We start from the raw sequence: 57,671 nt of genomic DNA on the forward strand, positions 1-57,671 counted from the left end.
AAGAGTACGTTACTGACCGCTCTCAGCGTTTCATGGCATCAGAAATTGTCCGTGAAAAGCTAATGCGTTTTACTGGTGAAGAACTCCCTTACTCGGTAACCGTTGAAATCGAACGTTTCGATTACAACCCTGAAACCGATGGCTTTCACATTAACGCCCTGATTCTTGTTGAACGTAACGGTCAGAAGAAAATGGTTATTGGTAAAGGCGGCGAGAAGATCAAAACAATTGGTCGTGAAGCGCGCCTAGATATGGAAGAGCTATTCGGTCGTAAGGTTTACCTAGAGACTTGGGTAAAAGTGAAATCTGGTTGGGCAGACGATGAACGTGCTCTGCGCTCACTAGGTTACATCGACGACCTATAAGTTTGGTTGCTTGTAAGTTTGGTAACAAAGACACTTCGTTCCAACATCGACTAAAATATAATATCAATTAAAATAAGGAGCCACTTGGCTCCTTATTTTTTATTACCGACTTAGGCACACTGATTGAAATGAGCAACCAGTCTTCAGAAGGCTTCCAGCGCTGCTTTGTATTGCACCGACGCCCTTATAGTGAATCGAGCTTAATTCTTGATGTATTCAGCGAGGAATATGGCCGTATCACATTGATGGCGAAAGGCGCACGCAGCAAACGCTCCAATCTTAAAGGGGCATTACAGCCCTTTACTCCGCTATTGTTGAAATGGTCTGGCAAAGGTTCGATGAAAACCTTACGTCAGGCAGAGCCGATCAGCCTTGGTTTACCGTTGTTTGGGATAAACCTTTATTCTGCTATGTACGTAAATGAATTGGTTGGACGCGTGCTGATGGCAGAAGTGCCGATGCCTGCCTTGTTTCATGACTATTTACATGCCTTAACTGAGCTGGCTCAGAGTGATAACCCTGAGCCTGGACTTCGTCGTTTTGAATTGGCCCTTTTGTCTTCGATGGGGTATGGCGTTGACTTCTTGCATTGTGCCGGGACAGGCGAGCCAGTCGATCCTGAGATGACTTACCGTTATCGTGAACAAAAAGGATTCATCGCTTCGGTAAGGCGCGACAACCTAACATTTCTAGGGAATGAATTAATTGCAATCAGTGAGCGGCGATTCGTCACTAAAGAGCAATTAAAAGCGGCGAAACGCTTTACACGTATGGCCTTAAAGCCGTATCTTGGCGGCAAACCTTTAAAAAGTCGTGAATTATTCATTCAGACATACAGAGCACGGAGTAATGGAAAATGAGCTCAATCTATTTAGGCGTTAATATCGACCATATTGCCACTCTACGTAATGCGCGTGGTACTAAATACCCAGATCCGGTACACGCAGCAGAAATCGCAGAGCGTGCTGGCGCAGACGGTATTACTATTCACCTACGTGAAGACCGTCGCCATATCTTGGATCGTGACGTTCGTATTCTGCGTGAAACCATTCAAACTCGTATGAACCTTGAAATGGCTGTTACTGACGAGATGGTTGAGATTGCATTGCAAACTAAGCCTGAGTTCGTTTGCCTAGTACCAGAAAAGCGTGAAGAGCTGACGACAGAAGGTGGTCTAGACGTTGTTGGCCAGCTTGAAAAAGTGAAAGCGGCAACGCAAAAACTAACCGAAGCGGGCATCAAAGTATCTCTGTTTATCGATGCAGACCGTCAACAGATCGATGCGGCAAAAGCTTGTGGCGCACCTTACATTGAGCTTCACACTGGTCACTATGCAGACGCGACAACAGAAGAAGATCAGCAAGATGAGCTGAAGAAGATCGCAGCAGGCGCAAGCTATGCTGACGACCTAGGTATCATCGTAAACGCGGGTCATGGTTTGACTTACCACAACGTTGCTCCTATCGCTGCTCTACCAGAAATCTATGAGCTAAACATTGGTCACTCGATCATTGGTCGTGCGGTGTTCGATGGCCTAGAAAAATCTGTGGCTGAAATGAAAGCCATTATGGTTGAAGCTCGTAAATAGTCAGATTTAAGTATGGCTATTCTAGGCTTAGGTACCGATATCGCAGAGATTGAGCGCATTGAAAAAGCGCTTGGTAGGACAGGTGAGCCGTTTGCACAACGTATTCTGTCGCAAGGCGAAATGACAAAGTTTGCCGAGCTGAAACAAAAGGGACGCTACCTTGCTAAGCGTTTTGCAGTAAAAGAAGCGGCCTCAAAAGCGTTAGGAACAGGTATTGCGAAAGGCGTAACTTTCCATGACTTTACGGTTTCTAATGATGAGTTTGGAAAGCCAGTGTTAACCCTATCTGGTGTAGCAAAGCAAATGGCAGAGTCGATGGGCGTGAAGTATATCCATCTGTCGATATCTGATGAGCGTCATTACGCGGTTGCGACCGTGATCCTAGAATCCTAACTCACCTGACGGCTGTTAATTAAAAATCGAATATGAAAAAGCCAGAGTCGATGCTCTGGCTTTTTTATTGATGCGATTTCGAATTAGGTGCGCTTATGTCTACTGCTCGATATAAAGCTTTGCTGTCGTGGTGACTTTAATCATCTCATCTTGCAGTTCGAACATTTCCGGCTCGATGTCTTCGATACTCGCACCCGAGCGCAGGGCTTGTTCTAAGGTTGCACACAGTGACTTCAACCTCGGTACGCCGCAGTAAGAGCTGCTACCATGAAGTTTATGCACCACATGGATAAGATCATCACGCGAAAAGTCTTCTTGCTCTAAGGCTTGATCAACCACTTCTTCCACCTCTGGAATAAAATCAATCAGCATCCGTAGCATATCTTTAGCGAGGTCTTCTTTATTGGCACTTTGCTTTAATGCTGCTTGCCAATCGATAATGACATCTTGTTGTGGCTTTTCTGGCACTGATGGCGCAGCTTCCACAACTGGTTCGACATAAGAAGGCGCGATTTTGTCGACACTCTCAGTACAGGTATTTGGGTTCCAGTGAACTAAAACCTGTTGCAGCACATGCTCTTCAATTGGTTTGGTCAGGTAATCATCCATACCCGCAGCCAGTAGTCGGTCACGCTCGCCCGCCATGGCATGCGCAGTGACTGCAATCACTGGGGTGTCTTTGTTCAGCTCAAGCTCTTTAATGTGCTGACAAGCGGTCACACCGTCCATCAATGGCATTTGAATGTCCATGAAGATCAGATCATATTTCTTCTCAGTTGCGAGATTCACCGCTTGCTGACCATTGCTGCACGCCGTGACCGTTTCTACACGCTCTTTCAGTAGTGCAGAGATCAGCTTCAAGTTAGCTGGGTTGTCGTCGACCGCAAGTACAGTCAGTGGTAGACGTTCATTCTCGACGGGTTCAATTGGTGCAATCACCGCTTGAGGCATTTCGACATGGTCAGTGATCAGGCTTTGCAGAAGCTTACGACGTGATAATGGCTTGGTCAGACATTGGATCTGATGATCGTTCATCACTTGATCTGCCAGTGCCAATTCCGTACTTGGCGTACCCATGATCACACTCGGAGCCATGCGTTTTGCTTGCTCAATCCATGTCGCAACGGATTGTTCGTCATAGGTTTGGTTAGCAGCTAGGTTCAACAAGACGTAATCGTAGTTTTCGTCGTTCTCTGGCAATGAAGAGCGGTAGGTCACCAGAATGCCTTCTTGGCTTAGGATCTGCTGAGTCACTGATGCCGCTTGCATGTTTGGCTCAACCAACAGCAATTGCTTACCTGTCAGCAGTTCGACTTCAATTAGATCGCTCATTGGCATTTCTGTTGAGCTCAGACGCAGCGTAAACCAGAAAGTTGAACCTTGGTGTAGGCGACTGGTTAAGCTGATTTCACCGCCCATTTGGCTCACCAGTTTCTGAGTGATAACCAGACCAAGACCAGTACCGCCGTAGCGACGTGAAATGCTCGCATCTGCTTGGCTAAACGCTTGGAACAACTGCGCTTGCTGGCGTTCGGAGATACCAATACCAGTATCGCGCACCATGAACTGCAGCTCGACCGAATCACCGGATTGTGAGCGCATCTCCACACTGATGTCGATGTTACCGCGCTCAGTAAACTTGATGGAGTTACCGACCAAGTTAGTGAGGATTTGTTGGATACGAAGTGGGTCACCTACCAAGCCTTGTGGGATCTTCGGATCCACTTTCAAGGTGATTTCCAGTCCTTTCTCGTGCGCGCTGGTGGCTTGTAGATTGATTACTTCTTCTAAGCTCTCACGGAACTCAAACGGAATGTTTTCCAGCGCTAGCTTACCGGCTTCCAGTTTCGAGAAGTCGAGGATGTCGTTAATGATGTTAAGTAGGTTGTTCGCCGACTTCTCAATCGTCTGCAAGTAATCCGTTTGGCTGTTTGATAGCTGTGTCTTCAGCATCTGGCGGGTAAAGCCAATCACACCATTAAGTGGAGTACGAAGCTCGTGAGACATGTTCGCTAAGAATTCGGATTTCACGCGTGCCGCTTCTTGCGCACGTTTCTTCGCGATATCCAACTCCACGTTCTGGATCTCTAACTGCTCAAGAGTTTCACGCAAGTCTGATGTCGCTTGGTCTATACTGTGCTGCATCTCAACGTGATATTCCGACAGCGAGACCGCCATGGCGTTGATACCGTTTTTAAGTTGGTCTAACTCACCGTGCATTTTTCCTTCGATACGAACATCAAGGTGACCACGGCGAATGCGATCCACAACGTTTTTCATGTGGGTGATCGGCTGGGTTACATCATGCATGAGGCGAGAGGCAAACACACTCGCGAGACCAAGGCCGAGAATCAATACCAAGAACGCAGAGAACACCTCTTGGTATTGCTGCAAGCGAAGGGACGAAAGATCCATTTCCACCGCGATGTAGCCAATGGCTTTGGTGCCTTGGTTCTCATTGGAGAATTCTGATAGGTAATGGCCTTCAGATAGAATAGGAACACGTAAGATGAGAGAGTTCTCAAACAGTTCCGAGTCGCCTAACTGAGGGATCGGCTTGTCTTTTGGAAACATCAGAGCTTCAAAATTGGGGTGGAAGTTAGAAGTAACAAAAAGCTCATGATTTTCATCGAACACCGCGATACTGCGAACGAGTTTAGAATTTTTGCGGTGAGCGTAACTGATAAGGCGACGAACTGCTTCGCGACTTTCGGAAAGTAGGTGAGTTTCACTGGCAATGGCAAGCGGCTCGATAATGCTATTACCTGTGGTGATAACTTGTTTCTCGAGGTCTTGGTAGCGATTAAATGAGAAAAAACCGCTCAGTAATAAACCAATAATGAGAGTGGGAGCGAGAGTTAGTGTAATTACACGTGCTCGTAAGCCATATCTGGTCATGTTATCTAATTACATCGGAGTCTGGATATGGGAAAATAACGCATTATTTCTCAAGCGCACGATAAAGCCTTGAGCAAAGAAGTGACGTCACCGGATAAACGGTAAGCATAATCAAGTCACTCGAATCACACAATGGCTGCAATCTAGAATAGTGAAGCAGTAGAGCAATTAGACACAAATCAGGCACAGAGCATGGCACGTATCTTTCAACCTAAAAAGAAAACGCAACTGAATACCCGTCACCAAGCGGTGCAAGTAGAGCGTTTGGATCACCACGGCGCGGGCATTGCTTACCTTAAGAAGAAACCATTGTTTATTGATGGTGCGCTACCGGGTGAGGAAGTGGTAACCCAATTGGTGGAAGAAAAGAGCAAGTTCGCTCGCGGTAAGTTGATTAAAATCCTTAAACCGAGTGAAGCTCGCATGGAGCCATTTTGTCCCCATTACCATGAATGTGGTGGCTGTGATTTGCAGCATTTGAACTATGACCAACAATTGGCGCACAAGCAGCAAACGCTTCGTCAGTTGATGAGAAAATTTGCCGGCAGTGATATCGAGTTAGATGCGCCTGTATTGGGTGACTCTCTTGGCTACCGTCGCCGTGCTCGTGTGAGTCTATTTGTCGATAAAAAGACTCGTCAGCTGCACTTTGGTTTCCGCAAGAAGCAAAGCAAGCAAATCGCGCAAGTAACGGACTGTCCGGTTCTAGCGCCTGAGTTGAATGTGCTGTTGCCAGAAATCTACTCGACGCTAAAAGCGTTTAAGAAGCCAGAACAACTTGGCCATGTAGAACTGGTGCTAGGTGACAATGGTCCATGCATTACATTGCGTCACTTAAGTAAATTAACAGATGAAGAAACCAACTCGTTGGTGGAATTGGCGAAGTGTCATCATGCATCGCTTTACCTGATGCCTGAAACGGACCAGCTGGATTTAATTGAAGGTGAGGTACCTTTTTACCAAGAAGCCGGTGTCACTGTGCCATTTACGCCCAATAACTTTATCCAAGTGAACCAAGCGGTAAACCAGAAAATGGTCGCTCAGGCAGTGGAGTGGTTAGACCCGCAAAGTGACGAGCGAGTGTTAGATTTGTTCTGTGGCCTAGGTAACTTCAGTTTACCAATCGCAAAACGTGCAAAACACGTGGTTGGTGTAGAAGGCGTGGCAGAAATGGTGGAAAAGGCAGCAAGTAATGCATCCTTGAACCAAATCAATAACGCACAATTTTATCACGCTAACCTTGAGCAAGATTTTGAAGGCCAAGTTTGGGCTGCCGAACAATTCGACAAAGTGCTGCTCGATCCAGCACGTGCGGGCGCGAGTGGGATCATCGATCAAGTTTCAGCGCTTGGCGCACAGCGTGTAGTTTATGTTTCTTGTAATCCTGCTACCCTTGCAAGGGATAGCCAGAGCTTGCTTGAGCAAGGCTATCAACTAACCAAATTAGGTATGCTGGATATGTTCCCTCATACCAGTCATCTAGAATCGATGGCATTGTTTGAAAAGTCTTAGTTTTTAAGACTTTGGCTACTTACTTGTGGTGGGTGGTCAATAAGCCAGCGTTTAAAGCTTGGCACTAGAACTAACCTGGATAGTGTTAGTCAAACCACACAAATATAATAATTAGGATGATGAAATGGTTGCGGTAAGAAGCGCGCATTTAAACCAAGATGAACAGTTTGAACTCGAAAACTGGGTGGCTAGCCTAGGGCAAGAGAAGAACACAGCAAAACGCTTAATTGAAGTGTATCGTGATTGCCAATCCATTTTGGCGAATCACGAGCAGGCTGAGCTTTTGTTGTGGCGTGGTCGAGAAATGATAGAAATCTTGATCACTTTATCGATGGATAAAGCGACACTCGTCGCTGCGCAACTGTTTCCTCTGGTCTCAAGTGGTGCTTTTGATAGAGAAGCGCTAGAGGAAAAATACAGCAAAGAGATCATTAAGCTGATTGATGGCGTAGAAGAAATGGCAGCCATCGGACAGCTAAATGTCACAATGGAAGGCGGAGCAGCGTCCTCTCAAGTGGATAACGTTCGCCGCATGTTGCTAGCGATGGTGGATGACTTCCGCTGTGTGATCATCAAATTGGCAGAACGCATCTGCAACCTGATTGAAGTAAAAAAAGCGCCAGACGAAATTCGTCGAGCAGCGGCAAAAGAGTGTGCAAACATTTATGCACCTCTGGCGAACCGCCTCGGTATTGGTCAGTTGAAGTGGGAAATTGAAGACTACGCCTTCCGCTACCAACAACCTGAAACCTACAAGCAAATTGCTAAACAGTTAGCTGAGCGTCGTATTGTTCGTGAGCAATACATCAAAGACTTTGTCGATGACTTAACCCAAGAAATGACGGTATGCGGGATCAATGCTGAAGTCAGTGGCCGTCCAAAGCATATCTACAGCATCTGGCGCAAAATGCAGAAGAAGAGCCTGGCGTTTGATGAATTGTTTGACGTACGTGCGGTACGTATCATCGCTGACAAACTTCAAGACTGTTATGCCGCTCTAGGTGTGGTTCACACCAAATACAAACACTTACCAAGCGAGTTCGACGATTACGTAGCAAACCCGAAACCAAACGGCTACCAGTCTATTCACACCGTGATTCTTGGCCCTGAAGGCAAGACGATCGAGATCCAGATTCGTACTAAAGAGATGCACGAAGACTCCGAGCTAGGTGTCGCAGCACACTGGAAGTACAAAGAGGGTGCAAGCAGCCGCAGTGGTTATGATGAGAAGATCACATGGTTGCGTAAGCTGCTCGATTGGCAAGAAGAGATGTCTGACTCTGGTGAAATGTTGGACGAGCTGCGTAGTCAGGTGTTTGATGATCGCGTGTATGCCTTTACTCCACGTGGTGACGTTGTCGACCTACCAATGGGCGCAACACCGCTCGATTTCGCTTACCACATTCACTCCGAAGTGGGTCACCGTTGTATCGGCGCTAAAGTAGCTGGTCGTATCGTACCGTTCACCCACAAGCTGCAGATGGGCGACCAAGTCGAAATCATCACTCAAAAAGAGCCAAACCCATCACGTGACTGGTTAAACCCATCTCTGGGCTTTGTAACATCCGGTCGAGCGCGTGCGAAGATTAACGCATGGTTCCGCAAGCAAAGTCGTGAGAAGAACTTAGAAGCCGGTCGTGAAATATTAGAGCATGAGCTGACTAAAATTGGCGCGACACTGAAAGACGCTGACAGTTACGCTCTGAAGCGTTTTAACGTAAATAGTGCCGATGAGTTATATGTTGGTATCGGTAGTGGTGATTTGCGTATTAACCAGATCATCAACCACATCAACGCGTTGGTGAATAAGCCAACCGCAGAAGAGGAAGACCAGCAAGCGCTAGAAAAACTGCAAGAAGCAGAAAGCAGAGCTCCAGCGCAAAGTCGTCCGAAGAAAGATGCGGTAGTGGTAGAAGGTGTCGATAACCTAATGACGCACCTAGCGCGCTGTTGTCAGCCAATACCAGGCGATGAGATCTCAGGCTACATCACCCAAGGCCGCGGTATCTCGGTTCACCGCAGTGACTGTGAACAGCTAGAAGAGCTTCGTCATCACGCACCAGAACGTATCATCGATACCGTCTGGGGTAGCGGCTTTGTCGGTTCTTACATCTTAACCGTTCGCGTCGAAGCAATGGAACGAGGTGGCCTACTCAAAGACATCACCACCTTATTTGCGAACGAGAAAATAAAAGTTACCAGCATGAAGAGCCGTGTCGATTACCGCACGCAAATGTCGATCATGGACTTTGACCTTGAAGTGACCAACCTCGAAGTGTTCTCGCGCGTTTCGAAACGTGTTGAGCAGATCAAGGATGTTATGTCGGTGAAACGCTTAGGCTAATTTTTACGTCGTATTTGGCTTTCTAGCGGCGTTAGCTGCACTTATGTGGCCCAATCTCATAGGCAAGCTATGCTCATGGGTCTCATAAGTTTACTGCCTTGCCAGAAGAACCAACTACTTAGTAAAAACAGTTAGAAAACAAATTAAAGGTGAGTGGTTTTGGCCGCTCACCTTTTTCTTTAGATAGAAAGGTTTAAAGGAACAGAAAATGAGTCATCCAATTGAACAGTTAGAACAAATCATGGCGAAGCTGCGTGACCCAGAAAGTGGTTGCCCTTGGGACTTAAAGCAGACCTTCGACACCATTGTTCCGCACACCATTGAAGAAACCTATGAAGTGGTGGATGCGATTCAAAACCGCGATTGGCCGAACTTGCAAGAAGAGTTGGGTGACTTATTGTTCCAAGTGATTTTCTACAGCCAAATGGCGAAAGAGCAGGGACTGTTTGATTTTTCTGACGTGGTCGAAACGGTTAACGAAAAGCTGACTCGTCGTCATCCGCATGTTTTTTCTGACGTAGAGTTCGAATCGGATGATGAAATTAACGCAAACTGGGAAGCGGAAAAAGCGAAAGAGAAAGCTCAAGTAGGCAAAGCTGAAGAAAGTATTCTAGACTCAATACCAAACTCTCTACCTGCACTTTCGCGTGCCACAAAGATCCAGAAAAAGTGCGCCAAATATGGTTTTGATTGGGACTCGCTTGGTCCGGTTGTTGGAAAAGTGCAGGAAGAAATTGAAGAGGTGATGGAAGAAGCGCTTCAAATTAATCCGGATGAGGAAAAGGTTGAGCTTGAATTAGGCGATCTTTTATTTGCAACTGTGAACCTGTCGCGTCACTTAGGGAAAGACCCAGAAGTGGCACTGGCAAAGGCTAACATAAAGTTCTCGAAACGCTTTAAAGGCGTGGAAACTAAAGTTGCAGCGCGTGGTAAGCAGCTCACAGACTTTACGCTAGATGAGCTTGATTCTATGTGGGATGAAGTGAAGCTAGATGAACAAAGATGAAAATACATGAATACGCGACTTTGATTTGAAGCAAAAAATAAAAAATTGCAGTGTGATAGATTTCACGTTGTGGCGTTAAGGAGCTTCTGGTATATTTACGTCCCGTCCAGAAGCACTCCATTTCCCTCATTCAACCAATTTCAGGTTAAACATGACGACAAATTACATTTTTGTTACTGGCGGGGTTGTATCCTCTCTAGGTAAAGGTATTGCAGCAGCATCTCTTGCAGCTATTCTAGAAGCTCGTGGTCTTAAAGTGACTATGATGAAGCTTGACCCTTACATCAACGTTGATCCAGGCACAATGAGCCCAACTCAACACGGTGAAGTGTTCGTTACGGAAGATGGCGCAGAGACTGACCTTGACCTTGGTCACTACGAGCGTTTCATTCGTACCAAGATGACCAAGCGCAACAACTTCACTGCTGGTCGTGTTTACGCTGACGTTCTACGTAAAGAGCGTCGTGGCGATTACCTAGGTGCAACTATTCAGGTTATCCCTCACATCACTAACGCTATTAAAGACCGCGTAATCGCAGGTTCTGAAGGCCATGATGTTGCTATCGTTGAAGTCGGTGGCACAGTAGGTGATATCGAATCACTGCCATTTATGGAAGCGATTCGTCAGCTTGCAGTAGAACTAGGCCGTGAACGTGCTATGTTCATGCACCTAACTCTAGTTCCTTACCTAGCAGCTGCGGGCGAAGTGAAAACTAAGCCAACTCAGCACTCTGTTAAAGAGCTGCTATCTATCGGTATCCAACCAGATATTCTTGTTTGCCGCTCTGATCGTATGATCCCAGCGAACGAGCGTAAGAAGATTGCGCTATTCTGTAACGTTCCTGAGAAAGCGGTAATCTCAATGAAGGACGTAGATTCAATCTACAAGATCCCTCAACTTGTTAAGTCTCAAGGTCTAGATGACCTAGTTTGTGCTCGCTTTGGTATCAACGCACCAGAAGCTGATCTGTCTGAATGGGAACAGGTTATCTACGAAGAAGCGAACCCAACTGGTGAAGTAACTATCGGTATGGTCGGTAAATACATCGAACTACCAGACGCTTACAAGTCAGTAAACGAAGCACTTAAACACGCAGGCTTGAAAAACCGTCTAAACGTCACAATTAAATACGTAGACTCTCAAGATGTTGAGACGAAAGGCGTAGAAGTACTTGAAGGTCTAGATGCAATCCTAGTACCTGGCGGCTTCGGTGACCGTGGTATCGAAGGTAAGATTCGCGCAGCACAATACGCTCGTGAAAACAAAGTACCTTACCTAGGTATCTGTCTAGGCATGCAAGTAGCACTGATCGAATACGCGCGTAACGTAGCGGGTATGGAAGGTGCACATTCAACAGAATTTAACAAAGACACTAAGTACCCTGTGGTAGGTTTGATCACTGAATGGGTAGACGGCGAAGGTAAAGTTGAAGAACGTACTGAAACGTCTGACCTAGGTGGTACGATGCGTCTTGGTTCACAGCTATGTCACCTAGAGAAAGGGACTAAAGCTCGTGAACTATACGGTAGCGCGACTGTTCATGAACGTCACCGTCACCGTTACGAAGTAAACAACGTTCTTCGTCCGCAAATCGAAAAAGCAGGTCTGAAAGTATCTGGCCTATCAGCGGACAAGAAACTAGTGGAAATGATTGAGAACCCAGCTCACCCATGGTTTGTAGCGGCTCAATTCCACCCAGAATTCACCTCGACGCCTCGCGATGGTCACCCACTATTCGCAGGTTTCGTGAAAGCTGCAGGTCAAAACGCTCGCGGCGAATTCGAGAAGTAAAAGGATACGGGCTGCGGCGAAGGTTGTGCTGCTGCCCTTTAAAATTGACATTTATATTTGAAACGAGAGGAAACATTAATGTCTAAGATCGTTAAAGTTCTAGGTCGTGAAATCATCGACTCACGTGGTAACCCAACTGTAGAAGCTGAAGTACACCTAGAAGGCGGTTTCGTAGGTATGGCAGCAGCTCCATCTGGCGCATCTACTGGTTCTCGCGAAGCTCTTGAGCTACGTGACGGTGACAAAGCACGTTTCCTAGGTAAAGGTGTTCTTAAAGCTGTTGAAGCTGTAAACGGCGCAATCGCTGAAGCTCTAGTTGGCAAAGACGCTAAAGACCAAGCTGCAATCGACGCAGTAATGATCGAACTAGACGGCACTGAAAACAAATCTAAGTTCGGTGCGAACGCTATCCTAGCTGTTTCTCTAGCAAACGCTAAAGCTGCAGCAGCAGCTAAAGGCATGCCTCTATACGAGCACATCGCTGAGCTAAACGGTACAGCTGGTCAATTCTCTATGCCTCTACCAATGATGAACATCATCAACGGTGGTGAGCACGCAGACAACAACGTTGACATCCAAGAGTTCATGATCCAACCAGTTGGTGCTAAGACTCTTAAAGAAGGTCTACGTATCGGTGCTGAAGTATTCCACAACCTAGCTAAAGTTCTTAAGTCTAAAGGCTACAGCACTGCAGTTGGTGACGAAGGTGGTTTCGCTCCTAACCTTAAGTCTAACGCTGAAGCTCTAGAAGTTATCGCAGAAGCTGTTGCAGCTGCTGGTTACGAACTAGGTAAAGACGTTACTCTAGCTATGGACTGTGCTGCATCTGAGTTCTTCGACAAAGAAGCTGGCATCTACAACATGAAAGGCGAAGGTAAAACTTTCACTTCTGAAGAGTTTAACCACTACCTAGCTGAGCTAGCTAACCAATTCCCAATCGTTTCTATCGAAGACGGTCTAGACGAGTCTGATTGGGCTGGCTTCAAGCACCAAACTGAACTACTAGGTGACAAGCTTCAACTAGTAGGTGACGACCTATTCGTTACTAACACTAAGATCCTTGCTGAAGGTATCGAGAAAGGCGTAGCTAACTCTATCCTTATCAAGTTCAACCAAATCGGTTCTCTAACAGAGACTCTAGCTGCAATCAAGATGGCTAAAGACGCAGGTTACACAGCAGTAATCTCTCACCGTTCTGGCGAAACTGAAGATGCAACTATCGCTGACCTAGCGGTAGGTACAGCTGCAGGTCAAATCAAGACTGGTTCTATGAGCCGTTCTGACCGTGTTGCTAAGTACAACCAACTTATCCGTATCGAGGAAGCTCTAGGTGAGCGCGCTCCTTTCAACGGTCTTAAAGAAGTTAAAGGTCAAGCTTAATTCTTAACTGAATTAACCGCTTAACTTAAAGCTTTTAAAAACACCCTGCCTTGGCGGGGTGTTTTTTTATATAACGGGAGCTCAAGGTGAGCGCGCTCCTCCATGTTTCAAGGAAGCGGTCTCAAAGAAGTTAAAGGTCAAGCTTAATTCTTAACTGAATTAACAGCTTAACTTAAAGCTTTTGAAAACGCCTCGCACTTGCGGGGCGTTTTTTATATAACGGAAGCTCTAGGTGAGCGCGCTCCTCCATGTTTCAAGGAAGCGGTCTTAAAGAAGTTAAAGGTCAAGCGTAATTCTTAACTGAATTAACGGCTTAACTTAAAGCTTTTAAAAACGCCTCGCGCTTGCGGGTCGTTTTTGTATCTGACATATGGGAACGCTTTGCTTCAAGAAGTGGGAGTGGAGGTTACTTTCGCCAACACTTACTTGTCATTTTCTAGAACTGCGAAGGAGATAGTGGGAAATCTCTTTGTTTCATTTTGCTGCTTTTTTCCTGTAAGGAGCGTGTGAGTCTCTTTTTCTGCCCTAGAGCCAATCACGCATTTATGCTATATATGTCACCTTATCTAATCCCTTCCGGTACAGAATGTTAGCAACGATATGCGAATCTTTGTCATAGCCCTTACGTTACTGTTTGGCTGGCTTCAATATACCCTTTGGTTTGGCAAAAATGGGGTGTCTGACTACTACACAGTAGAAGATGAAATTGAAGTGCAGCAGCAAGTAAACAGCAAGCTGCGAGCTCGTAATAACGAGATGTTCGCTGAGATTGATGACTTACGACAAGGTCTTGATGCAATCGAAGAACGTGCACGTCATGAACTTGGTTTGGTTAAAGATGGCGAAACCTTCTACCGAATTGTCGATGAGGAAGAGCATTAATATGTTGGATACTAATACTCCAATCCATATTGCTATTGTGCCTGCCGCAGGTGTTGGCAGCCGCATGAAAGCAGATCGTCCAAAACAATATTTGTTGATTGACGGTAAAGCGGTACTGGAACATACAGTAGATAAACTGCTTTCTCATCCAAAAATTTCTAAGGTTGTCGTGGCTATTACCGACGGCGACCCATACTACCCTGAATTGTCTATTGCTCAGCACCCTGATGTGATTCGTGTGGCTGGTGGCAAAGAAAGGGCAGACTCTGTGTTATCAGGGCTAAACTATGTAAGTACACATCTGGAGAGCGAGTGGGTCTTGGTCCACGATGCTGCAAGACCGTGTGTATTAACATCCGACATTGACCGTTTGATTGATGTTTGTAGCGCTCACCCAACGGGTGGCATCCTCGCCTCTCCAGTGAGAGACACAATGAAGCGAGCAAACACCGCACAAGACATTGATCATACGGTTGATAGAGAAGCATTGTGGCATGCACTGACTCCACAAATGTTTAAAACTCAGCAGCTTACCCAAGCGCTGGCTGACGCATTAGAACAAGGTGTCACCATTACTGATGAAGCTTCGGCTTTAGAGTGGTTAGGCGAAAAGCCGGCACTGGTTCAAGGGAATGCGAATAACATAAAAATTACTCAGCCAGAAGATCTTGCGCTAGCCGAGTTTTATCTCAGCCGTGAGCGCGGCGAATAAAGAAAGGATAGAAAATGATTCGAATTGGTCATGGTTTCGACGTACATAAATTCGGTGGTGAAGGTCCAGTAATCATTGGTGGTGTAGCGATCCCTTACGGACAAGGTTTGATTGCGCACTCTGATGGTGATGTGGCGTTGCATGCGTTAACGGATGCGCTGCTTGGCGCGATTGCTGCTGGCGACATTGGCCGCCACTTCCCAGACACGGATGACAAATGGAAAGGCGCAGATAGCCGTGAATTATTGAAAGACGTTTACCGTCGAGTCAAAGAACAAGGCTACCGTCTTGGTAATGCAGATGTCACTATCATGGCGCAAGCGCCGAAGATGGCACCGCACATTGACGCAATGTGTGCAGCTATTGCCGAAGACCTCGAAACCGACATTAGCAACATTAACGTAAAAGCGACGACGACAGAACGTCTTGGTTTTACTGGACGCAAAGAAGGCATTGCAACGGAAGCAGTTGTACTTCTGTTTAAGCAATAATTAGCAATTTGCTCCTCTAAGCTGTGATATCAGCGGAAATACATCATGTCAGACATTTTATCTTCATTGGCTTACCTAACAGGTAAGCCAGTTGCATCTGCAAAAATCAAAGCGCAACCAGAGCACTTTCAGGTTCGCGAAGATTTAGGTTTTGCCTTTACGGGTGAAGGCGAGCACTTAATGGTTCGTATCCGTAAAACAGGTGAGAACACCAGTTTTGTTGCTAACGAATTAGCAAAAGCCTGTGGTGTTAAGTCGAAAGACGTTAGCTGGGCGGGCCTTAAAGACCGTCATGCAGTGACCGAACAATGGCTAAGTGTGCATTTACCAAAAGGTGAAACGCCAGACTTTTCAGCATTTTTGGCGCAATACCCAAGCATCGAAATCCTTGCAACGGATCGTCACAATAAAAAACTTCGTCCGGGTGACCTGGTAGGGAACGAGTTCGTGGTTACTTTGTCTGAAGTGACAGATGTGACGGATGTTGAGCTACGCCTTGAAAAAGTGAAGCAAGTGGGCGTGCCAAACTACTTTGGTAGTCAGCGTTTTGGTAACGATGGCAATAACCTAGAAGAAGCACGTCGATGGGGACGCGAGAACGTTCGTACCCGCAATCAAAACAAGCGCAGCATGTACTTGTCTGCAGCTCGTTCTTGGATCTTCAACCGTATCGTTTCAGCTCGATTAGAGAAAGGCGTGTTTGATAAGTTCATCGACGGTGATTTTGCGCAGACAAGTTCTGGCACTCAGTTGGTTGATGCAAGCAACATCGCAGATCTACAAGCGCAATTTGCTGAAGGTCAAGTGGCAATTACCGCAGCTCTAGCAGGTGATAATGCGCTGCCAACTCAAGCGGATGCCCTTACTTTAGAACAACCATTCTTAGATGAAGAGCCAGACTTGATGGCTTTGATTCGTGGTAACCGTATGCGCCATGACCGTCGTGATATTGCACTTAAACCACAAGACTTAGCTTGGACGGTCGATGGTAACAACATCACATTAACGTTCTCGCTAGATGCGGGTTCTTTTGCGACTTCAATCGTGCGTGAGTTGGTCATCGAAGAAAAGGTAGAAAGAGAATACTAATGGAAATGGATTCACACAACGCGAAGCCATTAAGAATACTGCTCAGCAACGATGACGGTGTTCATGCTCAGGGAATTCATGCTCTTGCTGATGAACTAAGAAGCATTGCTGAAGTGACGATTGTAGCACCAGACCGAAACCGTTCTGGTGCGTCTAACTCACTGACGCTAGAGCAACCACTACGAGTGACCGAGATTTCGCCGAAGACTTTTTCTGTGCAAGGTACTCCAACTGACTGTGTGCACTTTGCGCTGAACGAGTTGATGAAAGATGACCTGCCAGACCTCGTGCTGTCAGGCATCAATCACGGCGCAAACCTAGGTGATGACGTGTTGTACTCCGGTACGGTGGCTGCTGCGATGGAAGGGCACTTCCTTGGCGTGCAGGCGATCGCTTTTTCTCTAGTCGGTAAACAACATTTTGAATCGGCTGCTAAAATTGCTCGCCAGTTGGTTGAGCAGCATCTGATTCGCCCAATTCCAACCAACCGTCTATTGAATGTGAACGTCCCTGATCTTCCGTTTGAAGAGCTTGGTGAGATTGAAGTGACTCGCTTAGGTGCGCGTCATCACGCTGAGAATATGATCAAGCAGAAAGATCCGCGTGGACATGATATCTATTGGCTCGGTCCTCCGGGCAAAGAGCAAGATGCCGGTATCGGTACGGACTTTTACGCGATTGAACATGGCTTTGTTTCAATCACGCCACTGCAGGTCGATCTCACTGCTCATGAGTCGCTGCGCGCAATGGACAGTTGGTTAAAGGAAGAGAATTAATGACTAACCCACATGCTGACAGGTTGATAGCATTTCTTATCTCCAGTGGCATCAGTGATCAACGTGTGTTGGATGCGATTTATCGACTGCCGCGTGAGAGTTTTGTCTCACAAGCAATGATGCACCAAGCATACGACAACAATGCACTGCCGATTGGTCAGGGACAAACCATTTCTCAGCCTTACATCGTTGCAAAAATGACAGAGCTGCTCGATTTAAAATCGGACAGCAATGTTTTAGAGATTGGCACGGGGTCGGGCTATCAAACGGCAGTTCTTGCTCAAATTGTGGATCATGTCTATTCCGTTGAGCGAATCAAATCTCTGCAATGGGACGCTAAGCGTCGCCTGAAGCAATTGGATATTTATAACGTCTCGACCAAACATGGCGATGGTTGGCTCGGATGGGAAACGAAAGGACCGTTTGATGCGATTATCGTGACTGCAGCTGCGGAAAGTGTTCCCCAAGCGCTTTTATCCCAGTTGAAAGACGGCGGTAAGATGATCATTCCTGTTGGTGAAGAAGAGCAGCAGCTATTAAAAATTGAACGTCAGGGTGAACAATATCTGTCAACCGTGGTAGAAATGGTAAGGTTTGTGCCATTAGTTGCAGGTGATTTGGCTTAAAGGTTAAAGACTAGGTGAAGAAGTTATTACATCGTTTTGGTATTAGCTGTTTGTTAGCTGCGGGACTGGTTGGTTGCGCGGCTCACTCGCCTGCACCCGTCTCAAGCATAAATAAAGATTACTCAACGGTAGAGCGCGGTAGTTATCGAGGTAGCTACTATGAAGTAAAGAAAGGCGATACCCTTTATTTTATAGCTTACGTCACAGACAAGGATGTAAAAGATCTGGTTCGTTACAATGAACTTGCTGCTCCTTACACGATCTTCCCGGGCCAGAAGTTAAAACTTTGGGCTCCGAAATATAATTCACCTAAATTTGGTCATAAAGTGGAACCCGTTGTTCCACCTGTGGTTGTAGCGACCCCAAGCCCAACCGTGACAAAAACAACACCAGCCAAGACATCAAATTCAAGTAAAAGCTCTAGTCAGAAGCCAACGAAAGTTACACAAAAACAGCCTCCAAAGAAGGTTGAACAATCGAAATCAAAAGAGTATGTTGGTTCAAAAGGTAACCAAAATGTTAAGAAGCCAGCGCCTACAACTACAGCAAAAAATGACAAAGTGTCTAAGTGGTTGTGGCCTACAAAAGGGAGAGTAGTTAAGAATTTTTCAGCGGGCGAACAAGGAAATAAAGGCATCGACATCGCAGGACAGCGTGGTCAGCCTATCGTTTCAACCGCAACCGGCACAGTTGTGTATTCTGGTAATGCGCTAAGAGGTTATGGCAACTTAATAATAGTTAAACATAACGAAAATTATTTAAGTGCATACGCTCACAACGATAGATTGCTGGTTTCAGAAGGACAAAGTGTTAAAGCTGGACAAAAAATCGCGACGATGGGTAGTTCGGGTTCGAAATCGGTCAGACTTCACTTTGAAATTCGTTATCAAGGTAAGTCCGTTAATCCAAAACGGTATTTGCCTTAAAACTTTGAATAACAACTTGCGACATCATTTAGCGACATATTGAGTTGTCATGTCTTGCTAACTCGCCAGGGGGAGGCGTTATGAGTATCAGCAACACAGTAACCAAAGTTGAAGAGTTTGATTATGACGATGCAGCAGTAGGCCGCATTAATAACGAACTTGTAAAATCACCATCCAAAAAAGAGAAGAGCTCGCAAAGAGAGGAATTCGATGCGAGTAATAAGAGCTTAGATGCAACACAGCTTTATCTAGGTGAAATTGGCTTCTCACCTCTACTCACAGCAGAAGAAGAAGTACTTTATGCTCGACGTGCATTGCGTGGCGATGAAGCTGCTCGTAAACGTATGATCGAAAGTAACTTGCGTCTGGTAGTGAAGATCTCTCGCCGCTACAGCAATCGTGGTCTTGCACTTCTTGATCTCATCGAAGAAGGCAACCTAGGTTTGATCCGTGCGGTAGAGAAATTTGATCCAGAAAGAGGCTTCCGTTTCTCAACTTACGCAACGTGGTGGATCCGCCAAACGATCGAGCGTGCGTTGATGAACCAAACTCGTACCATCCGTCTGCCAATTCATGTGGTTAAAGAGCTGAACATTTATCTGCGTACCGCGCGTGAACTTTCTCAGAAGCTCGATCATGAACCAACAGCAGAAGAGATTGCTGCACAGCTAGATATCCCGGTAGAAGACGTAAGCAAAATGCTTCGCCTTAACGAGCGTATTAGTTCTGTTGATACACCAATTGGTGGTGACGGCGAGAAAGCGCTGCTGGATATTATTCCTGATGCCAACAATTCAGACCCTGAAGTTTCCACTCAGGACGACGACATTAAATCTTCATTGATCCATTGGTTAGAAGAGCTGAATCCAAAACAGAAAGAAGTGCTTGCACGTCGGTTTGGTCTGCTTGGCTATGAGCCATCAACACTTGAAGAAGTGGGACGTGAGATTGGTCTAACACGCGAACGTGTTCGTCAGATCCAAGTGGAAGGCTTACGTCGACTACGTGAGATCTTGATTAAACAAGGTCTGAACATGGAAAACTTGTTCAACGTAGAAGATGATTAGGTAGAAGCGCTGTAGAGGCGAGTTCAGAACAAACAAAAGGCTATGGGTGACCATAGCCTTTTTGCGTTTTACTGGATAAGTTTAGGAACTAGAGCATCTTCTTCAAGCGGTAAAGCTCTTCCAGTGCCTGGCGAGGCGTTAGATCGTCAGGATCAATATTCGACAATGCTTGTTCAACATCACTTGGTTCTGGGATCAAGCTGAGTTGGTTTGCCACATCGACCGTACTAGGGCGAGGCGAATCATTGCCTTGACCTAATTGTTCAAGTTGCGACAGCTTGTTACGCGCATTCTTAATCACTGGCTTTGGAACACCAGCTAAACCAGCAACTGCTAGACCATAAGATTTGCTTGCTGCACCTTCTTGAACTGCGTGCATAAAGGCGATGCTGTCACCGTGTTCTACCGCATCAAGGTGAACGTTGGCTAGGTTTGGCAGTAGGTTTGGTAGCTCAGTCAATTCGAAGTAGTGAGTCGCGAACAGTGTCATTGCCCCAATCTGAGTTGCAAGCCATTCAGCACTTGCCCATGCCAAAGAAAGACCATCGTAAGTACTGGTACCGCGACCGATCTCATCCATTAGCACCAAGCTGTTCTTAGTTGCGTTGTGAAGAATGTTGGCTGTTTCGGTCATTTCAACCATGAAAGTTGAACGGCCAGAGGCCAAATCATCAGACGCACCGATACGAGTAAAGATACGATCCAAAGAGCCAATATGAGCCGATTCTGCAGGTACGTATGAACCAATGTGAGCCATCAAAGCAATCAATGCGGTTTGGCGCATATAGGTCGATTTACCACCCATGTTTGGACCAGTAATGATCAGCATTTTACGGTTTGAACTTAGCTCAATAGGGTTGGCAATAAACGGCTCGCTGGTTACTTGCTCTACGACAGGGTGACGACCGGCTTGAATGCTGATGCCCGCTTCTTTATCCAAAGTTGGGCGACAGTAATCAAGTGAATCTGCACGCTCGGCTAGGTTTTGTAGTACGTCTAACTGAGAAATCGCCGAAGCAAGGTTTTGCATCTTCTCAAGGTTTGGCATCAACAAATCAAACAGCTCTTCCCACAGCTTTTTCTCTACTGCTAGCGCTTTTGATTTAGAGTTCAGTACCTTATCTTCATGCTCTTTCAACTCAGGAATGATGTAGCGTTCTGCATTTTTCAGCGTTTGGCGACGCACATAGTGTGGTGGAACCAAGTGGCTTTGACCACGACTTACCTGAATGAAGAAACCGTGTACAGCGTTGTAGCCAACTTTTAGGGTGTCGATACCATGACGTTCGCGTTCGTCAGCTTCGAGTTTTTCTAGATACTCGGTTGCGCCATCTGCGAGTTTACGCCATTCATCAAGCTCAGCGTTGTAGCCCTCTGCAATCACGCCACCTTCGCGAATAACCACTGGTGGATTTTCTTTGATTGCGCGCTCGAGTAAATCACATACCTCATCCATTGGTGCAGCAAACTGAGCCAGCTTTTTAAGGTATGGGTGAGCCAGAGAAGAAGTGACGGTTTCCAACTCTGGCAGTTGCTGCATTGCATGACGTAGACGAGCCATATCGCGCGGACGTGCCGAACGAAGCGCCAAACGAGCGAGGATACGTTCAATATCACCAATCTGTTTGAAGATTGGCTGAATGTCGGTGAATAAGCTCTGATCTTTGATCTCACCAATCGCATCAAGACGGTTGTTAAGAGTATCGACACAGCGCATTGGTTGATGCAACCAACGTTTTAGCATACGGCTGCCCATTGGAGTCGCACAGTGATCGAGTACTTCGGCTAACGTATTATCAGTTCCACCAGATAGGTTTTGCGTCAGCTCTAAGTTACGACGTGTTGCCGCATCAAGAATGACGGAGTGATCTTGGCGATCAAAGGTCAGTGAGCGAATGTGCGGTAGGGCAGTACGCTGAGTATCTTTTACGTATTGGATCAAACAACCCGCAGCACACAGACCGAGTGATGCGTGCTCAACACCAAAGCCTACCAAGTCGCGCGTACCAAATTGTTGGTTCAACTGTTGTTTAGCGGTATCTAGTTCAAATTCCCAGACTGGGCGACGACGGTTGCCGTTGCGGCTAGACATGAGGTGAACTGCTTCAAAATCTTCAGGGAAGAGTAATTCGCGAGGTGCCGTGCGCTGCAACTCAGCAGCCATTGCTTCTTCGGTTTCTGGCTCGACTAGCTGGAAACGACCCGAAGTCACATCCAATGTCGCGTAACCGAACTTACCATTGTGTTGGTAAATCGCTGCAATCAGGTTGTCGATACGCTCAGACAACAGTGCTTCGTCGGTTACCGTACCTGGAGTGACGATACGCACTACTTTACGTTCAACCGGACCTTTGCTTGTCGCTGGGTCGCCAATCTGTTCACAGATCGCAACAGACTCACCTAGTTGAACAAGTTTAGCCAGATAACCTTCAACAGCGTGGAATGGGACGCCAGCCATAGGAATTGGTTCACCTGCCGATGCGCCGCGTTTGGTCAACGAGATATCTAACAATTGAGATGCACGTTTTGCATCGTCGTAGAAGAGTTCGTAGAAGTCGCCCATGCGATAGAACAGCAAGATTTCTGGGTTCTCAGCCTTTAGCTTGAGATATTGCTGCATCATCGGAGTGTGTTTTTGTTCAGCTTTCACAGGTAAGTACTTTTGTTTATTTCCGTAGCGGCTTAGGATACGTGAATCCCTATCAAGTAAAAAGAGACAAAGGGCATTTTTGGCTATGGAAAGAGCAACAAAATTGAGTGCCGATTTAGGCGTGTTATTGGCTAAGCACGGACATGTTTTAGCGACGGCAGAATCATGCACGGGTGGTGGTGTTGCAACCGCCATTACTGACATTGCTGGTAGTTCAGCGTGGCTTGATCGCGCGTTCGTTACTTACAGTAATGACGCTAAAATGGAGATGCTTGGTGTGCAAGCTTCAACATTAGAAGCGCATGGTGCAGTGAGCGAGCCGGTTGTGATTGAAATGGTGCAGGGCGCAATCAAAAACTCAAATGCCACCATCGGCGTATCCATCAGTGGTATTGCGGGACCGGGAGGAGGCAGTGAAGAGAAACCTGTTGGTACGGTCTGTTTTGCTTTTGCTGATAACCAAAGTTGGCAGCAAGTAGAAACCATGCATTTCACGGGTGACCGTGCGGAGGTCCGCAAAAAAGCGGTCGAGCACGCACTGACTCAATTGCATCAACATCTACTCTAGAATTTCTCAAATTGTTTTAGCCCAGCGTTGATAAGGGCTAGAGCAAATCACGGCATTAGGTCAGTCAAATTTTTTTCATACAGGTATAGACACTGTATGAATCAACAGTATAATAACTTTCATTGCTGAGCAGTTCTTCTGCTTAAGAAAAATGAATTACTATTCGTCGCCCAAAGAAGATGAATAAACCGGAGAAAGTAATGGACGAGAACAAACAGAAAGCGCTCGCCGCTGCGCTAGGTCAAATTGAAAAGCAATTCGGTAAAGGCTCTATCATGCGCCTTGGTGATAACCGCGCAATGGATGTAGAAACCATCTCAACGGGTTCTCTTTCTCTTGATATCGCTTTGGGTGCTGGTGGTCTACCAATGGGTCGTATCGTAGAAATCTACGGTCCAGAATCTTCAGGTAAAACAACGCTAACTCTTGAGCTTATCGCAGCTGCACAACGTGAAGGTAAAACTTGTGCGTTTATCGATGCAGAGCACGCTCTAGATCCTGTATACGCTAAGAAACTTGGCGTTGATATCGATGCACTGTTGGTTTCTCAGCCAGACACAGGTGAGCAAGCGCTAGAGATCTGTGACGCACTTGCACGTTCTGGTGCTATCGACGTTATGGTTGTCGACTCAGTTGCGGCTCTAACACCAAAAGCAGAAATCGAAGGCGAGATGGGCGACAGCCACATGGGTCTTCAAGCACGTATGCTTTCTCAAGCGATGCGTAAGCTAACGGGTAACCTAAAGCAATCTAACTGTATGTGTATCTTCATCAACCAAATCCGTATGAAGATTGGTGTAATGTTTGGTAACCCAGAAACAACAACGGGTGGTAACGCACTTAAGTTCTACGCTTCTGTTCGCCTAGATATTCGTCGTACTGGCGCAATCAAAGAAGGTGACGAAGTAGTAGGTAACGAAACGCGCATCAAAGTTGTTAAGAACAAGATTGCTGCACCGTTTAAAGAAGCAAACACGCAAATCATGTACGGCCAAGGTTTCAACCGTGAAGGTGAACTGATTGACCTAGGCGTGAAGCACAAGCTAGTTGAAAAAGCGGGTGCATGGTACAGCTACCAAGGCGACAAGATCGGCCAAGGTAAAGCAAACGCTTGTAACTACCTACGCGAAAACCCAGAAATCGGTAAGACTATCGATGCTAAACTGCGTGAAATGCTACTTTCACCAGCACTACCTGAAGCACCAGAATCGGGTGAAAAATCAGAGCAAGAAGAAGAGTTTTAATCTTCTGATTGAATCATATTGAACAAAGCCCTGCTATGCGGGGCTTTGTTGTATCTGCTGAAATCAAAACCGAAAAAACAAAGGGCAGATTAATATCAATTAGAGTAGGTAAGCGATCAGAACTAGCGCGTCAGTACGCTAGAGTGAGCGGTTGTTTACTACGATTGTTATAGAGCCCGTACAGCAAAAATAGTTTTAGGATCACCATGTACCAAAAGCGTCAAGCGCCGACCTTATCCAGCAAAGAAGCGGCTATCCAATTATTAAGCCGTCGAGATCATGGGCAATACGAGTTATACCAAAAGTTAGCTCTAAAAGGTTATGAAGAAGCAGACATCGAAGCGGCCATTAATTTTTGTCTCGACCATAATTATTTGGATGATCTGCGTTATGCAAAAAGCCAAGTGCGCCAGCATGTTTACAAAGGTCACGGTGAGCGCCGCATTCGTCAAGAATTGAACCAAAAGCGTGTTGCAGAATCCATCATTGATATGGCGATGGCAGAAGAGCCACAAGACTGGTTTGAACTGGCAAGAATGGCTGCTGAGAAGAAATTCAAAGGAATTAAAGCCAAAGACCAGAAAGAGTACGCTAAACAGGTGCGATTTCTGCAATATCGTGGCTACAGTTTTGACCAAATCAGCTACGCGCTGAGCTTCGAGGACGAAGATTCATAGTGAATGACTCACGTTGATTTTTGTTTTACCTTAAATTTTTTCTTCTAATGCCTCTTTTCCGCAAGAAAACTAGTCGTAGCTGATTGCATGATCTACAATACGGCAAAATTCTAACTCGACTATTTTCAGGAAGAGCTGCATGTACATGAGCACTGATGAGGTTCGTAACGCGTTCCTCAAGTTCTTTGAGAGCAAAGGACACCAAATCGTAGAAAGTTCATCGTTAGTTCCACATAACGACCCAACCCTGCTGTTCACAAACGCGGGTATGAACCAATTTAAAGATTGTTTCTTAGGCTTAGAAAAACGAGCCTACACTCGAGCGACTACGGCTCAACGTTGTGTACGTGCTGGTGGTAAACACAACGACCTGGAAAACGTTGGCTTTACAGCTCGTCACCACACTTTCTTTGAAATGCTAGGTAACTTCAGCTTTGGTGACTACTTCAAGGAAGACGCAATTTCTTTCGCATGGGAATTCCTAACAGAAACCCTTAAGCTGCCAGCAGACCGTCTACTTGTAACAGTTTACGAGACAGACGACGAAGCATTCGATATCTGGAACAAAAAAGTAGGCGTTCCAGCAGACCGCATTATCCGCATTGGCGACAAGAAAGGTGGTAAACCATACGAGTCAGATAACTTCTGGCAAATGGGTGACACTGGCCCTTGTGGTCCATGTACTGAAATTTTCTACGATCACGGTGAGCACATCTGGGGTGGCCGTCCTGGCACGCCTGAAGAAGATGGTGACCGTTTCATCGAGATCTGGAACAACGTATTCATGCAGTTCAACCGTCACGCAGACGGCACTATGGAACCGCTACCAAAACCATCGGTAGATACAGGTATGGGTATCGAGCGTATCTCTGCAATCATGCAAGGCGTTCACTCAAACTACGAAATTGATGTATTCCAAGCTCTAATCAAAGCAGCCGCTGAAGTGATCGGTTACGAAGACCTATCGAACCAATCGCTACGCGTTATCGCAGACCACATCCGTTCATGTTCATTCCTGATCGTTGATGGCGTAATGCCTTCAAACGAAGGTCGTGGTTACGTGCTACGTCGTATCATCCGTCGTGCAGTTCGTCACGGTAACAAGCTAGGCGCACAAGGTGCATTCTTCCACAAGTTGGTTGGTGTACTAGCAGACATCATGGGTACGGCTGGTGAAGAGCTAAAGCGTCAACAAGCTGTGGTTGAAAAAGTATTGCGTATCGAAGAAGAAAACTTCGGTCGTACACTTGAGCGTGGTATGGCGATTCTAAACGAAGCGCTAGATAACCTAGACGGTAAAGTGCTAGACGGCGAAACCGTATTCAAACTTTACGACACTTACGGCTTCCCAGCTGACTTAACTAACGACGTTGCACGTGAGCGTGAGTTCGCTATCGACGAAGAAGGTTTCGAGAAAGCGATGGAAGAGCAGCGTCAACGTGCACGTGAAGCAGGTAACTTCGGTACTGATTACAACGCAGCAATCAAAGTTGATACGCAAACAGAATTCTGTGGTTACACAGGCACTAAAGGCTCTAGCTCTGTAGCAGCGATGTTCGTTGAAGGTAACGAAGTAGAATCGCTATCTGCAGGCGACAAAGCAATCATCGTACTTGGTGAGACACCATTCTACGCTGAGTCAGGCGGTCAATGTGGTGACGCTGGTGAAATCCGCACTGAGTCTGGTGTATTCCGTGTTGAAGACACTCAGAAACTAGGCAACGCAATCGCACACCACGGTGTAATGGCAGAAGGCGTTCTAGCGAAAGGTGACGAAGTAGCAACTATCGTTGACGCCGAGCGTCGTGCCGCTATCTCTCTGAATCACTCAGCGACGCACTTGCTGCATGCTGCGCTACGCCAACTTCTTGGTGAGCACGTAACGCAGAAAGGTTCACTAGTGAAACCAGATAGCCTACGTTTCGACTTTTCTCACCTAGAAGCGGTAACGGCTGCAGAGCTGAAAGAAGTTGAGCGTCTAGTGAACGCGCAAATTCGCCGTAACCACAAGGTTGAAACCAACGTGATGGACATTGAGTCTGCGAAGAAGAAAGGCGCAATGGCATTGTTCGGTGAGAAGTACGACGACGAAGTACGTGTACTGTCTATGGGCGATTTCTCTACTGAACTTTGTGGTGGTATCCACGCTTCAAGCACTGGTGACATCGGTCTATTCAAGATCACATCTGAAGGTGGTATCGCAGCAGGTATCCGCCGTATCGAAGCAGTAACGGGTGAAGGTGCGCTAGACGCAATCGAAGCTCAAGCGGCTAAGTACGAAGAGAAACTGGCTGAATCAGCACAGAAAGCGAAATCTCTAGAGAAAGAAATCCAAAAACTGAAAGACAAGATGGCTGCAGCAGAAAGTGCAAACATCATGGGTAAAGTTCAGGATATCAATGGTACTAAAGTACTGATCGCAGCTCTAGAAGGCGCAGATAACAAGAACCTACGTACTATGGTTGATGACATCAAAAACCAAGTAGGTAGCGGCGTTATCCTTCTTGCTAACGTAAACGATGACAAGATCGGTCTGATTGCAGGTGTAACCAAAGACCTTATCGGCAAAGTGAAAGCAGGTGACTTAGTTAAGATGGTTGCTGAGCAAGTAGGCGGTAAAGGCGGTGGTCGCCCAGATATGGCTCAAGCAGGTGGTACCGATGTTGCGGCACTACCTGCGGCGATTCAGTCTGTACAGCCTTGGCTAGAAGAACGCCTATAATTATTTAAAACACAATTTACGCTCAATCAATGTTCTTTGATTGGGCGTAATTTTTTTATGGTAACCAAGTGGTTTAATTGACCGTATTTTAACCAGGTCATTTACGCTGCTTGGTTTTTGTTGTAACTACCGCTTATATAATTTTCAACTAGTAGAATATGAGTGGTCCGAATGAGACTTTGGTCTTGGGAAGGTGAAGACTGGTGAAAAAGCCCCTTATCGTGCAAAAGTTTGGCGGAACCTCAGTGGGTTCAATTGAAAGAATCCACCAGGTAGCTGAACACATCATTAAGGCGAAAAATGATGGTAATCAAGTTGTCGTTGTTGTGTCTGCGATGTCAGGCGAAACAAACCGACTAATGGATCTCGCTAAGCAAGTAGATAGCGTTCCAACGGCTCGAGAACTTGATGTTTTGCTCTCTGCTGGTGAGCAAGTGTCGATGGCACTATTGGCAATGACTCTCAATAAATTGGGTTATGCTGCTCGCTCACTTACCGGAGCACAAGCGAACATTGTGACGGATAATCAACACAATGACGCGACGATTAAACACATTGATACTTCTACGATTATGGATTTACTTCAACAAGATCAAATCGTTATCGTGGCAGGCTTCCAAGGTGTGAATGAAAATGGGGATATCACCACATTAGGTCGAGGTGGCTCAGATACGAGCGCAGTGACATTAGCTGGTGCATTAAGCGCTGATGAGTGTCAAATCTTTACCGACGTTGATGGTATTTATACTTGTGATCCGCGTGTAGTAAAAAACGCTCAAAAAATGGCGGTGATTGATTTCCCTTCGATGGAAGCAATGGCCAGCCGTGGAGCGAAAGTGTTGCATCTCCCTTCTGTGCAGTTTGCATGGAAGAATAATGTGCCACTGCGTGTGCTTTCGACATTTGATGTGAACGAAGGCAGTCTGGTAAAAGGAGAGTCAGGCTTAAAAGCCGTCTCTGGTATAGCCATTCAACGTGACCTTGCCATGATTGAAGTCGATAACGAACATTTGTCTAGCATTACAAAGCAATGTCAGATGTTAGGTATAGACATTTGGAATGTGATCGAGGAAGCAGAACGAACAGGTATCATGATAAAACAAGATGCATGTGCCAAGTTGGATCTGGTGTTCCGCGATAAAATCCGTAATAGTGAACTTGTAAGCCTGTTGACCGCTGTGGGGCTAGAAGCCAATGGAATGGTTGACCATGCCTGTGAATTGTTGGCACAGCAAGATATTACGACCAACTTCTGCTCAACGAATGCACTCACTATGATGCTAGTCTTACCACCTGAATGTGTGGATGCAGCAGCAAATATTCTTCATGATGCTTACGTTACATCTAGTGAACCATTGAACATTCAGCAAAAACATGCCTTTTTGGGCTAATTTTCGGTAACAAGGTAGTTTACGAAAATATAACTTTTGTTGGATAATAGCTTTGTAGCAAGAAAATTTAGAGATTACTCAAGGAGCAAAGAATGCTAATTTTGACTCGCCGCGTAGGCGAAACACTTATGATTGGTGATGAAGTAACTGTAACTGTACTAGGTGTTAAAGGTAACCAAGTACGTATCGGCGTTAACGCTCCGAAAGAGGTTTCTGTTCACCGTGAAGAAATCTACATGCGCATTCAAGCTGAAAAAGGCAATGGCAACGTTGCTTCAGGTAACTACTAAGCCGCTCCTGTTTACAGAGCTTAGTTTGAATGAAAAAGGCTAGCCGATAGGCTAGCCTTTTTAGTTTCTAATAAATGTCATTTTTTAAGAGAAGACTCTCTTTTTTTCATCATAATAGGGTGGTAAAGTTTGTTTAATAATCACTTTGATTAAATCCGCATCGGTTAAGCGATTTTTGCGTTTTTTTTCAAAGAAAGTGTTTGACATATTTTCGGTAAAACGTAATATGTGCCTCCGCAAGACGGTGAGGTGGCCGAGAGGCTGAAGGCGCTCCCCTGCTAAGGGAGTATACGGTTTATCCCGTATCGAGGGTTCGAATCCCTCCTTCACCGCCATTCTTGCAACGTTGATTTATCAACAAAAAGTGCGTCCTTAGCTCAGCTGGATAGAGTACCTGGCTACGAACCAGGCGGTCGGAGGTTCGAATCCTCCAGGACGCGCCATATCTCTTTTGAGATATAACAATGAAAACGGTGAGGTGGCCGAGAGGCTGAAGGCGCTCCCCTGCTAAGGGAGTATACGGTTTATCCCGTATCGAGGGTTCGAATCCCTCCTTCACCGCCATTCATTGACTGGCCCGATGGCCTTTTTTTTGTTTCGTAAGAAACTAGTGTGATTTGCTTCACAACTTCTTAGCAAGAAGAACTGCGCGTCCTTAGCTCAGCTGGATAGAGTACCTGGCTACGAACCAGGCGGTCGGAGGTTCGAATCCTCCAGGACGCGCCACTATTTAATAATTCGTTTGATAAACGGGTTATACAAAGTAAAATAAAGATTATTGCGCGTCCTTAGCTCAGCTGGATAGAGTACCTGGCTACGAACCAGGCGGTCGGAGGTTCGAATCCTCCAGGACGCGCCACTCTTTAGGGTTTCCTTAGTGAACTCCTGATATTGGTAATACCGATATCGAAAACTGCGCGTCCTTAGCTCAGCTGGATAGAGTACCTGGCTACGAACCAGGCGGTCGGAGGTTCGAATCCTCCAGGACGCGCCACTCTTTAGGGTTTCCTTAGTGAACTCCTGATATTGGTAATACCGATATCGAAAACTGCGCGTCCTTAGCTCAGCTGGATAGAGTACCTGGCTACGAACCAGGCGGTCGGAGGTTCGAATCCTCCAGGACGCGCCACTCTTTAGGGTTTCCTTAGTGAACTCCTGATATTGGTAATACCGATATCGAAAACTGCGCGTCCTTAGCTCAGCTGGATAGAGTACCTGGCTACGAACCAGGCGGTCGGAGGTTCGAATCCTCCAGGACGCGCCACTCTTTAGGGTTTCCTTTGTGAACTCCTGATATTGGTAATACTGATATCGAAAACTGCGCGTCCTTAGCTCAGCTGGATAGAGTACCTGGCTACGAACCAGGCGGTCGGAGGTTCGAATCCTCCAGGACGCGCCACTCTTTAGGGTTTCTTTGTGAACTCCTGATATTGGTAATACCGATATCGAAAACCGTGCGTCCTTAGCTCAGCTGGATAGAGTACCTGGCTACGAACCAGGCGGTCGGAGGTTCGAATCCTCCAGGACGCGCCACTCTTTAAAAAAGCCTCGCTTAATGCGAGGCTTTTTTGTATCTGGTGTTTGGTTGTGAAATGGCGCGTCCTTCGCTTATTCACAGCCATCTCTCGCGCCAAATCCTATCGTCAGTTTATGATTCTTGTCTCATTGAGCCTCTATATTGTTTCGCTTAAATAGTCACCTTGAAGCTTCTACTTAAGCGATCTTCAGCTTGGCGAGCATGCAAAGGCAGATAAACCTAACCAAACATTGATGAAAATACTTGTGTTTCGTTATTGTTAATACAGTGTTTTTGTTATGTTAACTTGATCTATCTTTCTGTTTTTATTTTACTTTCTTCCTTAAGACTCTTTTCATTTTTAAATCCTAATCGCAGTTTTTACAAACACTTTAATTTAGTGTGGTTATATGTTGAGCGATCCCACAAGCGAAGTGAATTTTCGTGCAATTTGTGATCTGAGTAGTGAATAAATAATCAATATTAGAGATTATTTAAAAGCTTCCTTAAACAAAATTGACAAAATTTAACCAATCGAGATAATCCATTGGTCGGGATTTGACGCTATTACAGTCCTGCGCATTGTCAGGATGACAAAGAAAGGAAGCAACATGACGAATATAGGAAGCCTGCTAGTAGATGCGGCCACCCTGATGTTAACAGGGATGGCGGTCGTATTTATTTTCCTCACCATTCTAGTTTATCTCGTTCGGCTGATGTCCAAATTGGTACCAGAAGAAGTACCAGCGCCGATCGCAGCACCGAAAACAAATACTAACGTTCAATCAACCTCTTCAGCTGTTAGTCCACACGTAGTGGCAGCGATTTCGGCTGCGATTCATAAACATCGCGCCTCTGTCGCGAAGTAGCCGAAAATAGGATTAAAAAGGAGTTTAAGAGCATGTCTAAACCACTAGCTATCACTGATGTGGTCCTTCGTGACGCCCATCAATCCCTGTTTGCTACGCGTATGCGTATCGAAGATATGCTGCCTATCGCAGCTGAGTTAGATAAGGTTGGTTACTGGTCATTAGAGACCTGGGGTGGCGCAACGTTTGACTCGTGTATCCGCTTTTTGGGAGAAGACCCATGGGAGCGCTTACGCGAACTAAAAAAAGCGATGCCAAATACACCAATGCAAATGTTACTACGTGGTCAAAACCTTTTAGGATACCGCCATTACGCTGACGATGTAGTAGAGAAGTTTGTTGAACGTGCTCACGCCAATGGTATGGATGTGTTTCGTATTTTTGATGCAATGAACGATGTTCGAAATTTCCAAAAAGCAGTAAAAGCTACGGTGGATGTTGGTGCTCATGCGCAAGGAACCTTGTCTTACACCACCAGTCCGGTACATAACGCGGATACTTGGGTCGATCTTGCTAAACGTCTTGAAGACTTAGGTTGTCACTCTCTATGTATCAAGGATATGTCTGGCTTACTTAAGCCGTACGAAGCAGAAGAGCTGATCACGCGCATCAAAGCGTCTTGTGACGTGCCTTTAGCGCTTCACTGCCATGCAACTACGGGTCTTTCTACGGCGACTGCTGTGAAAGCTGTAGAAGCGGGTATCGATATCCTTGATACTGCGATCTCTTCAATGAGCTGCACATACGGTCACACGCCAACGGAGACAGTGGTTGCTATGCTGCAAGGTACAGAGCGTGATACTAATCTTAAACTGGACCAAATTGAGCCTATTGCCGCTTACTTCCGTGAAGTACGTAAGAAATACGCTAAGTGGGAAGGTCAGCTAAAAGGCGTGGATTCGCGCATCCTGATCGCTCAGGTTCCTGGAGGCATGCTGACGAATATGGAAGGTCAGCTAAAAGAGCAAGGCGCTGCGGATCGTATTGATGAAGTACTGGAAGAGATTCCTCGTGTACGTGAAGATCTTGGCTTCATTCCGTTGGTGACACCGACGTCTCAGATCGTTGGTACTCAAGCGGTGATCAACGTGCTGACAGGTGAGCGCTATAAGAGCATCACCAAAGAAACCGCTGGTGTTTTAAAAGGTGAATACGGCTCTGCGCCTGCGCCAGTGAATGCAGAGCTTCAAGCAAAAGTGCTTGATGGCAAAGAAGCGATCACCTGTCGTCCTGCAGACTTGCTTGAGTCAGAAATGGAAACCCTAACGGTTGATTTGATGGAGAAAGCGCAGTCTGAAGGTATTAAGCTAGCGAGTGAGCGTGTTGATGACGTACTGACTTACGCGCTATTCCCTCAAGTCGGTCTGAAATTCCTGAAAAACCGCGGTAACCCAGACGCGTTTGAGCCGGCACCAACGTTAGAAGCGGCGAAACCTGTCGCTGCACCTGTAGTACAAGCATCAGCTGGTGGCGTTGAAACCTACAGCGTGCGAGTTGATGGGCAAGTTTATGAGGTCGAAGTTGGTCCTCAGGGGCAATTAACATCGGTAACGCCGAGTGGGGCAGCTGCACCTGTTCAACCTGCAGCGCCAAGCGCTCCTGTTAACAGTGCCGCTGAAGCGGTTCCTGCACCTCTTGCAGGTAACATCTTTAAAGTTAACGTTCAACCAGGCGCTGAAGTCGCTGAAGGTGATGTTCTTTTGATCCTAGAAGCGATGAAGATGGAAACCGAAGTTCGTGCAGCGCGTGGCGGTATTGTGCAAGAGCTTAACGTGAAAGAAGGTGATGCCGTTACCGTTGGTTCACCATTGCTGAGTTTGACGTAAGGGAGCATCATGGACGGATTGATGACCCTATGGTCAGAAACAGGGATCGCTAACTTTGAGTTCGGCCAAATCTGTATGATGTTGGTTGGTTGTACCTTGCTGTTTTTGGCGATCAAAAAAGGCTTTGAGCCCTTACTGTTATTACCAATTGGTTTTGGTGCCATCTTGGCAAACATTCCAAATGCTGGCTTTACTGAGCCAGGCGGTTTGCTGTACTACGTTTACTACATTGGGATCGAATCGGGCGTGTTCCCGCTGCTGATCTTCATGGGCGTAGGTGCGATGACCGATTTTGGTGCTTTGATTGCGAACCCGAAAACCTTGTGGTTAGGCGCTGCTGCGCAGTTTGGTATTTTCGCGACGTTATTTGGTGCGATATTGCTTAACTATGTTCCGGGTATGGAGTTCTCCATGGCGGATGCATCGTCTATCGCGATCATCGGTGGTGCGGATGGGCCAACTGCTATCTTCTTGGCGAGTAAGCTCTCTCCGGATTTACTTGGTGCGATTGCAGTTGCCGCATACAGTTACATGGCATTGGTTCCAATTATCCAGCCACCAATCATGAAAGCTCTAACCACCAAAGAAGAACGTCAAATCAAGATGGCTCAACTTCGTCATGTTGGTAAGTGGGAGAAAGTACTCTTCCCACTTGCGGTATTACTGATGACGATTCTGTTCCTACCTTCGGCGACACCTCTGGTTGGTATGTTCTGTTTGGGTAACTTGATGCGTGAAGCTGGTGTGGTGGATCGCTTGTCGAAAACTGCTCAAAACGAACTGATCAACATTGTGACCATCTTCTTAGGTCTTGGTGTTGGTTCCAAGCTACAAGCTGAGCAGTTCTTGAATCTAGAAACGCTAGGTATTTTAGGGCTCGGTGCAGTGGCATTCAGCATCGGTACTGGTGCAGGTGTTCTAATGGCGAAGCTCCTAAACAAATTCTCGAAAGAGGACATCAACCCACTTATTGGCGCAGCAGGTGTTTCTGCTGTACCAATGGCGGCGCGTGTTGTGAATAAGGTTGGTTTAGAAGCGAATCCACAAAACTTCCTATTGATGCACGCAATGGGACCAAATGTAGCCGGTGTCCTTGGTTCAGCAGTGGCGGCGGGTATCTTGCTCGCGCTCGTGGGCTAGGTAGGTCTTTAAATAACGTGGTTGATAATCTGTGACAGAGAATTATCAACCAATTTACAAATTGGCGATTAACTTCGGCAAACAAAATGGTTTATAGTCAAAGGGATGCTTTTTGCATCCCTTTTTGTTTTCTCTCAGGGAATGGGTTATGGAACACGAACAGATAGTTATTACCGAATTCGGCGACGCAGAAGTCCTTGCGACTCAAACCACATCCACACCAACTCCTCAGGCGGGTGAAGTTCTCGTTAAAGTGGCCTATTCTGGTGTCAATCCTATTGATGTCAAAACACGCGCAGGGCTTGGCTGGGCGGCCGCTCAGAACAAAGATAACTTACCTTGGGTGCCTGGCTATGATATCTCTGGCAAAGTGGTGTCATGCGGAGAAGGGGCGTCACGCTTTACTGAAGGGGATGAGGTCGCTGGGTTTATTGGTTTTCCAGTCCGCGGTGGCGGTTATAGCCAATACGTTTGTGTTCCTGAGTCTGAACTTAGCCATGTGCCAAATACGGTTACGTTGGAAGCAGCAGCCGTGCTCCCGTTGGCTGGACAAACTGCCGCTCAAGCGCTGAGTAAGGCAAATGTCACTGAAGGTGATCGCGTGCTGATTTTAGCGGGGGCAGGTGGCGTTGGGCATCTAGCGGTACAAATTGCAGTGGCGACGAAGGCGGAAGTGTTTACTACATGTAGTGGACGAAATTTAGACTACCTCGCTACACTCGGCGCACATGCAGTGAACTATCAATTTGCCCCAGTGTCAGAACGTGTTGAAGATGTCGATGTTTTGATTGATCTCGTCGGTGGCGATGCAGCCTTGGATGCCCTCAAATGCCTGACGGATAATGCTCGAGTGATCACCGTTCCTACTATTACTGCAGAGTTGATTTGTGAAAAAGCCAAGCTACTAGGTTTCGAAGCGAGTGGTATGTTGGTGAAACCCGATCGCGAGCAACTTGATACCTTGCTCTACATGGTTGGGGTTGGGTTGTTGAAAACCGAAGTACAACACGTCTATCCGATGAATGAGGTTGTTGAAGCTCACAAACAAGTTGAGTCGGGAAGGACTCGAGGCAAGATCTTGCTTGATATGACATGTTAGAGGCATTTAATGCTGCCTTTGAAAACTTAGCATTATGGTTTTCTGACTCCGCATTATGGGTGCTATTCATGACGGGGTTTCTCAGTGCTACCTTATTACCGGGTGGCTCTGAAGCTGGATTGATTGCGACCTTATCGTTAAACCAGTACTCAGTTTCTTCCATCATTATTGTTGCTACCATTGGTAATACCCTTGGCGGTCTCACCAACTATTGGTTGGGGTTGTGGATTCCAAATAAAACCCAAGATGAGAAACACGGTCATACCGCATTGAAGTGGTTATCCAAATATGGGTATTGGGGATTGTTTTTCAGCTGGTTGCCAGTGATTGGTGATCCGCTATGTTTAGCGGCAGGATGGTTAAGGATGAAATTTCTGCCTTGCTTAGTTCTTATATTTTTAGGCAAAGCCGCAAGGTACAGCTTGTTGGCCGCCATCTATCTCGGTTTATTTTAAGGAAAGCGCATGAGAATGTTTTGGGTAAGTGCGTGTTCACTGCTAGTGATCACGGGCTGTGCATCAAATGCCCCTGTTTCATCATTGCCTGATGGGGTGACGTTTGTTGAGTCATCGAAAGCGGAAGAAGGCAAAGTTAAAATACCATACCAGAAGTATCAACTTGATAATGGCCTGACGGTGATTCTGGCACCTGAAGATTCCGATCCATTGGTGCACGTAGATGTGACTTACCATGTTGGTTCGGCACGTGAAGAAATTGGTAAATCAGGTTTTGCACACTTCTTTGAGCACATGATGTTCCAAGGCTCTGAGAACGTGGGTGACCAACAGCACTTCAAGATCATCACAGAGGCGGGGGGCACACTTAATGGCACCACGAACCGTGATCGTACTAATTATTTCGAAACCGTTCCGGCTAACCAGCTAGAAAAAATGCTGTGGTTAGAGTCGGATCGTATGGGCTTTTTGTTGGATGCGGTATCACAGCAGAAATTTGAGATTCAGCGTTCTACAGTGAAAAACGAACGCGCCCAGAATTACGATAATCGTCCTTATGGCTTGATTTGGGAGCGCATGGCAGAAGCGCTGTACCCAGAAGGTCACCCTTATTCATGGCAAACTATCGGCTATGTTGAAGATCTCGATCGTGTTGATGTGAATGATCTGAAAGCGTTCTTCCTTCGTTGGTATGGTCCAAACAATGCAGTATTGACCATTGGTGGTGATATCGATGTAGAACAAACACTGGAATGGGTGAACAAATACTTCGGTTCGATCCCTAGAGGTCTAGAAGTTGAAAACGCACCGAAGCAGCCGGCTAAGCTAGTAGAAAGTAAGTACATTACCTTAGAAGATCGTATTCAACAGCCAATGGTCATGGTTGCATGGCCGACCACTTACAGCGGCGAAGCCAAACAAGCATCACTTGATACACTATCAAGCGTGATCGGTAGTGGCACTAACAGTGTGCTTTATCAAGACTTAGTTAAAACCCAGAAAGCAGTCGATGCAGGGTCATTCCATGACTGCGCAGAGCTGTCGTGTAATTTCTATGTCTACGCGATGGGAGATTCTGGTGATAAAGGCGACCTCACCAAGCTTTACGATGAGCTTATGGCGTCGCTGGATAAATTTGCCAAAGATGGGGTAACCAAAGACCGTCTTGAGCAACTTAAAGGAAAAACTGAAGCAGACGCGATTTTTGCTCTAGAGAGTGTCAAAGGCAAAGTAACGCAATTGGCGTCTAACCAAACTTTCTTTGGTAAACCGGATCTGATTGAACAGCAGCTGAAACAGTTACGTGCGGTGACGCCTGAGTCTGTGGAGAAGGCTTATAGCGACTTCATTCAAGGTAAGAATAAGGTAACGCTGAGCGTTGTGCCACGCGGTAAGACCGAGCTTGCGGTAAAACCAGCGACGTTCGTGACACCAAAGCGCACTTTGCCAGAATATGAAAAGATCACAGAAGACCAATTGGCTTACCGACGAGCAACGGATAACTTCGATCGTTCAGTTCAGCCACCAGTTGGTAACCCTGTAGAAGCGACAATGCCGAAGCTATACGACATTCACTTCAAGAACGGTTCTGAGTTGCTTGGTACCGTAAGCAGTGAAACGCCGACGGTCACTATGCAGTTTAGCTTGCCTGCAGGTACGCGCTTTGTTCAGGAAGGTAAAGAAGGCTTGGCTCAGCTAACTGCTGCAATGTTACAAGAAGGCACGACTCAGCATTCAGCCGAAGAAATTCAAGCGGAATTAGACAAGCTTGGCAGTGTAATTTCTGTTGGGGCAACGGGTTATACCACGAACATCCGTGTTTCTGCTCTAGAAAGAAACCTTGCACCGACGTTGAAGATTGTCGAGGAGATGTTGTTATCGCCGGCATTCAAGCAAGTAGACTTTGAACGTGTTAAAGCTCAAGCGCTGGAAGGGTTAGTGTACGAGCATCAGAAGCCAAGCTGGATGGCGTCGCAAGCGAGCCGTCAAGTGTTGTATGGAGACTCTGTTTTTGCTCGTCCAAAAGATGGGACTAAGGCAGGGCTTCAAGCGTTGACCCTAGATGATGTACGTGACTTCTATACGAAACACTACACGCCACAAAGTGCACAGATTGTAGCCGTTGGTGATATCAGCAAAGAAGATGTCGAGAAACAACTTGCTTTCTGGGCGAACTGGGAAGACGAAGCTGCTCCCTTGTATGCGCCACAAGCTATCGCGCCATTAGGTTCACAAAAAGTACATTTAGTGGATAAGCCAGGCGCACCGCAAAGTGTCATCATGATGGTTCGTCAAGGAATGCCTTATGATGCAACAGGTGATTTCTACTTGGGTCAGCTAGCAAACTTTAACTTGTCTGGAAACTTTAATAGCCGTATCAACCAAAACCTTCGTGAAGACAAAGGTTACACCTATGGCGCCTATGGTTATTTCTCCGGTAATGTAGAAACAGGCTCTGTTGTATTTACTGCTCAAGTGCGTGCGGATTCGACTGTTGCGTCTATCATCGAGATGGAGAATGAGTTGAACGAGTTCTCACAATCGGGCATGACTGACGATGAATTGAAATTTATGCGCCAAGCAGTCGGTCAAAAAGATGCACTGAAATACGAGACGCCAACACAGAAAGGCAAACTCATCAGTGATATTTTGAAATACAACCTAGATAAAGATTACTTACAGCAACGCAACGCTATTGTTGAGACTGTCGATAAACAGACGCTCAACGCTCTAGCTGAAAAATGGTTCGACCCGAATGACTATCAGATAGTCGTTGTCGGGGATGCGAAATCCCTTCGCCCTCAACTAGAAAAGTTAGGGAAAGACGTGGAAGAGCTTGAAATCATTCGATAGAGTACACATTTAATAGCGGAGAGGAGACTCTCCGCTATTCGTTTCTAACTAGATAAATGACTTTTTGATGGGTTATTTATCTAGATGGATTATATATCAATAACTTAGCTTTCACTTGCCACGCTTGGCGAGTGTCCTGCTCCCAATATAAGCGAACCTCATTTTGACTGATTTTGCTGCGCGACTAAAACAAGTTGCATCAAACCCAGAAGTATTTAAGCAGTTTGGACGCGGTGTTGAGCGAGAAACTTTGCGCTATCGTCAGGATGGCCATTTAGCTACAACACCTCACCCAGAGGGTTTGGGCTCAGCGTTCACAAACAAATGGATCACGACCGACTTTTCAGAATCTCTACTGGAATTTATTACTCCAGTATCGCATGACATTCCTGAACTGATGGGACAATTGAAAGACATCCATCACTTCACTCAAACCAAAATGGGTGAAGAGAAAATGTGGCCACTTTCAATGCCGTGCTACGTGGGCACCGAGGACGACATTCAGCTAGCGCAGTATGGCTCATCGAACTCAGCCAAAATGAAAACGCTCTACCGTGAAGGTCTAAAGCGTCGTTATGGTAGCTTGATGCAAATTATTTCTGGTGTGCATTTTAACTTCTCTTTCCCTGAATCATTCTGGGATGCTTTGTATGGCGAACAAGATGAAGAAGCACGCCAAGAGACAAAATCAGACGCGTACTTTGCGCTGATTCGTAACTACTACCGCTTTGGTTGGATGATCCCGTATTTCTTTGGTGCATCTCCAGCGCTGTGTGGCTCATTTATCCAAGGGCGTGAAACCGAACTGCCATTTGAGCAGATTGGCGGTACGCTTTATCTACCAAAAGCGACCTCTCTGCGTCTAAGTGATCTCGGTTACACCAACAGTGCGCAAAGTGTGCTTAAGATTGGCTTTAACACCATCGAACAGTATCTTGATGGTTTAGATGATGCGATTCGTCATCCATCGGAACAGTTTGCCGAGATTGGTGTAAAAGTCGATGGAGAATATCGTCAACTTAACTCGAACATCTTGCAAATTGAAAACGAACTGTACGCCCCAATTCGTCCAAAACGTGTAGCTAAAAATGGTGAGAAACCTTCGGAAGCTCTTAAACGTGGTGGCGTGGAATACATCGAAGTACGTTCGCTAGATGTCAACCCATTCAGTGCGATTGGTGTAAGTGAAGAGCAAGTTCGCTTCCTCGATTTGTTCCTAACTTGGGCAGCACTTTCAGAGTCTGATCCAATGGACAACTGTGAGCTTGAATGCTGGCGTGATAACTGGAACAAGGTGATTGTGTCTGGTCGTGAGAAAGGCTTGATGCTGCAAATCGGTTGCCAAGGTGAGCGCTTATCTTTGCAGGATTGGGCACACCGTGTGTTCGCTGATCTTCGTCAGATTGCGGTTGAAATGGATACTGCGGCTGGTGGTAATGCGTACCAAGCGGTTTGTGACAAACTAGAATCTTGGATTGATGAACCAGAGCTGACTATTTCTGGCCAACTGCTTGAGCTGACCAAAGAGCATGGCGGTTTAGGTAAAGTGGGGTGTGCGCTAGGCATGAAATTCCGCGAAGAAAACCTAGCACACAGTTATGAGCAATATTCAGCTGACGCAATGGAAACGGAAGTTGCAACATCGGTAGAGAAACAAATACAAGCAGAGCAAAGCGATACTTTGTCGTTCGATGACTTCTTAGAAGATTACTTTGCTTACTTAAAACAATAACTAGCAGTAAGGGCAGGGATTGAACATTAAGCCGTTAGTGGTGTCTGTATTCGGGAGCGTGATGTTAGCCGGTTGTGCGACTGCGCCCCCTAAGCAACAAGACAATCTATGTGAAATATTCCGAGAAAAATCCGGTTGGTATGAAGATGCCAAAGATATGGAAGAAGAGTGGGGCACGCCTATCAACGTAGCGATGGCGATCATTAAGCAAGAAAGTAGCTTTCGCCATGATGCTCGTCCACCTAAAGACTATGTTCTCGGTTTTATTCCATGGGGGCGTGTTAGCAGCGCATACGGCTATGCTCAAGCTCAAGACCCTGCTTGGGAAGATTTTCAAAAAGCGACGGGACAAGGTGGTTCACGCACCAACTTTGATGATTCAATGATGTTTGTCGGTTGGTATACTCACGAAACTCGTCGCCAATTAGGCGTTTCGCTGTGGGATCCGTACAACCAGTACCTTGCATATCATGAAGGACGCGGTGGCTATAAACGCGGAACTTACAAGAGCAAACCAAGTTTGGTCAAGGTCGCTAGGCGAGTCGAACAAACTGCGAAGACTTATGGCTGGCAGCTGAAGCAATGTCGTCAGGAATTAGAAGACAACAGCAGCTGGTTCTTTTAACCCCAACGATGGGGAAAATGAACATTAATTAAGACCAATACTTGTAAGTATTGGTGGTTACAATCAGGAGAGATGTAATGCCTTTATTAGACAGTTTTACCGTAGACCACACACGTATGCATGCACCAGCAGTTCGTGTGGCGAAAACGATGCAAACGCCAAAAGGAGATACCATCACGGTCTTCGATCTGCGCTTCACCGCACCAAACAAAGACATCCTTTCTGAAAAGGGGATTCACACTCTAGAGCACTTGTACGCAGGCTTTATGCGTAATCACCTAAATGGTGAGAGCGTTGAGATCATTGATATTTCACCAATGGGTTGCCGTACCGGTTTCTACATGAGCTTGATTGGTACGCCTTCAGAGCAGCAAGTGGCGGACGCTTGGATTGCGGCGATGGAGGATGTATTGAAAGTGGAAAGTCAAAACAAGATCCCTGAGCTGAATGAGTACCAATGTGGTACAGCAGCGATGCACTCTCTGGATGAAGCGAAGCAAATCGCAAAGAACATTCTAGAAGCGGGCGTGGCGCTAAATAAGAATGATGAATTGGCATTGCCAGAGTCAATGCTGAAAGAGCTACGTATCGACTAACTTAGCGTTGAGTTTAGATAATTAAAAAAGAGCCTGACAATATCAGGCTCTTTTTTTTATTGGAATATTTGAAGTGGTGCTGTTAACTGCTCTTTTTCAGCTTTGGATATACTTTCACTAGCTTGATGCGGTTTTCTTCAATCTCGACAATTTCCATTGGATGCCCTGCAACTTGCACACTTAAATGGCTCTCCGGAATATCTTCTAAATGCTCCAGAATCAGGCCGTTCAAGGTACGTGGTCCATCGGTTGGCAGTTTCCACTTTAAGCCTTTATTAATATCACGGACATTCGCGCTGCCTTCAATCAAGAAGCTACCATCTCCTTGTGGCGTAATCTCTTCTGACAAGCTTGGTGTAATAGAAGTGGTAAATTCACCAATAATCTCTTCTAGGATATCTTCTAATGTGACTAAGCCGTTGATATCACCATACTCATCAACAATCAAACCGATGCGTTGCTTGTTGCGTTGGAACTTCAACATTTGAACGTTGAGTGGTGTACCTTCAGGGATGTAGTACACCTCATCGGCAGCACGCAATAATGTCTCTTTGTTGAATTCGTTTTTCTCTAACATCAAACGGTATGATTCACGTAGACGCAGCATACCAACGACTTCATCAATCTGATCGCGATACAACACAATGCGACCATGTGGAGAGTGAGTCAGCTGACGGACGATAGACTTCCAATCGTCATTGATGTCGATACCTGTGATCTCATTACGTGGCACCATGATGTCGTTCACGGTGACGTGCTCCAGATCCAGTATCGAAACCAGCATGTCTTGGTGACGACGAGGAATAAGGCCACCCGCTTCATTTACCACGGTACGTAGCTCTTCCGAACTTAAGTGGTCTTCGGTGTTGTGATCGGCTTTTACGCCAATCAAGCGGATAAAACCATTGGTAATGAAGTTCACCAACATCACCAGTGGCGACAGTATCTTCATCAGGATTGTAAGGAGGATACTACTCGCGTAAGAAACGCGCTCAGGATAAAGCGATGCGATGGTTTTCGGTGTGACTTCGGCGAACACCAGAACAACCATGGTGAGTGCACCTGTTGCTATCGCGACACCTAAATCGCCGTACAAACGCATACCAAGAATGGTTGCGATGGCAGAGGCTAGAATATTCACGAGGTTGTTGCCGATAAGGATGAGACCAATCAGGCGATCTGGGCGGTCTAGTAGTTTTTCGACTCGCTTCGCCCCTTTATGCCCATTGTTGGCTAAGTGCTTTAAGCGGTAGCGGTTCAAAGACATCATCCCTGTTTCTGAACCGGAGAAGTAACCTGATATGACGATAAGACACGCGAGTAGCGCAAATAAGATACCCGTAGATATGTCGTCCAAAACGCTGCTGTTCCTTGTATGTGTTTGGTTAATTTATGACCGAGCTTGGTCATTAAGTCAATGTAATAAGGGGTACTCTATTTTATTTGCCCATCAATATAAAGGATAAGGAGCCCAAGGCTCCTTATTAATTGCAATTTTATAGATGGAGAACATCAACTTAAAATGATCTCTTTCACGAAGCGACTGCCGAAGTAGGCCAAGGTTAACAATGTCGCACCCGCCACTGCAAACCACGTGACCTTCTTACCGCGCCAGCCTTTCTGGTAGTGTCCCCAAAGTAGAATCGAGTACACCACCCAAGCGATGAATGAAAGAATGCCTTTATGGGCTTTACCCTGAGCAAACATGTCTTGTACGAAAACGAAACCGGTCAATAAGGTTCCAGTAAGCAGTAAGTTACCAATCAAGATAATTTTGAATAGCTGGCGCTCAACCATCATTAAAGGTGGTAAATTCGGGTTGATTGCTAACGACTTCTTCGCTTTTAGCTTGTGGTCGAGCCACGCCAATTGCAGTGCGTAAAGCGCACCAATGGTTAAAGTGGCATAGGAGAACAACGCAAAAGAAATATGGATAAGTAGCTTAGGGTCGTTTTCTAAATGCTTAATAAAGGTGCTTGGTAAGAAAGTAGCAGCACTTAAATTGATGGCAGCAAAGCTATAAACCACAGGAAGAAGAAACCACAAACGATTCTTGAGCATCGCTACGCTCATCACCAGTGAGATAATAAAGCTGATCAGAGAGGCGACATTAAGAATACTGAGGTTTTGACCTGAACCGTCAAAAATGAGGTCACTCAGAATCCAAGCGTGGAAAAAGAGCGCACATGCCGCACTGACAAGTACTGTTTTCGCTTTGATTCCGGACTGCTGAGAGAGTCCAGGTATGATGGTCGCAATTGCCAAAACGTAAAGAATGGCGGCTGCGATGGCAATTAAGCTATCCATGAATCCTAAAGGTGATTGTGCACAATGGTTAAAATTATACCTTGCATTACTCTTTGGGGCTACGGTAGATCTTTCATCAATCATGAGAGATGAGATATTGAAATTAACAAGTTAACTCACGATATAGGAATAGAGAGGCGCAACGGGTATGACTGTGACGTTGGCTAAGGTATACTCACACTAATTAATCGCCATTTTTAGCGAAGAGACAAAGATGTTTGAGAATTTAACGGATCGATTATCCAAAACGCTGAAGAATATCAGTGGCAAAGGTCGTCTGACCGAAGACAACATTAAAGAAACCCTACGTGAAGTACGCATGGCACTATTGGAAGCGGACGTTGCGCTTCCTGTTGTACGTGAATTTGTAAACCGCGTTAAAGAAAAAGCGGTTGGCGTAGAAGTTTCTAAATCCCTAACGCCGGGCCAAGAATTCATCAAGATCGTTCAAGCTGAGCTTGAAGCGGTAATGGGTGAGTCTAACGAAGCGCTTAACCTAGCCGCACAGCCGCCAGCAGTACTTTTGATGGCAGGTCTACAAGGTGCGGGTAAAACCACATCGGTAGGTAAGCTATCTAAGCTTCTGAAAGAGCGCGATAAGAAGAAAGTCTTGGTTGTGTCTGCCGACGTTTACCGTCCTGCGGCGATCAAACAGCTAGAAACCCTAGCATCAGACATCGGTGTCGACTTCTTCCCATCTTCACCAGATCAAAAGCCACTTGATATTGCTAACGCAGCAATTGACCACGCGAAGAAGAAATTCTACGACGTATTGATTGTCGATACCGCGGGTCGTTTGGCTATCGATGAAGAAATGATGGGTGAGATTAAAGATCTTCACTCTGCGATTAACCCAGTTGAGACGCTGTTCGTTGTTGATGCAATGACAGGTCAAGATGCGGCGAACACAGCAAAAGCATTCGGTGATGCGCTACCGCTAACTGGTGTGATTCTGACTAAAGTGGATGGTGATGCACGTGGTGGTGCGGCGCTATCGGTTCGCCATATCACGGGTAAACCAATCAAATTCCTAGGTGTGGGTGAAAAGACCGACGCACTAGAACCTTTCCACCCTGATCGTGTTGCATCGCGTATTCTAGGCATGGGTGACGTACTGTCACTGATTGAAGACCTACAACGCAATGTTGACCAAGACAAAGCAGAGAAGCTAGCGAAGAAGTTCAAAGAGAAGAAAGGCTTCGACCTTGAAGACTTCCGTGAACAGCTAGGTCAGATGCAGAACATGGGTGGCATGATGGGCATGCTAGACAAGCTACCAGGTATGTCTCAGCTACCATCTGACGTGAAAGACAAAGTCGATGACAAGATGTTCAAGCAAATGGAAGCGATCATCAGCTCAATGACGATGAAAGAGCGTCAACGCCCTGAAATCATCAAAGGTTCGCGCAAGAAGCGTATCGCTGCGGGTTCTGGTGTTCAGGTTCAAGATGTTAACCGTCTACTGAAACAGTTCACCCAGATGCAGAAGATGATGAAGAAGATGCAAAAGGGCGGCATGAAAGGCATGATGCGTAACATGCAAGGCATGATGGGCGGTATGGGTGGAGGCGGTGGCTTCAATCCATTCGGTCGTTAAACGATTGCCTAGACTTTAGTTTCAGGGTGTTAGCTACATCACAAACTTGAATTTCAATTTATGTTGGTGAAAAAGTAACTAAATCCCTTGCATTGCTCCGGGAGAAGAGTAAAATTCCGGAGCTTTATTTTGGCACGAGACCCCAGATTGTTCAGTTTTATGGATGATTATTGGGGTTAATTTTATTTTTGAGAAAGCAAAGAGGACGACATGGTAACCATTCGTTTGGCACGTCACGGCGCTAAGAAGCGTCCATTTTATCAAATCGTAGTAGCGGACAGCCGCAACGCTGCAACTGGCCGTTTCATCGAGAAAGTTGGTTTCTTTAACCCAACTGCACAAGGTCAAGAAGAAGGTCTACGTCTAGACCTAGACCGCGTTAACCACTGGGTTGGTCAAGGCGCGTCTCTATCTGACCGCGTTGCTAAGCTAGTTAAAGACGCTCAAAAAGCGGCTTAATTTTTTACTTAAGAAGTAGAAACTAGTTTATGTCGATGAAAGGTAAAGAAACAATGAGCAACGAAAAGATTGTTGTAGGCAAGTTTGGTGCTACTTACGGCATTCGAGGTTGGCTTAAAGTTTTTTCCTACACAGACAATGCTGAAAGCATTTTCGATTACAGCCCTTGGTTTATTAACCAAAAGGGTACGTGGGTTGAGTACAAAGTAGAAAGCTGGAAGCGCCATAACAAAGGTATGGTGGCTAAGCTGGAAGGTCTAGATATTCGTGAAGACGCGCATCTAATGACAAACTTTGAAATTGCTATTGACCCTGCGGTACTTCCTGAATTGTCAGAAGATGAGTTCTACTGGCGTGAATTGTTTGGGATGCAAGTAGTAACCACTAAAGGTTACGATCTAGGTGTCGTATCTGACATTCTAGAAACTGGCTCAAACGATGTTCTGGTTGTTAAAGCAAATCTTAAAGATGCTTTCGGGCAGAAGGAACGATTAATCCCGTTCCTTGAAGAGCAAGTGATCATCAAAGTTGATCGCGAAGCTCAACGGATCGAAGTTGACTGGGATCCTGGATTCTAATCTCCAAAATTACAGAGCGAGATAAACATGTGGGTTGGCGTAATTAGCCTTTTTCCTGAAATGTTCCGTTCTGTTACTGATTATGGAGTAACAGGTCAAGCGGTTAAAAAAGGTCTTTTGTCTATTGAGACTTGGAATCCTCGCGATTTCACTCACGACAAACATCGCACTGTCGATGACCGACCTTACGGTGGTGGTCCTGGTATGTTAATGATGGTTCAGCCTTTGCGCGATGCCATTCATACCGCGAAAGCAGCCTCACCGGGTAAGACGAAAGTCATTTACCTTTCTCCTCAAGGTCGCAAGCTCGACCAGAAAGGAGTCGAAGAACTGGCAACGAATGAGAATTTACTTCTGATTTGTGGTCGTTACGAAGGGGTAGATGAGCGCATCATTCAATCTGAAGTCGACGAAGAATGGTCGATTGGTGATTTTGTGATGACGGGTGGTGAGATACCAGCCATGACGTTGATCGATTCTGTCTCTCGGTTTGTTCCGGGTGTACTAGGGGATTTCGCGTCAGCAGAAGAAGATTCTTTTGCAAATGGCTTGTTAGATTGCCCTCACTATACGCGTCCAGAAGTATTGGATGACAAAGAGGTACCAGCGGTACTGATGTCAGGCAATCACAAGGACATTCGTCAATGGCGACTAAAACAGTCGCTGGGCCGAACTTGGCTTAGAAGACCAGAGCTCCTGGAAAACCTAGCTCTGACTGACGAACAGGAACAATTACTTGCTGAGTTCATTAGTGAACATAACGCAAAGTAACCTAATTTATTTAGTATCAGTTTATTCTAGGAATTTAAAAAATGAGTAACATCATCAAAGCTCTTGAAGAAGAGCAAATGAAATCAGACCTACCTAAATTTGCACCAGGTGACACTGTTGTAGTTCAGGTTAAAGTTAAAGAAGGTGACCGTGAGCGTCTACAGGCTTTCGAAGGCGTTGTAATCGCAATCCGTAACCGTGGTCTTCACTCTGCTTTCACTGTACGTAAGATCTCTAACGGTGAAGGTGTTGAGCGTACGTTCCAAACACACTCTCCAATCGTTGATAGCATCGAAGTTAAACGCCGTGGTGCAGTACGTCGTGCCAAGTTGTACTACCTACGTGAGCGTTCTGGTAAGTCTGCTCGTATCAAAGAGAAACTTGCTAAGAAGTAATGCTATAACTAGCGTTCTCATCGTAAACGGAGCCCAAATGGGCTCCGTTTTTTTATGCGCGAAAAAGGGCGCAGTGCTTCGAGAGTCAGGAATACTTGCTCTGATATAGTGGAGCGCTTCGGTTAGTGAGCGGCATTTGTCCTCTGAGAGAGAGTAAAAAGGGATTCCCAACTCGCTCGTCCCTCGCTCTTGAGGATGACGAATAAAAAAACAAATAAATGAACTCAAACAGCGTTACTCTCGGAAGCAACAAAGGTACGTTGTCAGAAATCTCTTTGAGTGGAACTCTTGTGTTGCGATGAATGGGAATACAGAGCTCTGTACCTGAGCAGTGGGTTTGTTCTTCGCGAGGTTAGAGTAATGAAGAGCTCTCCAGCTCACTCGTTTCTCGTTTTTGAGGATGACGAATAAAAAACAAATGAACCCAAACGGTGTCATTCCCGAAAGCGACGAAGGAGCATTGTCGGGAATCTCTCTTTAGGCGTACTAAAAAACAAAAAGGGCCGATGCTCTCACATCAACCCCTCTCTATTATTCTCGAAGCGTAGCGTTCTTGTACCTAGCCTCTCAATTTTTTAGTACTGGTCTTCAGACCAACCATCGCTGTCCGACATATCTGGTGCGCCAGGAATGGTATTTTCTTCGTCAGCCCATTCACCAAAATCAATCATTTGGCACTGTTTGCTACAGAAAGGGCGGTGAGGACTTTTCTCTCCCCACTCTACGTCGGCACCACATTGTGGGCATGGAACGACTGTAATTTTAGACATCGTCATTCGTCCTATTTATTCGGTGTTCAAAGGTGTTATGGCAATAGTAGTGCGAGTTGCGCTTAGCTACAAACGGCGAGTTCAAACTCAACGTCTTGAGTACAAGCTTGACCACTTTCAAATGATATAAATTTAATCGCGAAGCGGTTCTTGTGTCCTGAAATCATCGGATAGACACCGTATTCCATAGGAATATGCAGACGTAGAATATTCGCATCTTCAGCGTCACTTTGGAAAAAGCCTGCACGAGCTATCTGTGCTTTGAAGTGGCCAGTTTCACGAGTGAGCTTCAACCATAGAGATAGAGCATCAGATAAAGGCTTTAAACTTGATTGCCATTGATTCGCATCATGCTTTTTTCGTTCTATTGGGAGGTGTAACCAATAATGCAGAGCTGGAAGATCAAAGCAGCATGAGCCACCAGGTAAATTAAACCTCTGGCGGATTGAGCTTAAAAAACGATCTTCTTTTAAGGATTGACCAAAACGTTCAGCACGCATGAGATGTTCATGAATAGTGTCTATCTCTTTTAGAAGAGCACTAAGCGCCTCTTGATCGACGCCATCTACATTTAACCAATTTCGATAAGCGAGACGTTGTTTCTCAAGATCTTTTGCCAGCTCACTTTTCAATTGAATTTGCTCAAAGATCTCGAGCATATCGAATATCGAACGAAAGAAAAGTTGATATTGATGGTTGTCGGTAAAACCAGAGGCTAAGTGAGCCTGACGCAGCAAAGACTCAACTCTTAAATAGATGCGAGTTTTCTCATTTAAAGGATGTTCAAATTTGTGCGTGGTCATCAACTTAAGCCCTATCGAATTTCATTTCCTATTTTCGCAGATTTTTCTTACACATGGCTAGGTACTTTTCGTGCAAATCTGTGATTTGAAGCAAAAGTTCAGGGTCATTTGGGTTATTCTTAACCACATCATCAGCTAGAGCGAGTCGTTGCTCTCGAGATGCTTGCGAAGCCACGATCGCTTTTGCTTGCTCTTCGCTAACGTTATCTCGCTTCACTGTTCTGGATATTTGAGTTTGAGGTTCTACATCAACAACAAGGACGAGATCACATAAGCTATCCAACTTATTCTCTACTAATAAAGGAACCACCAAAAGCGCATAGTCCGATGTAACTTGCTCTAGGTCTTCGATCATCTTTTCACTGATCATTGGATGTAATAAGCCATTGAGCCAAGCTTTTTCCTCGGGATGAGAGAAAATTCTTTCTCTTAGCTTTGCTCTATCAAGAGTTTGATCATCGTGAACAATATCAGTACCAAAGTGCTCGATAATGGCGTTGAGGCCAGGAGTATTTGGTTCCACAACTTCACGAGCTACGATATCGGCATCGACAATGTCAATCTTGAATTGTTGCTTGAATAGGTTTGCCACGGTGGTTTTGCCACTTGCAATACCGCCAGTTAGGCCAATAACAAAAGCCATTTACACTCCTAGAATTGACGTAAAGTACCAGTTAAGGATTTGATTGCCCCAAATTAGGCTTACCCAACCCGCGATTGCAAGGTAAGGACCAAAAGGAAAGGCTTTTTCGATGCCTTGCTTCTGCAAACGCAATTGAATAAGACCAAAGATGACGCCTACCACTGATGAAAGCAAAATGATCATTGGCAAAGATTGCCAACCTAACCAAGCTCCTAATGCTGCAAGTAGTTTAAAATCACCGTAGCCCATACCTTCTTTGCCAGTTAGCAGTTTGAATGCCCAGTAAACACTCCAGAGGCAGAGGTAACCCGCCATAGCTCCAATAACGGCGTCTTGCAGGCTAACAGGGCTTATACCCACGAGAGCAAGTGCAATACCTGCCCACATTAATGGCAGCGTGAGTTGATCCGGCAACAACATCGTATCTAGGTCGATGAATGTGGCGGCTATCAGTACAAAGGTAAAGAAAATAAGGGCCGCAGTGAAGTAGCTAAAACCGAAATGAAAGGCGATAAAACCCGAACAAAACGCAGTAAGCAGTTCGACAAGAGGGTAGCGAGCACTAATAGAAGACTGGCAGTTGTGGCATTTACCTCTGAGTAATAGCCAACTGATCACAGGGATGTTGTCTCTGATGCGAATGTGTGTACCACATTGCTGACAAGATGAACGCGGCACACTTAGCGTTAACGTCTCTTTTGGTGGCTCGATCTTGTATTCAGGAAATGACTCAGCGCACTCGCGTCGCCATTCTAGTTCCATGATTTTGGGTAGTCGATAAATAACAACGTTGAGGAAGCTGCCTACGATCAAACCAAAAATCGTGGCAAATACAACGAATAGCCATGGGTAGTACTGGAATACTTCCATATCTTTCTCTTGCGCGATGAATCAAATAGCAAAGTGCTGTTTTGATGGGATTAATTGCTAAAGGATCATTCTATCCCAATACGCTCATCAAGTTAAAGATTGGTAAGTACATTGCTGTGACTAAACCTCCAACGACAACACCAAGAAAAACAATAATTAAGGGCTCTAGGATCTTACTTAAGTTATCGACTGTATTGTCGACCTCAAACTCGTAAATAGTAGCGACTTTATTGAGCATATCGTCCAAGCGACCGGATTCTTCTCCAATCATAACCATTTGCAAAACTAATTCAGGAAACACATTGCAATTTCGCATCGCGATATAAACAGGCATCCCTGCAGCAGTATTGCGATAAACCTCTTCTATCGCGAGTTGGTAGTGTAAGTTCCCCGATGTTTTCGAAGTGGTTTTTAAGCTCGTGAGTATTGGTATTCCTGAACTAAAACTGGTGGCGAGGGTTCGGCTAAACTTTGCTATAGCGGCTTTAGATAAGACCCCACCTAAGACTGGTAGTTTGAGAACATTTTTTGCGAGGACTAACCGAAACGAATCAGAACGTTTAGCTAAAAAACGACTGGATAGAACGACGGCTATGCAGCCTGATAGTATAAAAGGCCCCCAAATTTGCATCCATGAGGATAAGTTAAGGACTTGTTTGGTGAACCAAGGGAGATCGGCTCCGAACCCAACAAACATTTTTTCAAATTCAGGAATAACCTGGGTCAGCATCAGGTATGAAACTGCTAGAGCAACGAAGATAACCATTACAGGGTAGATAAGTGCTTTAATCACTTTCGCTTTTAGTTGTTCGCTTTTTTCTCGGTAAGTGGCTAGGCGTTCAAAAACCTGCGATAAGTTACCAGATTGTTCTCCTGTGGATATTAGGTCAGTATAAAGCGGATCAAAGTGATGGCTGGCAAGGCGCATGGCTTTGGATATTGGCGTTCCTGCTTCAACGGCTTTGCTAATACTGATAAGAACGGATTTCATCTCTGCTTTACGGTGGTTTTCCGAAACCAGTTTTAATGCCGGAACAATAGGAACACCAGTGGCGAGCATTGTTGCGATTTGCCGAGTGAAAATAGTGATGTCCTTTGCTTTGACTTTATGACTAAGCTTGGTAACCAAGGAAATATTAGATTTCTTTAGCTTTCTGATTTTAATATGTTGTGCTATCAAGCGCTCTCTAACTTCTTGTTCTGTTAAAGCAAGAAGTTGACCTGATGTTTGCTTTCCAGAGCTGTTGATGCCTTTCCAACGAAAGTTTCTAAGATTCGGTTGTTTGGTTTTCATCTGGTCTTTTTACTCACAAAAATAGAACTCGCTGTAGTTCGTTTAGGCTGGTTATGCCTTGCTTCAACTTTGCTATGCCTGACATTTTTAGCGTATGCATTCCATTTTTTACTGCGAGTTTCTCGAGTTGGGAGCTAGTTATTCCGTTAGCGACCGCTTGAATGAGTGGTTCATCAAAGATCATAACTTCATAAATGCCAGTTCTGCCAAAATATCCATTGTTACACTCGCTACAACCTCTTGTATTTGCTTCATAAATTACTTCATCCGTAATTCCTATATCTAGCAGTTGTTGGTTTGAGCTATTTGTGATTTTTTTACAATGATTGCAGAGCTTACGAGCTAACCTCTGAGCAATCACTAAGCTCAGTGAAGAAGACAAGTTATAGTTGGTGATGCCCATATTACTCAAGCGAGTGACAGTTTCTGCGGCAGAGTTGGTATGCAAGGTGGACAGCACTAAATGGCCAGTTTGAGAGGCCTTCATTGCTATTTCTGCGGTCTCAATATCTCGAATTTCTCCAACCATAACGATGTCAGGGTCTTGTCTTAAAAATGAGCGTAGGGCTTCTGCAAATGTGAATCCTATTTTTGGCTGGATTTGAACTTGGTTGATACCTAGTAAGTTGATTTCGATAGGATCTTCAGCGGTAGATATATTCACTTCTGGTTGATTTAAAATGTTTAAGCCAGCATAAAGAGAGACGGTTTTGCCACTTCCGGTTGGTCCCGTCATCAATATCATGCCCTGGGGGCGGCTGAGAGCTTGTAGGTATGCCTGTTTCTGTGCCTCGCTGTAGCCTAGATGGTCAATGGCTAATGATGCCGAACTGTTATCGAGTAACCTTAAAACGATCTTCTCTCCGAATAAGGTCGGAAGTGTCGAAACTCGCATATCAATAGCGGTATCGTTGTTAAGTTTTAGCTTAATTCGACCATCTTGAGGTAAGCGTCTTTCAGCAATATCGAGCTTGGATAGGATTTTTAGTCGAGCGGATAAGCGACGACTAAGGTGACTTGGAGGTTGTTGTACTTCCATGAGAATACCATCACATCGAAGCCTCACTCGGTAAATGCTTTCATAAGGCTCAAAGTGAATGTCCGACGCCCCTTTCCGTACAGCATCTAGAAGGATTTGGTTGATATAACGACTGACAGGTGAGCTATCTTGGCTTAAATCTTCAATCGTATCTAGTTCATTGTCATCCAGTTCAACGAGGTTGATGAGTTCGTCTTGGTTGATATCTCTCGGACTTGCATGCTCTTGAGAAAGGGCTTTGCCATATACTCTTCTAATCGATGATTGCAATATGTGCCAGTCCACTAAAACAAGTTCGATTTGCAACCCCGTGGCAAATCGGAAATCTTCCTCTACTTGTAAATTCGTTGGGTCTGCGATGGCTAACAGAAGTGTTGAGTTTGAGCGCTTTAAAGGCAGTGCATTATGGAGAGTAATGAGTTCCCGCTGGTTTAACTGTGAACATATTGAGTGGTAGTCATAATTATCTATACTGACGACCCTTAGCCCAAATATATTGGCTAATGTTTCACTCAGTTCTTGCGGTGAAAATAGCTTCAAACGAGTAAGAGCCTCAGGCAACTCAATGCCTAAGGACTCTGTTTCTTTAGCTATAGACGCCTGCTGCGCTGGAGTCAATAATCCGGCCTTGCTAAGAGCGCTAACTAAACTTGCTTGCATAGCTTATAGCGTAGCGTCTTTTGTGCAGGACTTAGGCAGTAGAGGAGCATCTAAGGTTGATTTACAAGTCCATGTACCGCCTGAAGCTCTAACCAATGCAATTTTTGCGCTATTTACGTCAGGGCTGTTTCCTGTCGATGCAAAGGTAAGCAATAGTTGACCTTTTGCTTTCACGAAACGAATTGTACCGTTACCTGGTTGAATAACACCCAGGTCTGTCGGCTTTTGACCTGCAGTGGTGCCATCTGGGAATGCCCCATTGGTGACAACATAATCTTCAACGTTAGTTCTGATCGAAGTAATGGTAGCTAAGCCAGAACCTAGCTCGGACTTGGCGACATAATTTTGATATTGAGGAATTGCGATTGCGGCGAGTACTCCAATGACAGCCACAACAATCATTAATTCGATCAGTGTAAAGCCTTTCTGTATTTTTCGTTTGGTTACGTTCATGTGTGATTCCTTTTATTCCAGATGCACCTTGCATGGCGGGAAGACTAAAAAGAACAGGGGTGGCTTAAAATACAATGAGTCTATAGATTCGAGTCGCTTAGGTATCTTTCACTTGTTGTTACATTTTGCTTACATTCTTTTGCGATGAATTTTGAGCTTAGAAATAAAAAGAGGAGCCTAAGCTCCTCTCCATATTAGTCATTTTTTAGTGACGAATTTTACGTTCGTTACTTGAAGCGCATCGAAAGATCCATCGCTTTTAGGTGCTTAGTCAAAGCGCCTACAGAGATGTAATCTACGCCGGTTTCTGCGTATTCAGCGATGGTTTCTAGTGTCACGTTGCCAGAGTTTTCTAACGCGGCACGGCCAGCGTTGATAGCAACTGCTTCACGCATCATATCTGTAGTGAAGTTGTCTAGCATGATGATGTCTGCACCCGCTTCGATCGCTTGTTTTAGCTCGTCCAAGCTTTCCGTTTCAACCTCAACAGGCTTACCTGGGTTCAATGCTTTCGCGGTAGTGATCGCTTGAGTAATACCGCCACATGCAATGATGTGGTTTTCTTTAATAAGGTATGCATCGAACACACCGATACGATGGTTGAAACCACCGCCACAAGCTACTGCGTATTTAAGCGCGCTACGTAGGCCAGGAATCGTTTTACGAGTATCTAATAGACGGCATTCAGTGTGAGCAATTTTCTCTGCATACTCAGCGGTAATGGTCGCGCAACCTGAAAGGGTTTGAATAAAGTTCATTGCGTTGCGCTCGCCAGTGAGCAAATCACGAGCAGGGCCAGTTAGGGTACAAAGCGTTTGGTTCGGTTCTACCTTGTCGCCATCTTTTACATGCCACTCGATGGTCACTTTGCTACCCAGTTGTTTGAATACTTCATCTGCCCAAGCTTGACCACAGAACACACCGTGTTCACGAGTGATGATGGTTGCAGTGTTAATAGCGTCAGCGGGGATAAGCGATGCGGTGATGTCTTTGTCTGCATCCAATACGCCACCTAGGTCTTCTTTTAGGGTATCGGCTACGGCACGAGTGATTTCTATTGGAAGCTGTTGCTTAAGGTATTCTAGGCGTTCTTGGCTGTTGTGTGTGTTCTTCATCGCAAATCTTGTCTTGAAAGGGAGATGGCAACGAATGATACTCTCCGGTGTCAATAATTTCAGCAGTTAATTTGCAAAGTAGAGAGGTTGATATGTGCCTAAAAATCGAGAATGGTTGGTTGACGAAGGCAAAGCACGTTCCATCGCCATTTTTTGATGCTCGTTCAGACAAAGAAGACATCTCTCTGCTGGTGGTTCATAACATCAGTTTACCGCCGGGGCAATTTGGTGGTCCTTACATCGAGGACTTCTTTACAGGCAGTCTTGATCCCAGCGCCCATCCATTTTTTGAGGTAATTCACAAAATGGGCGTTTCGGCACATTGTTTAATTAAGCGCGATGGCGAGATTGTTCAGTTTGTTTCTTTTTTAGACCGAGCATGGCATGCCGGGCAATCCAGCTTTGCTGGCCGTGAACGTTGTAACGATTATTCCATTGGAGTTGAACTCGAAGGCACCGAGTTTATTGCCTATACCGAAGAACAATATCAATCACTTACTGCTTTGACCCAAGCTGTCATGCATTCCTACCCAAAAATTACTTTACCGAGAATTACGGGGCATCAGTATATCGCTCCCTTGAGAAAAGCCGATCCTGGTCTAAGCTTTGACTGGGTCAAGTTCCGGCGCCAGATAAAACGCTAATTTGTAGCGAAAGTGTAAATTCAAAAAACAGAAACAAATAAGGCATACACTCAAGTATGCCTTTTTTCGATACAAGAAATATGAGCACTTGTTAAAAGTTAACTACATTTTGAGTGCTAAAACGCAATCTTGGTGGATAAGTAAACGAAATTTTTTGTCATTTTTTGTATTTCTTTACCAAAAACACTAGCACGCATACTCCCCAACTGTTTTGTTTATGTAATTGGTCATACCAATTTTATTGCTGTTTTAATGGGCGATTGTTATCAAAGTGTTGGTTGTAGGTCTGTTCTATGATTTAGGTCAATTTTTGGCTGGACAGTAACGTTTTAATTATGTTAATTTCTGCACCAACTTAAAATTGGTATTACCAATTACCTGCAAGAGTAGAAGAACAATAAATTATGGCTTATCAAAGGATTCGTCAGCCAAAGCTCTCTGATGTTATTGAACAAGAGCTAGAAAGGTTGATTGTGGAAGGAACACTCTCTCCGGGGCAGCAGTTGCCACCAGAGCGCGAACTCGCTAAGCAGTTCGATGTGTCTCGTCCATCTGTCCGTGAAGCCATTCAGCGTTTAGAAGCAAAACGTCTGCTTACTCGTCGTCAAGGCGGTGGCACATTCGTTAGCGAAAACATCTGGAAAAGCTTTTCAGATCCTTTATTGAACTTATTGTCAACTCACTCCGAAACGCAGTTAGACCTACTTGAATCGCGTCATGCGATGGAAGGCATTTCAGCGTACTTTGCAGCATTACGTGGTACCGATGAGGATTTTGCTCGTATTCAGGCATGCTTGAATCAAATCAGTGAAGAGCAAAAAGGCGATAACGTTGAGGCAGAAGCTGCTGCGGTTATGCAGTTTCTGATTGCTTTGACCGAAGCGGCACACAATGTCGTCCTGCTTCATATTGTTCGTAGTCTTGCCCCTTTGCTTGAGCAAAATGTTTTACAGAATCTAAAGCTCTTACATCGCCGCGATGAAGTGGTCGATAAAGTAAGTAAACACAGAGCTAATATCGTGGATGCGATTGTTTCTGGTCAGCCTGAAAAGGCACGTGAAATGTCTCACTCACATTTAGCTTATATTGAAGAAACATTGTTGGATTTGACTCGAGAAGAGTCTCGACGAGAGCGTTCTCTGCGTCGAATTCAGCAAGGTAACGATTCTTAAC

At 45.6% G+C, this 57,671-nt stretch carries 51 protein-coding genes and 10 tRNA genes (1 of these 61 only partly in view); 49 read left to right on the forward strand and 12 right to left on the reverse strand.

All coding sequences use genetic code 11. From position 1 onward, the window contains the following. The 4 genes from era to acpS form a co-directional block, all read left to right on the forward strand. A protein-coding gene (gene era / locus BSZ04_RS10715; protein ID WP_010450276.1) for a GTPase Era crosses the window boundary here: on the forward strand, positions 1–365 show its 3' portion. 598 nt of this gene lie to the left of the window's left edge; the window shows 365 of its 963 coding nt (coding positions 599–963); the start codon falls outside the window, past its left edge; its stop codon occupies positions 363–365. 128 nt (positions 366–493) lie between these two features. After that, positions 494–1,225, forward strand: a complete 732-nt coding sequence (recO, locus tag BSZ04_RS10720; protein WP_005426504.1) for a DNA repair protein RecO — start codon at positions 494–496, stop codon at positions 1,223–1,225. Beyond that, complete coding sequence (pdxJ, locus tag BSZ04_RS10725) at positions 1,222–1,953, forward strand: pyridoxine 5'-phosphate synthase (protein ID WP_010450273.1); 732 nt, start codon at positions 1,222–1,224, stop codon at positions 1,951–1,953. The genes recO and pdxJ overlap by 4 nt, the downstream gene beginning before the upstream one ends. Positions 1,954–1,965: 12 nt before the next feature. After that, on the forward strand, positions 1,966–2,346 hold the full coding sequence (acpS, locus tag BSZ04_RS10730) for a holo-ACP synthase (protein WP_088880373.1): 381 nt from the start codon (positions 1,966–1,968) through the stop codon (positions 2,344–2,346). A gap of 99 nt (positions 2,347–2,445) precedes the next feature. On the opposite strand, the gene barA is transcribed toward acpS, so the two are convergent. Beyond that, positions 2,446–5,244 (reverse strand): two-component sensor histidine kinase BarA, encoded by a 2,799-nt coding sequence (barA, locus tag BSZ04_RS10735; RefSeq protein ID WP_088880374.1) that lies wholly within the window; start codon positions 5,242–5,244, stop codon positions 2,446–2,448. Positions 5,245–5,436: 192 nt separating this feature from the next. Between barA and rlmD the strand changes: the two genes are divergently transcribed. The 13 genes from rlmD to rpoS all read left to right on the forward strand — a co-directional run bounded on the left by rlmD (position 5,437) and on the right by rpoS (position 19,847). After that, entirely contained in the window at positions 5,437–6,756 is a 1,320-nt protein-coding gene (gene rlmD / locus BSZ04_RS10745; protein ID WP_088880375.1) for a 23S rRNA (uracil(1939)-C(5))-methyltransferase RlmD, read from the forward strand. Between the two features lie 124 nt (positions 6,757–6,880). After that, a complete protein-coding gene (gene relA, locus BSZ04_RS10750) occupies positions 6,881–9,100 on the forward strand; it encodes a GTP diphosphokinase (RefSeq protein WP_045392046.1) in 2,220 nt (739 codons plus the stop codon). 208 nt (positions 9,101–9,308) lie between these two features. Beyond that, positions 9,309–10,106, forward strand: coding sequence for a nucleoside triphosphate pyrophosphohydrolase (mazG, locus tag BSZ04_RS10755; RefSeq protein WP_088880376.1), 798 nt, complete (start codon positions 9,309–9,311; stop codon positions 10,104–10,106). A 151-nt stretch (positions 10,107–10,257) separates the two neighbouring features. Then, positions 10,258–11,898, forward strand: a complete 1,641-nt coding sequence (locus BSZ04_RS10760) for a CTP synthase (protein ID WP_005449808.1) — start codon at positions 10,258–10,260, stop codon at positions 11,896–11,898. Between the two features lie 78 nt (positions 11,899–11,976). Next, positions 11,977–13,278 (forward strand): phosphopyruvate hydratase, encoded by a 1,302-nt coding sequence (gene eno, locus BSZ04_RS10765; protein ID WP_005425372.1) that lies wholly within the window; start codon positions 11,977–11,979, stop codon positions 13,276–13,278. 600 nt (positions 13,279–13,878) lie between these two features. Beyond that, positions 13,879–14,160, forward strand: coding sequence for a cell division protein FtsB (gene ftsB / locus BSZ04_RS10770; protein WP_088880377.1), 282 nt, complete (start codon positions 13,879–13,881; stop codon positions 14,158–14,160). 1 nt (position 14,161) lies between these two features. After that, complete coding sequence (gene ispD / locus BSZ04_RS10775; protein ID WP_088880378.1) at positions 14,162–14,872, forward strand: 2-C-methyl-D-erythritol 4-phosphate cytidylyltransferase; 711 nt, start codon at positions 14,162–14,164, stop codon at positions 14,870–14,872. 14 nt (positions 14,873–14,886) lie between these two features. Continuing rightward, entirely contained in the window at positions 14,887–15,363 is a 477-nt protein-coding gene (gene ispF / locus BSZ04_RS10780) for a 2-C-methyl-D-erythritol 2,4-cyclodiphosphate synthase (protein WP_088880379.1), read from the forward strand. Between the two features lie 45 nt (positions 15,364–15,408). Continuing rightward, entirely contained in the window at positions 15,409–16,452 is a 1,044-nt protein-coding gene (truD, locus tag BSZ04_RS10785) for a tRNA pseudouridine(13) synthase TruD (protein WP_088880380.1), read from the forward strand. Next, entirely contained in the window at positions 16,452–17,228 is a 777-nt protein-coding gene (gene surE, locus BSZ04_RS10790; protein ID WP_071235295.1) for a 5'/3'-nucleotidase SurE, read from the forward strand. Before truD ends, surE begins: the two co-directional genes overlap by 1 nt. Further along, positions 17,228–17,854, forward strand: coding sequence for a protein-L-isoaspartate(D-aspartate) O-methyltransferase (locus BSZ04_RS10795; RefSeq protein WP_010450248.1), 627 nt, complete (start codon positions 17,228–17,230; stop codon positions 17,852–17,854). The genes surE and BSZ04_RS10795 overlap by 1 nt, the downstream gene beginning before the upstream one ends. A 14-nt stretch (positions 17,855–17,868) precedes the next feature. Then, positions 17,869–18,780 carry a murein hydrolase activator NlpD gene (gene nlpD / locus BSZ04_RS10800; RefSeq protein ID WP_038885718.1) on the forward strand — a complete coding sequence of 304 codons (912 nt, stop codon included), beginning with the start codon at positions 17,869–17,871 and terminating at the stop codon, positions 18,778–18,780. A gap of 80 nt (positions 18,781–18,860) precedes the next feature. Continuing rightward, positions 18,861–19,847 (forward strand): RNA polymerase sigma factor RpoS, encoded by a 987-nt coding sequence (gene rpoS, locus BSZ04_RS10805; RefSeq protein ID WP_010450244.1) that lies wholly within the window; start codon positions 18,861–18,863, stop codon positions 19,845–19,847. An 88-nt stretch (positions 19,848–19,935) separates the two neighbouring features. On the opposite strand, the gene mutS is transcribed toward rpoS, so the two are convergent. Next, positions 19,936–22,497 carry a DNA mismatch repair protein MutS gene (mutS, locus tag BSZ04_RS10810; protein ID WP_088880381.1) on the reverse strand — a complete coding sequence of 854 codons (2,562 nt, stop codon included), beginning with the start codon at positions 22,495–22,497 and terminating at the stop codon, positions 19,936–19,938. Positions 22,498–22,582: 85 nt separating this feature from the next. Here mutS and pncC point away from each other — a divergent pair, with 85 nt between their 5' ends. The 25 genes from pncC to luxS all read left to right on the forward strand — a co-directional run bounded on the left by pncC (position 22,583) and on the right by luxS (position 42,100). Beyond that, positions 22,583–23,065: a nicotinamide-nucleotide amidase gene (gene pncC, locus BSZ04_RS10815; protein ID WP_071235297.1), complete on the forward strand. Its 483-nt coding sequence runs from the start codon at positions 22,583–22,585 to the stop codon at positions 23,063–23,065. Between the two features lie 200 nt (positions 23,066–23,265). Continuing rightward, positions 23,266–24,309: a recombinase RecA gene (gene recA, locus BSZ04_RS10820; RefSeq protein ID WP_005425359.1), complete on the forward strand. Its 1,044-nt coding sequence runs from the start codon at positions 23,266–23,268 to the stop codon at positions 24,307–24,309. Between the two features lie 206 nt (positions 24,310–24,515). Further along, positions 24,516–24,986 carry a recombination regulator RecX gene (recX, locus tag BSZ04_RS10825; protein ID WP_088880382.1) on the forward strand — a complete coding sequence of 157 codons (471 nt, stop codon included), beginning with the start codon at positions 24,516–24,518 and terminating at the stop codon, positions 24,984–24,986. A gap of 139 nt (positions 24,987–25,125) precedes the next feature. Further along, positions 25,126–27,708, forward strand: a complete 2,583-nt coding sequence (gene alaS / locus BSZ04_RS10830; protein WP_088880383.1) for an alanine--tRNA ligase — start codon at positions 25,126–25,128, stop codon at positions 27,706–27,708. A 203-nt stretch (positions 27,709–27,911) separates the two neighbouring features. Then, complete coding sequence (locus tag BSZ04_RS10835) at positions 27,912–29,099, forward strand: aspartate kinase (RefSeq protein WP_045392069.1); 1,188 nt, start codon at positions 27,912–27,914, stop codon at positions 29,097–29,099. Between the two features lie 92 nt (positions 29,100–29,191). After that, the gene (gene csrA, locus BSZ04_RS10840) at positions 29,192–29,389 is read left to right on the forward strand and encodes a carbon storage regulator CsrA (RefSeq protein WP_004415691.1); all 198 of its coding nucleotides are present in this window, start codon (positions 29,192–29,194) and stop codon (positions 29,387–29,389) included. Between the two features lie 243 nt (positions 29,390–29,632). Continuing rightward, positions 29,633–29,724: transfer RNA gene (locus BSZ04_RS10845), tRNA-Ser, on the forward strand. A 31-nt stretch (positions 29,725–29,755) separates the two neighbouring features. Next, positions 29,756–29,832, forward strand: a tRNA-Arg gene (locus tag BSZ04_RS10850). Between the two features lie 29 nt (positions 29,833–29,861). Beyond that, positions 29,862–29,953 (forward strand) — tRNA-Ser (locus tag BSZ04_RS10855). 85 nt (positions 29,954–30,038) lie between these two features. Then, positions 30,039–30,115 (forward strand) — tRNA-Arg (locus BSZ04_RS10860). Positions 30,116–30,171: 56 nt separating this feature from the next. Next, a tRNA-Arg gene (locus BSZ04_RS10865) sits at positions 30,172–30,248 on the forward strand. 58 nt (positions 30,249–30,306) lie between these two features. Then, positions 30,307–30,383 (forward strand) — tRNA-Arg (locus tag BSZ04_RS10870). 58 nt (positions 30,384–30,441) lie between these two features. Then, a tRNA-Arg gene (locus tag BSZ04_RS10875) sits at positions 30,442–30,518 on the forward strand. A 58-nt stretch (positions 30,519–30,576) separates the two neighbouring features. Beyond that, positions 30,577–30,653 (forward strand) — tRNA-Arg (locus BSZ04_RS10880). A gap of 58 nt (positions 30,654–30,711) precedes the next feature. Next, a tRNA-Arg gene (locus BSZ04_RS10885) sits at positions 30,712–30,788 on the forward strand. A gap of 57 nt (positions 30,789–30,845) precedes the next feature. Beyond that, positions 30,846–30,922, forward strand: a tRNA-Arg gene (locus BSZ04_RS10890). Between the two features lie 594 nt (positions 30,923–31,516). Beyond that, a complete protein-coding gene (locus tag BSZ04_RS10895) occupies positions 31,517–31,774 on the forward strand; it encodes an oxaloacetate decarboxylase subunit gamma (protein ID WP_010450226.1) in 258 nt (85 codons plus the stop codon). Between the two features lie 32 nt (positions 31,775–31,806). Beyond that, a complete protein-coding gene (oadA, locus tag BSZ04_RS10900) occupies positions 31,807–33,600 on the forward strand; it encodes a sodium-extruding oxaloacetate decarboxylase subunit alpha (RefSeq protein WP_088880384.1) in 1,794 nt (597 codons plus the stop codon). Positions 33,601–33,609: 9 nt separating this feature from the next. Beyond that, entirely contained in the window at positions 33,610–34,740 is a 1,131-nt protein-coding gene (locus tag BSZ04_RS10905; protein WP_010450222.1) for a sodium ion-translocating decarboxylase subunit beta, read from the forward strand. Between the two features lie 148 nt (positions 34,741–34,888). Next, on the forward strand, positions 34,889–35,839 hold the full coding sequence (locus BSZ04_RS10910) for an NADP-dependent oxidoreductase (RefSeq protein WP_071235299.1): 951 nt from the start codon (positions 34,889–34,891) through the stop codon (positions 35,837–35,839). Beyond that, positions 35,833–36,294, forward strand: coding sequence for a YqaA family protein (locus tag BSZ04_RS10915; RefSeq protein ID WP_010450219.1), 462 nt, complete (start codon positions 35,833–35,835; stop codon positions 36,292–36,294). The genes BSZ04_RS10910 and BSZ04_RS10915 overlap by 7 nt, the downstream gene beginning before the upstream one ends. Positions 36,295–36,303: 9 nt before the next feature. Then, positions 36,304–39,147: a M16 family metallopeptidase gene (locus tag BSZ04_RS10920; protein WP_088880385.1), complete on the forward strand. Its 2,844-nt coding sequence runs from the start codon at positions 36,304–36,306 to the stop codon at positions 39,145–39,147. A 163-nt stretch (positions 39,148–39,310) separates the two neighbouring features. Continuing rightward, a complete protein-coding gene (gene gshA, locus BSZ04_RS10925; protein WP_088880386.1) occupies positions 39,311–40,879 on the forward strand; it encodes a glutamate--cysteine ligase in 1,569 nt (522 codons plus the stop codon). Between the two features lie 19 nt (positions 40,880–40,898). Further along, positions 40,899–41,504, forward strand: coding sequence for a transglycosylase SLT domain-containing protein (locus BSZ04_RS10930; protein ID WP_029561033.1), 606 nt, complete (start codon positions 40,899–40,901; stop codon positions 41,502–41,504). Positions 41,505–41,581: 77 nt separating this feature from the next. Further along, complete coding sequence (luxS, locus tag BSZ04_RS10935; protein ID WP_088880387.1) at positions 41,582–42,100, forward strand: S-ribosylhomocysteine lyase; 519 nt, start codon at positions 41,582–41,584, stop codon at positions 42,098–42,100. A gap of 82 nt (positions 42,101–42,182) precedes the next feature. Here luxS and BSZ04_RS10940 read toward each other — a convergent pair whose 3' ends face one another. Together BSZ04_RS10940 and BSZ04_RS10945 are read right to left on the reverse strand one after the other, a co-directional pair. Then, positions 42,183–43,457 (reverse strand): HlyC/CorC family transporter, encoded by a 1,275-nt coding sequence (locus tag BSZ04_RS10940; protein WP_010450209.1) that lies wholly within the window; start codon positions 43,455–43,457, stop codon positions 42,183–42,185. Positions 43,458–43,612: 155 nt separating this feature from the next. Continuing rightward, positions 43,613–44,407, reverse strand: a complete 795-nt coding sequence (locus tag BSZ04_RS10945; protein WP_010450206.1) for a cytochrome C assembly family protein — start codon at positions 44,405–44,407, stop codon at positions 43,613–43,615. 214 nt (positions 44,408–44,621) lie between these two features. Between BSZ04_RS10945 and ffh the strand changes: the two genes are divergently transcribed. From ffh to rplS, 5 genes are all read left to right on the forward strand, one after another. Then, positions 44,622–46,004 carry a signal recognition particle protein gene (gene ffh / locus BSZ04_RS10950; protein ID WP_005446242.1) on the forward strand — a complete coding sequence of 461 codons (1,383 nt, stop codon included), beginning with the start codon at positions 44,622–44,624 and terminating at the stop codon, positions 46,002–46,004. 210 nt (positions 46,005–46,214) lie between these two features. After that, positions 46,215–46,463, forward strand: a complete 249-nt coding sequence (gene rpsP / locus BSZ04_RS10955) for a 30S ribosomal protein S16 (RefSeq protein ID WP_004410028.1) — start codon at positions 46,215–46,217, stop codon at positions 46,461–46,463. Between the two features lie 29 nt (positions 46,464–46,492). After that, a complete protein-coding gene (gene rimM, locus BSZ04_RS10960; RefSeq protein WP_005438038.1) occupies positions 46,493–47,041 on the forward strand; it encodes a ribosome maturation factor RimM in 549 nt (182 codons plus the stop codon). A gap of 27 nt (positions 47,042–47,068) precedes the next feature. Then, positions 47,069–47,812 carry a tRNA (guanosine(37)-N1)-methyltransferase TrmD gene (trmD, locus tag BSZ04_RS10965; RefSeq protein WP_010450200.1) on the forward strand — a complete coding sequence of 248 codons (744 nt, stop codon included), beginning with the start codon at positions 47,069–47,071 and terminating at the stop codon, positions 47,810–47,812. Between the two features lie 41 nt (positions 47,813–47,853). Then, positions 47,854–48,207 (forward strand): 50S ribosomal protein L19, encoded by a 354-nt coding sequence (gene rplS, locus BSZ04_RS10970; protein ID WP_005379971.1) that lies wholly within the window; start codon positions 47,854–47,856, stop codon positions 48,205–48,207. Positions 48,208–48,782: 575 nt separating this feature from the next. On the opposite strand, the gene yacG is transcribed toward rplS, so the two are convergent. From yacG to nadC, 8 genes are all read right to left on the reverse strand, one after another. Next, positions 48,783–48,977 (reverse strand): DNA gyrase inhibitor YacG, encoded by a 195-nt coding sequence (gene yacG / locus BSZ04_RS10975; RefSeq protein ID WP_088880388.1) that lies wholly within the window; start codon positions 48,975–48,977, stop codon positions 48,783–48,785. Between the two features lie 62 nt (positions 48,978–49,039). After that, the gene (gene zapD / locus BSZ04_RS10980; protein ID WP_045393845.1) at positions 49,040–49,780 is read right to left on the reverse strand and encodes a cell division protein ZapD; all 741 of its coding nucleotides are present in this window, start codon (positions 49,778–49,780) and stop codon (positions 49,040–49,042) included. A 28-nt stretch (positions 49,781–49,808) separates the two neighbouring features. After that, positions 49,809–50,423 (reverse strand): dephospho-CoA kinase, encoded by a 615-nt coding sequence (gene coaE / locus BSZ04_RS10985; protein ID WP_088880389.1) that lies wholly within the window; start codon positions 50,421–50,423, stop codon positions 49,809–49,811. Beyond that, positions 50,424–51,293, reverse strand: a complete 870-nt coding sequence (locus tag BSZ04_RS10990) for a prepilin peptidase (protein ID WP_010450189.1) — start codon at positions 51,291–51,293, stop codon at positions 50,424–50,426. A gap of 70 nt (positions 51,294–51,363) precedes the next feature. Next, entirely contained in the window at positions 51,364–52,587 is a 1,224-nt protein-coding gene (locus tag BSZ04_RS10995; RefSeq protein WP_088880390.1) for a type II secretion system F family protein, read from the reverse strand. Between the two features lie 13 nt (positions 52,588–52,600). Then, complete coding sequence (gene pilB, locus BSZ04_RS11000; protein ID WP_088880391.1) at positions 52,601–54,286, reverse strand: type IV-A pilus assembly ATPase PilB; 1,686 nt, start codon at positions 54,284–54,286, stop codon at positions 52,601–52,603. Between the two features lie 3 nt (positions 54,287–54,289). Further along, positions 54,290–54,739, reverse strand: a complete 450-nt coding sequence (locus tag BSZ04_RS11005) for a pilin (protein ID WP_088880392.1) — start codon at positions 54,737–54,739, stop codon at positions 54,290–54,292. Between the two features lie 227 nt (positions 54,740–54,966). Continuing rightward, entirely contained in the window at positions 54,967–55,854 is an 888-nt protein-coding gene (gene nadC / locus BSZ04_RS11010) for a carboxylating nicotinate-nucleotide diphosphorylase (RefSeq protein WP_088880393.1), read from the reverse strand. Positions 55,855–55,946: 92 nt separating this feature from the next. On the opposite strand from nadC, the gene ampD reads away from it, so the two are divergent. Together ampD and pdhR are read left to right on the forward strand one after the other, a co-directional pair. Continuing rightward, positions 55,947–56,498: a 1,6-anhydro-N-acetylmuramyl-L-alanine amidase AmpD gene (gene ampD, locus BSZ04_RS11015; RefSeq protein WP_038885735.1), complete on the forward strand. Its 552-nt coding sequence runs from the start codon at positions 55,947–55,949 to the stop codon at positions 56,496–56,498. A 404-nt stretch (positions 56,499–56,902) separates the two neighbouring features. Continuing rightward, the gene (pdhR, locus tag BSZ04_RS11020; RefSeq protein ID WP_005446261.1) at positions 56,903–57,670 is read left to right on the forward strand and encodes a pyruvate dehydrogenase complex transcriptional repressor PdhR; all 768 of its coding nucleotides are present in this window, start codon (positions 56,903–56,905) and stop codon (positions 57,668–57,670) included. The last annotated feature ends 1 nt before the right edge of the window (position 57,671 follow it).

The sequence above is a fragment of the Vibrio rotiferianus genome, assembly GCF_002214395.1.
GTDB lineage: Bacteria > Pseudomonadota > Gammaproteobacteria > Enterobacterales > Vibrionaceae > Vibrio > Vibrio rotiferianus.

Coding starts and splice junctions, on each gene's coding strand:
- rpoS (WP_010450244.1), top strand. CDS start 18,861: ATGAGTATCAGCAACACAGTAACCAAAGTTGAAGAGTTTGATTATGAC.
- surE (WP_071235295.1), top strand. CDS start 16,452: ATGGAAATGGATTCACACAACGCGAAGCCATTAAGAATACTGCTCAGC.
- BSZ04_RS10795 (WP_010450248.1), top strand. CDS start 17,228: ATGACTAACCCACATGCTGACAGGTTGATAGCATTTCTTATCTCCAGT.
- yacG (WP_088880388.1), bottom strand. CDS start 48,977: ATGTCTAAAATTACAGTCGTTCCATGCCCACAATGTGGTGCCGACGTA.
- BSZ04_RS10990 (WP_010450189.1), bottom strand. CDS start 51,293: ATGGAAGTATTCCAGTACTACCCATGGCTATTCGTTGTATTTGCCACG.
- mazG (WP_088880376.1), top strand. CDS start 9,309: ATGAGTCATCCAATTGAACAGTTAGAACAAATCATGGCGAAGCTGCGT.
- barA (WP_088880374.1), bottom strand. CDS start 5,244: ATGACCAGATATGGCTTACGAGCACGTGTAATTACACTAACTCTCGCT.
- recO (WP_005426504.1), top strand. CDS start 494: ATGAGCAACCAGTCTTCAGAAGGCTTCCAGCGCTGCTTTGTATTGCAC.
- BSZ04_RS10895 (WP_010450226.1), top strand. CDS start 31,517: ATGACGAATATAGGAAGCCTGCTAGTAGATGCGGCCACCCTGATGTTA.
- luxS (WP_088880387.1), top strand. CDS start 41,582: ATGCCTTTATTAGACAGTTTTACCGTAGACCACACACGTATGCATGCA.
- ispD (WP_088880378.1), top strand. CDS start 14,162: ATGTTGGATACTAATACTCCAATCCATATTGCTATTGTGCCTGCCGCA.
- ampD (WP_038885735.1), top strand. CDS start 55,947: ATGTGCCTAAAAATCGAGAATGGTTGGTTGACGAAGGCAAAGCACGTT.
- BSZ04_RS10915 (WP_010450219.1), top strand. CDS start 35,833: ATGTTAGAGGCATTTAATGCTGCCTTTGAAAACTTAGCATTATGGTTT.
- zapD (WP_045393845.1), bottom strand. CDS start 49,780: ATGACCACGCACAAATTTGAACATCCTTTAAATGAGAAAACTCGCATC.
- rlmD (WP_088880375.1), top strand. CDS start 5,437: ATGGCACGTATCTTTCAACCTAAAAAGAAAACGCAACTGAATACCCGT.
- acpS (WP_088880373.1), top strand. CDS start 1,966: ATGGCTATTCTAGGCTTAGGTACCGATATCGCAGAGATTGAGCGCATT.
- oadA (WP_088880384.1), top strand. CDS start 31,807: ATGTCTAAACCACTAGCTATCACTGATGTGGTCCTTCGTGACGCCCAT.
- BSZ04_RS10910 (WP_071235299.1), top strand. CDS start 34,889: ATGGAACACGAACAGATAGTTATTACCGAATTCGGCGACGCAGAAGTC.
- BSZ04_RS10920 (WP_088880385.1), top strand. CDS start 36,304: ATGAGAATGTTTTGGGTAAGTGCGTGTTCACTGCTAGTGATCACGGGC.
- BSZ04_RS10905 (WP_010450222.1), top strand. CDS start 33,610: ATGGACGGATTGATGACCCTATGGTCAGAAACAGGGATCGCTAACTTT.
- alaS (WP_088880383.1), top strand. CDS start 25,126: ATGTACATGAGCACTGATGAGGTTCGTAACGCGTTCCTCAAGTTCTTT.
- relA (WP_045392046.1), top strand. CDS start 6,881: ATGGTTGCGGTAAGAAGCGCGCATTTAAACCAAGATGAACAGTTTGAA.
- truD (WP_088880380.1), top strand. CDS start 15,409: ATGTCAGACATTTTATCTTCATTGGCTTACCTAACAGGTAAGCCAGTT.
- ispF (WP_088880379.1), top strand. CDS start 14,887: ATGATTCGAATTGGTCATGGTTTCGACGTACATAAATTCGGTGGTGAA.
- pilB (WP_088880391.1), bottom strand. CDS start 54,286: ATGCAAGCAAGTTTAGTTAGCGCTCTTAGCAAGGCCGGATTATTGACT.
- pdhR (WP_005446261.1), top strand. CDS start 56,903: ATGGCTTATCAAAGGATTCGTCAGCCAAAGCTCTCTGATGTTATTGAA.
- ffh (WP_005446242.1), top strand. CDS start 44,622: ATGTTTGAGAATTTAACGGATCGATTATCCAAAACGCTGAAGAATATC.
- rimM (WP_005438038.1), top strand. CDS start 46,493: ATGTCGATGAAAGGTAAAGAAACAATGAGCAACGAAAAGATTGTTGTA.
- rpsP (WP_004410028.1), top strand. CDS start 46,215: ATGGTAACCATTCGTTTGGCACGTCACGGCGCTAAGAAGCGTCCATTT.
- csrA (WP_004415691.1), top strand. CDS start 29,192: ATGCTAATTTTGACTCGCCGCGTAGGCGAAACACTTATGATTGGTGAT.
- BSZ04_RS10995 (WP_088880390.1), bottom strand. CDS start 52,587: ATGAAAACCAAACAACCGAATCTTAGAAACTTTCGTTGGAAAGGCATC.
- eno (WP_005425372.1), top strand. CDS start 11,977: ATGTCTAAGATCGTTAAAGTTCTAGGTCGTGAAATCATCGACTCACGT.
- recA (WP_005425359.1), top strand. CDS start 23,266: ATGGACGAGAACAAACAGAAAGCGCTCGCCGCTGCGCTAGGTCAAATT.
- ftsB (WP_088880377.1), top strand. CDS start 13,879: ATGCGAATCTTTGTCATAGCCCTTACGTTACTGTTTGGCTGGCTTCAA.
- BSZ04_RS10760 (WP_005449808.1), top strand. CDS start 10,258: ATGACGACAAATTACATTTTTGTTACTGGCGGGGTTGTATCCTCTCTA.
- nadC (WP_088880393.1), bottom strand. CDS start 55,854: ATGAAGAACACACACAACAGCCAAGAACGCCTAGAATACCTTAAGCAA.
- pdxJ (WP_010450273.1), top strand. CDS start 1,222: ATGAGCTCAATCTATTTAGGCGTTAATATCGACCATATTGCCACTCTA.
- rplS (WP_005379971.1), top strand. CDS start 47,854: ATGAGTAACATCATCAAAGCTCTTGAAGAAGAGCAAATGAAATCAGAC.
- trmD (WP_010450200.1), top strand. CDS start 47,069: ATGTGGGTTGGCGTAATTAGCCTTTTTCCTGAAATGTTCCGTTCTGTT.
- BSZ04_RS11005 (WP_088880392.1), bottom strand. CDS start 54,739: ATGAACGTAACCAAACGAAAAATACAGAAAGGCTTTACACTGATCGAA.
- coaE (WP_088880389.1), bottom strand. CDS start 50,423: ATGGCTTTTGTTATTGGCCTAACTGGCGGTATTGCAAGTGGCAAAACC.
- pncC (WP_071235297.1), top strand. CDS start 22,583: ATGGAAAGAGCAACAAAATTGAGTGCCGATTTAGGCGTGTTATTGGCT.
- recX (WP_088880382.1), top strand. CDS start 24,516: ATGTACCAAAAGCGTCAAGCGCCGACCTTATCCAGCAAAGAAGCGGCT.
- BSZ04_RS10945 (WP_010450206.1), bottom strand. CDS start 44,407: ATGGATAGCTTAATTGCCATCGCAGCCGCCATTCTTTACGTTTTGGCA.